Below are 57,671 nucleotides of genomic sequence, written 5' to 3'. Positions count from 1 at the left end.
GGGCTCGTTCATCGGCGGCGGCATCGCCTTCCTGATCGGTGGCTATGTCATCAATCTGCTGAAGGCGCAAGCCAGTTTTACGCTGCCCTTGCTCGGCACGCTGCACGCATGGCAACTGACATTCGTCATCGTCGGTCTCCCCGGACTGCTGGTCGCGCTCCTGTTCATCCTGACCGTGCGCGATCCGCAACGGAAGGGCTTGGATCACGACGCGAACGGTCAGCCGGTCAAAGTGTCGATGGCACAGACGCTAGGCTTCATTGGCAAAAACGGCCGCGCCTTCTTTTTTCACTACGCCGGCTTTTCGTTTTATGCGATGGCGCTGTTTTGCCTGATGGGCTGGTCACCCGCTTTTTACATGCGACATTATGGCTGGACCGCCGGGCACACCGGCTATGTGCTCGGTCTTATCTTGCTGGTGGCAAATACCGCGGGCGTGCTATGCGGCGGCTGGCTGAGCGATACCTTGCTGGCGCGCGGCAAAACCGACGGTCCGATGCGGGCAGCGACGATCGGCGCACTGGGCATGCTGATTCCGGCAACGTGTTTTACGCTGGTATCGGATGTCCATCTGTCCATGACGCTGTTGGTTATCGCCATGTTTTTCGCTTCCTTCCCGATGCCCACTTCCACGGCCGCGATGCAAATGATGGCGCCCAATCAAATGCGCGCGCAGATTTCGGCGCTCTTTTTGCTGGTATCGAATCTGATCGGCTTGGGCGTGGGGACGACGATCGTCGCCCTGATCACCGACAAGGTCTTCGGATCGCCCGCGGCGGTGGGCCAATCGATGGCCATCATGGGCTTCTGCGCAAGCTTGCTCGCCATCGCGCTGTTGGCACTCGGATGCAAACCGTTTCGCGACAGCACCGCGGGGCGCTGATCCGATCCGACGGCGCTTTTACGGCACGCCCGGCGGCTTTAAAGAAGCGGCGATGTTACGATCGGTCATTTCGTGCCGATCGCCTTCGGGCACCGCTTTCGCCGAGCTGCAATGAAAACCACCACAGAGGAACTGCTGGCCTTTGTCACCGTCGTCGACGCCGGATCGATCACCGCGGCGGCCGACGCCTTGGCGCAAACGGTGTCCGGCGTGAGTCGTGCCTTGACCCGTCTGGAAACAAAGCTGGACGTGACCTTGATCCGCCGCACCACGCGTCGCCTGTTGGTCACGGACGAAGGGCAGCGCTTCCTCTCCCATGCCAGACAGATTCTGGCGGCAATCGCGCTCGCCGAAGCGTCCGTCGGCGGCGCGACCGATGCGCCCACGGGCCGTTTGCGCGTCGATGCCGCCTCGCCTTTTATCCTGCATGCCATCGTGCCGCACGTGGCGGCGTTTCAAGCGCAGTATCCGCACATCACGCTGGAACTGACCAGTCACGAGCACATCGTCGACTTGCTGGAGCACCGCGTCGATCTGGCGATTCGGATTGGCGTGTTACAGGATTCGTCCTTGCATGCCAGGGCGCTGGGACATAGCCCGATTCGGGTCCTGGCCAGCCCCGCGTATCTCGATCGATATGGCCGCCCGCAGGACGTCGCCGCCTTGCGCGATCATCGACTGATCGGCTTCACCGCGCCGGACAGCCTGAATGCCTGGCCTCTTCCCGATCCCGATGCGGCGGAAGGTGCCGATTCGTCGTTTCACATCACGCCGAACCTGCGTGCCTCCAGTGGCGAAACGATCCGGCATCTGGCCTTGGCGGGCAATGGTATCGCCTGCCTCTCCGCCTTCATGACCGACGCCGATATCGGGCGGGGCGATCTGGAGGTCGTGCTGGCCGATCTGCAACAAGACGTGCGTCAGCCGATTCACGCGGTGTTTTACCAAAATGCCACGATGGCGCCACGGATCAAGGCCTTTCTAGACTTTCTGGCATCTCGAATCGACTATCGATGGCACGGCGTCGCGCGGGGACCGCAGCCGGCCTCAAAGCGGCAATAGCGTGCCGACGCCGGAGCGCGACCGCGCCAGTTGCAGGGCCACATTTGCAAGCGCCAGGTCCGCGAGCGCAAAGCCACGGAAGCAGAACAAGGTCCGCCCCGTCACCGCGACGGGCGCCTGTGCCAACAGCTGAATCAGATCCGTCGAAAACGTGACGTCCGCCACCGCGCTGCCATCCGCGGCGTACGGCGAGGTCATCTGGGACAGGCTATCGGTAATCCTGTGCGCAAACGCGCCATAGGACGCGGGAATCCAGCTCCGCCCCAGATCGACCGCCGACACAAAGGCGTCGGGTTTCAGCTGTCGGGCGTCGAGAAGGGGGACGAGGCCCGACACCGCCGGGACCATCGAAATCACGATATCCGAAGCAGCCAGCACCGGCTCGGCGCTGTCATGCACGACGCCCTCCACGCCGAGGCGTCGTGCATGGTCCAGCAATCGCTCCGCGGAGGCGCGGGTCCGGCTGAAAGCCGAAAGGTGCGTGATTGACGGATACAAGGCGAGAAAGGCATCCAGATGCGCGAGCGCCTGTCGGCCGCAACCGATCATACCGATCGTCGTCGGCGTGCCAGGCTTCAGCAAGGCGGCAGCAGCAGCCGACATCGCGGCGGTACGCAGCAGCGTGATTTCGCTACCGTCCATGACCGCCAGGGGGACACCCGTCTCGTAATCCGCGACGCAGATCAGCGCGTTGATGCCTGCCGCGGTGCTGCCCGGTGCCGTCGTGGTCATCGCCACCCATTTCACGCTTGCAACGCCAGCGAGCGGGTCGGCCGCGACCATGGCCTGAAACGCGTGGCCCGGGCCGACCGTCAAGGCAGACTTCGGCAAGCTTTGGTTGCGACCCGCCGCATGCGCCCGGAAGGTGTGCAAGATCGCGTCCCGCGCCTGTCCCGGCGTGATATTCAACGCACGCACATCGGCGGCACTAAGATAGAGCATCGAATCGGCCATTGCGCTTCCTTTTGCGTCGATGCCACCCGGGCATCGTTGCCGCGACGGTATCACGACACAAAACCGCACGCGGCGGGAGCGGGAGCGCGCCTTCGCCCTTCCCCTCCGACGCTGAAATCCGCCCTGTCTCAATAACCGAATCGCGTCGCCAGCGTCACCGTCACGACGCCCATGAGGAGCAAGGCCACTACCAGCGGCATCGCGAAGCGCACCCATTGCCCATAGCCGACTTTCGCGATGGCGAGAAACGCCAGCGTCAGCCCCGAGGCGGGATTGATGATGCCCATGATGCCATTGCCCAGCAAAAAGGCCAGCACGCAGGTCTGCGGGCTCAGCCCCGAAAGATGCGCAATGGGAGCGAGGATCGGCATGCTGATTGCCGCCTTCCCCGAGGTGGACGGCACCAGCAAATCCAATACCGCTTCGATGCCCATGATGCCGACGGCCACCACGGCAGGCGGGCGGCCATTGAGCATCGACGACAGCTTGTCGATGACGGTATCGAGGACCATGCTTTGTTGCAGAATCAGTTCGATCGTCGCCGCCAGACCGATCAGGATGGCGGCCAGCATCATGCCCTTCATGCCCTGCACGAAGGCATCGGCCGTCTCGCGCGCATCGAGTCGGCCGACCACGGCAATCGCAACGGCGACGAAGATATAGAACGCACTCAGTTCGCCGTTATGCCATTTGTATGCCGGCGCCGCCCAGACCAAGGCGACCGTCGCCAGCGCCATCACCAACAACACCGCTTTTTGCGACAGCGTGATCGTCGACATCTCCGGGGTCACCGATGCGGCGACCTTGGCGCGGCGCAGCGCATAAATGAAATAGGCGATCGCCAGAATCATCGACACGACGAACACCGCCAGCCGCACCGACGCGCCGCTGAATAACGGCACGCCGGCAATCCCCTGCGCCACCGGCAACACGATCGGATTGCTGACCGAGGCGATATAGCCGAGCTTCGCGCCGAACGTCAGCATCGCCAGCGATAGCAAGGGACTGAGTTTCAGCCGTTCACCAAGCGCGAGAACGACCGGCAGCAATACCAGGTATTCGGAGATCAAGCCGAGAAAGGTACTCCCCAGACCGACGGCAACGATAAGCAGCGGGCCCAGGACATAGAGATTGCCGCGCGACAGGCCGACCAGTCGATTCAGCCCTGAATCCAGGGCACCAGTTGCCTTGAAGACCTCGAACATGCCGCCGACGAACATGACCATGAACACCAGCGCAGCGGACTTCGTCAAGCCTTCCGGGATCGCATGGATCAGCGAAACGGCACTGGCGGGGTAAGCGCGCGCGGCGGTGCTTATGGGTGTCGACAATGCGAACAAGGCCGCGGGCGAGTTGTCCTTGGGGATCAGGTGATAGCTCGCCGGCACGACGAGATGTCCTTGCCGCTTGAACTGCCCCGCGTCGAGCACATACGTGAGGGCTACCGCGAACAGCAGGATGCCGAGCATCATCAAAACGGGATGCAGCGCGCGTTTGTGTGCCGGCGCGGATTGTCCTTCGGAAGGCGTGTGCAGGGTCGTGGACATGGCGCAGAGGAGGTCAGGGGAGACGATGGCCCAAATGGCCGGAGATGGCGCGTGCGGCGCCTTGCATCTGTTCGACGATGCCGGATAACTGGTCCTCGACAAAACGCGACGCCACGATCGAGGTGCCCAATGCCGCGAGAATATGCGCATTCGACGCCATGATCGGCACCGCGATCGCAACCACGCCCGGTGTCGCCTCGCCGCGGCTGATGGAAAATCCGCGCGCATGAATCTCGCCGAGTTCATGCTTCAAATCGTCGGCGCTCACGCGCGTTTCTTTCGTGAACGCGCGCATCTGTCGCGTCAGAAGCATCGTCTGTTCGTCCTCGGAGGCAAAGGCGAGCAGCAATTTGCCGGATGCGCCCACATGAATCGGCCTCCGATTGCCGATGGTGCCGTGCACCCGCACCGCTTGCGTCGACTCCACCCGTGCAATGCAGACGGTTTCGTCGCCGTCGCGCACACGCACCTGACACGCCTCGTTCAACGTCTCGACCAAATGCATCAAGGGCCCCTGCGAGGCGGCGGCCAAATCGATCTGGCGCCCGGCCGCGATCCCGAGAACCAGTGCTTGCGTGCCGAGCGTATAGACCGCGGGGTCGCCCACACGATCGACCAGGCGATGTGCGGCAAGCGTCGACAGCAGGCGGAAGGTCCGCGACGTATTCAGATCGGCGCGATCCGCAAGCTCGCTGAGGCTCAAACGCGGCGTGTCCGCGACGATGGCCAATAATTTCAACGCGGAATCGACCGATGCGACGGTGTAGTCGTTCATCAGAACACCGCGCCCGGCTCAGCGATATGCGCGACGAACGCCGCGAGGAAGGTGTCGATATCGGCCTTCAAGGCGGCATAGCCCGCCGACTTCTCGCCGCTTTCCTCGTTCATGTACAAGGCGCGATTGATTTCGATTTGAATACTGTGCTGACCGAGCGCGGGCCGACCGTAGCAAGCGACGATATCGCCGCCCTTGTACGGCTCATTGATGGCGACGTGATAGCCCAGCGCGCTGAAGCGCGCGGCAATCCATGCGGTGATGTTCGGATCGCTGGTGGTGCCGTCCCGATCGCTGATGACGAAATCCGGACGCGCCTTTCCCGCGTCGAGATTCATTGCATTGCCCTTGGATTTCATCGAATGAAGATCGAGATGCCAGACATGCCCGAACCGCTGCGTCGCGGCATCGATCGCCGCGGCGATGGCTGCGCGATAGGGACGATAGTAGGTATCGATGCGATGCGCGACTTCCTCGACCGTCAACGCGCGGTCGTACATGGCGACCTCCGGCAAGGCGAAGCGCCGGATCAAGCCCTGGCCGCGCCGGCTGTAATCGCTGGGTCGGCTCGGATGCGGCCAAGGCGTGGCAAGCAGCTTTTCATCGATGTCGTCCTCGGCGCGATTCGCATCGATATAGGTCCGCGGAAATTCGGCGGCAATCAACGTCGCCCCCAGATCGACGGCACCGGCCCACAGATCTTCCAGATAGGCGTCCCACCCCGAGCGAATAGCGGCCACCGGCGCCGCCGGACGAAAGTCCGCCGGCAAGCTGAAATTGCTGTGCGGCGAATCGAGTACCAGCGGAATAGCGGGAACCCGGGGCGACAGCAGCGAATAAGCCTTCGTCATTTCTTTTTACTCTGTAAAAATCATTTTTATATTTTGAGATGACCGAAATCATGTTGTCAATCGGCATGACGGGCGCTGCGGGTAAACGCGGTGGGCAAAACGATTAACGCGAAAAGTGTATAGCCGACTATCCGCGCAAGTGTATCGATACTGTATTGCCCGTTGTCGCTACACTGGAATGCCTTCTGAGTGCCACGCGGCCATCAGACGATTCACCCGCCTTTGCGATGCCATCATGCTTCAAGACACTGTATTCAGCGCTTTGCCTGCAGCCATCCTGTTTGCCCTGGTCTCGTCGATCACGCCGGGACCCAACAATATGATGTTGCTGGCGTCGGGCATCAACTTCGGGCTGCGCCGCACGACGCCTCATATGGTCGGCATCAGTCTGGGCGTCGCCTCGATGATGTTGGCCGTCGGCTTCGGGCTTGGAAAGATCTTCCTGCGCTTCCCCGTTCTGTATCCGGTGCTGGAAGCGTGCAGCGTGGCCTACTTGCTCTACCTGGCCTGGAAAATCGGCACGTCCGGCGCGATCGAGAGCCGCAAGGGCACGGAGCGTCCGATGCGCCTTTATGAGGGGATGGCCTTCCAGTTGATCAACCCGAAAGCCTGGATGATGGTGCTGACCGCCGCGACCACGCTGCATCTGAGCGCGGACTTCGGCACCAATGCACAATACATGGCGATCATCTTTTGCCTCGCCGGCTTTCCGTGCATCTGCCTGTGGGCGGCATTCGGAACGGCGATGCGGCGCGCGCTGTCACGACCCAGCTGGATTCGCACGTTCAATATCGTCATGGCGCTGTCGCTGGTCGCCACGCTTTACCCGGTCGCGATGAAGTTCTTCGCTTGAACCTGCGCTGACTGCGCCGTCACTCGGTCTCCGGCTGTGCCAAATGATCGAGGTTCGCGATCAAGCGCGTCAGCAAGGTGACGAGCTGCGTTTCCTCCGCCGGTGCCACGGCGCGGCGTCGGCGTATGTCATCTCTCGAAGTATCGACAAGCATCATCGCAAAAAAGACAGTACTTGCGCGTGCCGCCCTGACGTAGTGAAAGAAGCACATTGACGACGCCGCACAAACCCCTTATCGTTGTGCCATGCAAAACGATCTGATTCCCTTCGCTTACGTCACGACGACGACGACCACCGGCAACGGCGTGTCGTCCGGAGTGTGTTCGCGGTAATCACCGTTTCAACGCATCTTCAGAGGCCCCGCCGGCAACGGACGGGGCCTTTTGCATTTTTCGCGTCGTCCATGGTTGCCGGATCTCCCTACATCAGGAACCGTCATGGACCAAGTAAGCAGTCAACATCCCATCGCCATCGCGCTCCCCGATGGCAGTCAGCGCATTTTTGATCAACCGGTCACGGTCGCCGCATTGGCGCGTGATATCGGACCGGAATTGGCAAAAGTCGCGCTGGCAGGAAAGATCGATGGCCGGCTCGTCGAGCTCGACTATCTGATCGACGTCGATGCAAACGTCGAAATCGTCACCGATAAACACGCGGATGCGTTATCGATCATTCGGCACTCGTGCGCGCATCTGATGGCCCAAGCGATCGCACGGCTGCATCCCGATGCCCAGTTCGCGATGGGTCCTGCCATCGACGACGGCTTCTACTACGATATCGCGCTCTCGCCGCCCCTCTCGGAAGAAGACTTGCCGCGTATCGAGGCGGAAATGCACGCTATTGTCGCCGAGGCCATACCGGTCTCGCATAGCGCGCACCCGCGCGACGACGCCGTCCGCTTCTTTTCCGAGCGCGGCCAGATGTACAAGGCGCAGATCGCCGCCGAATTGCCGGCGGATCAGTTGCTGACGATATACCGGCAAGGCGAATTCGCCGACCTCTGTCGCGGGCCCCATGTGCCGAATACCCGCCTGCTGCGTGCGTTCAAACTCATGAAGACCGCAGGCGCCTATTGGCGCGGTGACGCGAACAACGTCATGCTCTGCCGCGTCTACGGCACTGCCTGGTTGCACGACGATGACTTGCGCGCGCACTTGCATCGGCTGAAGGAAGCGCAGCGGCGCGACCACCGTACGCTCGGCAAGCAGCTCGATTATTTTCACATGCAGGACGAAGCGCCTGGCATGGTGTTTTGGCATCCGCGCGGCTGGCGCCTGTGGCAAACCATCGAGCACTATATGCGGCATGTCTATATCGATGGCGGGTATCAGGAAGTCAAGGCGCCTCAAGTGGTCGACCTGTCCCTGTGGAAGCGTTCCGGGCACTGGGACAATTACAAGGACAATATGTTCTTCACCGCATCGGAGAATCGGGAGTACGCGCTGAAGCCGATGAATTGCCCGGGTCATATCCAGATCTTCAAGCATGGCTTGCGTAGCTATCGCGCGCTGCCGATTCGCTATGGCGAATTCGGCGCGTGTCATCGCGACGAGCCTTCAGGCGCACTGCACGGGATCATGCGTGTGCGCGCCTTTACGCAGGACGATGGACATATCTTCTGCACCGAAGAACAGATCGAAGACGAAGTGGCGGCATTCCATCGTCAGGCGATGCGCGTCTATCGCGATTTCGGTTTCGACGGCGACAGCGTCGCGGTGAAGATCGCATTGCGTCCTGCGCGCCGTCTCGGCTCGGACGACGTCTGGGACCGTGCAGAAAACACGCTGCGAGATGCACTCCGCAAGTGTGACGTGCAATGGGAAGAACTCCCCGGTGAAGGCGCCTTTTACAGCCCGAAAATCGAGTATCACTTAAAGGACGCGATCGGTCGCGAGTGGCAAGTCGGGACGATCCAGGCGGACTATCTAATGCCCGAGAAGCTCGGCGCGGAATATGTCGACGTTCACTCCGAGCGCAGGACGCCCGTCATGCTGCACCGTGCCATAGTCGGGTCGATGGAGCGATTCACCGGCATTCTGATCGAACACTACGCTGGCCAACTGCCGGTGTGGCTCGCCCCCATTCAGGCCATCGTATTGAACGTGACCGATGCCCAACAAGCCTATGCAGCCGATGTACATCGCGCGCTGCTCGGTCTGCATCTGCGCGTCGAGATCGATACCCGGAACGAAAAGATCGGCTATAAGGTGCGCGAACACGTCTTGCAAAAGCTGCCTTATCTGCTCGTGGTCGGCGAACGGGAGCGCGCCGCGGGTGTCGTTTCGGTCCGCACCCATGCGGGCCAGGATCTCGGCACCATGACGCTCGATGCTTTCGCCGACCACGTGCAACGTGAATGCCCGGAGCGCCTGGGACGCTGATATCGATCGCTTGCGTCCTTACCTGGTTACCTGGTGCACGGCCTCGGTGTACTATGACGGCACGCCGCTGCGGAGTCGGGTCCATACGCATAATTCCGTCGGCGTGCTGCCATTGCCCGAGGGTGCATCGGTCGAGAGGGAATCGTGGAACCTATCGTGTTTTATCAAAGCCGACTACGCCTTTCGGCCCTGACGCTCGGCGCGGCGATGTTCGTTGCGTTGGCCGTCTGGTTGCTGGTTTCACCAGACGTCGACATCAGCGCGACCGCGACCATCGCGGCATATCTCTGCATTCCGTTTTTTGGGCTGTGCGGCCTGTTCGGGCTCTCGCGTCTCGTGCGTCGGTGTCCCGCCCTCATCATCGATGATCGCGGGCTCACCGACCATACGTCAGCGATATCGATAGGTTTCATTCCCTGGTCCGACGTGATCGACGCCAAGATCGTCACGGTGACCGTCAAACGGTCGCGGCAGAAATATCTCCGCGTGTCGATCCGCAACCCGAATGCGTATGTGGCGAAGGCGCATTTTGCCGCGCGCTACCTGCTACGCATGGGGCAAAGAATGAACGCTGGCACGCTCGTCAATATCCCGCAATTCCCGTTTTCGGAGAAGCTGGAGAGCATTTTGCCGCCTATCACCGCGTACATCGAACGGCAATCGACACGGTCTGGCGCGTCGTTGACGTAACGCTGAAAATCAAGACATGAATGTTCGCGACGGTGACAAAACGTGCTTTTGCAAGGTACTGACCTAGGCAAACCGATCTATTTATCGCGGGCCGTTCAGGCGGGCGGCGATCTGCTCGCGATCGGACGCGCGTATCGGGTGATAGACGACCATTTGAAGATCCGGTCGCCCCTCGACGGCGAAGGCGGAGTATTCGAGCGGTATCTCACCCAATTCAGGATGGCGAAGACGCTTGATACCATCGCTTTGCGTTTGGACATCCTGCGCTGCCCACATGACGGCAAACTCGGGGCTTGCATGACAGAGTTCCTCGACCAGCGGCATCACGTCCGCGAGCGCGCCGGCGCGAATCGCATCCAACCTGAACAGTGCGACCACATCGCGCGCCATGGCGTCCCAGTCGTGCAACAGGGCCCGCGCGAGAGGGTCGCAAAAGATCATGCGCAGGACGTTACGATTCTCGGCCGGGACCGCCCCGTAATCGGTGAACACCAAGGCAGCGGCCCGATTCCATGCAACCACGTCCCACGTCGCCGTTCGAACGACGGCGGGGCTGCACGGCAGCGCATCGAGAAGGCGTTGCAGGCGGCTTGTGATGGGATCCCCGCCGCGATAGCCGGCAAGCGCCGGTGGCCGCCCCAGACCCAGCATGAATACATGCTCGCGTTCCACCGGGGACAAAGCGAGCGCCGTCGCGACGCGATCCAACACACCGGCCGACGGTTTTCCGCCGCGGCCCTGTTCCAACAAGGTGTACCACGCCACGCTGATATTGGCGCGTTGCGCGACCTCCTCGCGGCGTAAGCCAAGCGTCCTGCGTCGCCCCGCCGCAAAACCCAATGTCAAGGGATCGAGCCTGGACCGCCTATTTTTAAGATAGTCTCCGAGACGATTGCCGCCATGGGGTGAGTCGGGATGTGTCATCGCAATCTACTAGTCCGTATACCAGGATAACGTCACTACTTTAACGGGACGAATTCGCATCATACAGTGCTCTTCCGGATCATTTCTACGCTCAATGGAGGCACACGATGCGCGACACAGGCATGTCACTGGATGGGAAACGGGTCGTCGTTATTGGCGGCACGTCGGGGATCGGTTTCGCGGTTGCCGAATTGGCATCGACGCAAGGCGCGACGGTGGTCGTCGCATCCAGCGCCCAGGCCAATGTTACCGCCGCTGTCGGTCGGCTCGCCGGCGCAACGGGCGATACGATCGATCTGCGTCGTGAAGGGAGCGTGGCGGCATTTTTCGACAGGATAGGCCCATTCGATCACCTGGCGATTACCGCCGGCGACTGGAACGGGGCCGCGTTTTTCGCGCCGACGCGCGACCTCGATCTCGCACTGACGCGCGAACTGCTGGAGGTGCGTTTCTGGGGCGTCCTGGCTGCCGTAAAGTACGCAGCGCCTCACATCGCGCCCACCGGCTCCATTACGCTGACAAGCGGCATGCTTGTGCACCGTCCCAGAATGCACGCCCCGATGCCGACGGTGGTTGGCGGCGCGATCGAGCATATGGCCCGCGGCATCGCCATGGATCTGATGCCGATCAGAGTCAACGCGGTATGCCCGGGCCTCGTCCTGACCGAGCCGGTAAAACAGATGCCGGAGGCGATGTTGCAGTCGATGGTCGATCCGTTGCCGATACCCCGCACCGCGTCCCCCGCCGAAGCCGCGAAAGCCTACGTCTATCTGATGCTCAACGCGTACGTGACCGGGCAGATTCTGCCCCTCGACGGCGGCGGCATGTTGATTTAGCACGACGCTTCAATCGCGAATCGCGTGCCGGCGGCTCAAAGATTGACGGCCTTCATGCTTGCCGAAGGGTAACGCGAACCGGAGGCCGCCCCTGCCGGGATACGGGCGCTCAGACTGTCTATCTCCTCCGCGGACAGCACCACGTCCAGCGCGCCGAGGTTTTCTTCAAGGCGCTGTGCCTTGCGGGTACCGGGGATGGCGACGACGTCCTCGCCTTGGGCCAATAGCCAGGCAAGCACGATTTGAGAGGGCGTGCAGCCCTTTGCCGTCGCCATCTCTTCGATCGGCGCCGCGAGCTTGCGGTTGTGCGCGAGATGTTCCCCTTGGAATCGAGGATGCGCGGCACGTCGTCCGTCGACGTCGGCAATGCCCTTGATGGCGCCCGTTAGCAACCCTCGGCCGAGCGGCGCGTAAGCAACAAAACCGATGCCGAGTTCTGTCGTGGTTTTACGGGTTTCCTCCGCTTCCGTACGATACAGAACGGAGTACTCGGTTTGCACCGCGGTAATCGGGTGCACCGCGTGCGCGCGCCGTACCGTCGCCGCATTCGCCTCGGATAAACCGAGGAAGCGAACTTTCCCCTGTTGGACCAGTTCGGCCATCGCGCCGACAGTCTCCTCGATCGGCACATTCGGATCGACGCGATGCTGATAGTACAGATCGATCACCTCAACGCCGAGCCGCTTCAAGCTGGCATCGCAGGCTTGGTGCACATACTCGGGCCGACCATTGACCCCATTGACGCCGCCTTCGACACGGAATTGACCGAACTTCGATGCCAGCACGACTTCGTTGCGGCGCGCTTTTATGGCACGACCGACGACCGATTCGTTATGCCCCCAGCCGTACATATCGGCGCTGTCGAGATGGTTGACGCCGAGGTCCAAGGCGCGATGAATCAGCGCCTCGGAGACGCCATCATCGGCATCGCCATAGACGCCGGAAAGGGACATGCAGCCCAGCCCTATCGCCGATACATTCAAGTCACTCTGCCCAAGCCTACGGTTGCGCATCGTCGTCTCCTTATCGAAATCATCGTATGGTTCGAAAAAGCATCGCCAACGTAACCGTCGCCGCACACGCCGACGGCCCGTACGAGCATGTACGGGCGCGTCGAAATTGGTCGTACGATGCACCGGAACCGGATCGATCTTACTACGCAACAGCCGGTTCTAGTCGGCGCGCGGTGGAGCGCCGGGCGTAAAGAAGTTGATCAGATTGCCGTCCGGATCGCGGAACAAAAGCGACCGATTCCCCCACGGCATCGTTTTAGGCGCCTGCACCAGGCACGGGGCGATGAAGTCCGCCAGCCTTTCGAACACGGCGTCGACATCGTCCACGCGAAATTCGAGAATCGCGGTCCGATTCTCGGCCGGCCGTGCGATCTCGCCGTCGAAAAACGCCAAGGTGCGCGTGCTGCCGATCGCCAGCGTGCAGGCCGCGGTTCGCAGCTCGCCGAAGTCATCGGACAGCATCGTGATCGGGATACCGGTAATACGCTCATAAAAGGGGACGATCCGCTGGAGATCGGCGGTGATGATGCGAACGGAGACGAGTTGCATAGACGGTTCCTGGTGAACGAGAGGGACAGCGACGTCGCCGGGAATCGTTATACTCCTAGCCTGCTGACAGCATGGTGTCAGCAGGCTGCAGTCATTTGCAATCAGGGGACAGTAGTGCGACGTGCGGACAGGCTGTTTCAGATCATCCAGATTTTGCGGCGATCGCAGCGCCCGGTGACGGCGCGCCAACTGGCCGCCGAGCTGGAAATCTCGCAGCGGTCGGTCTATCGGGATGTGGCCGATCTGATCGGGCAGCGCGTGCCGATCGTCGGCGAGGCGGGCATGGGCTATGTCCTGGAACGGCATTTCGATATGCCGCCGCTGATGCTGACCCCCGAGGAACTGGAAGCCGCCGTGCTCGGCGCACAGTGGGTCGCGCAACGGGGCGATGCCGCGCTGGCACGCGCCGCGCACGATCTCATCGCCAAAATCGCGGCGATCGTGCCGGCGCACCTGCAGTCTTTCATTACCGAGCCCAGCATGGGCGTACCGCCCCACTTGACGACAGCACCCGACGGGCTCGATATCGCGCTGACGCGAACCTGGATTCGTTCGGGACGCAAGCTTCGGCTGGTCTACCGAGATGAACAATCGCGCGAAACTGAACGGGTCGTGTGGCCGACGATTATCGGTTACGCCGATACCGTGCGGCTGCTCGCGGCCTGGTGCGAAATGCGCGAGGCCTTCCGGTTTTTCCGGACCGACCGCATCCTCGCCGCCGAATTTCTCGACGAAGCGTTTGACTGTCATCCCAGAACACTGCGGGCACGGTGGCAACGCGACGTGGATGCCAAGCGCGGCTTTCGACCCGGATAGCAACGTAGCGCATGCAATCGCGACAAGTTCTCTTTTTGAGAATACAATTCGTTTTATATTCTTTTTTTAAGACGACACAAAGTGTGGGCTTCCCGACGCTGCCTCTCGGCGCGGCATCGGCCCCACCTTGCGCCGAACGAGGGAGAGCGAATCATGAATGCGATTGCCGCGAAAACGACCGCTAGCGTACGATCGGCCGTGGATGCCGCGCTGATCATGGCCGTCGGCATGGGTTTCGGCCGCTTTGCCTTTACCGCCATCTACCCGCATATGGTGGGCGAAGGCATCCTCACGCTTCATGCCGCCAGCCTTGCCGCGTCCGCCAACTATGCCGGCTATTTGCTCGGTGCATTGCTCGGGGTGCGCGTCCACGCCCGCAGCGCGCATCGCGTCTGTCTATGGTCGATGCTCGGCACTGCAATTTGCTTAGCAGTGCTTTATTTTTTAGATGCCACGTATCTGATCGTGGCCATTCGCGGCCTCGCCGGCGCATTCAGCGCGCTTTCCATGGTCGCTGCGTCGCTCTGGCTGCTCCAACACCGTCAACAGATGCATCGTGCGCCGCTGCTGTATGCCGGAGTCGGCATCGGCATTGCGGTGTCGGCCGAACTTGTCGTGCTGGGCCTGCACGTCGGATTGGACAGCAAGGGCTTGTGGGTGCTGCTCGGCCTCGCCAGCGCAGTCGTCGGCCTGGCCGCGACCCCGGGCCTCGTCGCGAAAGGCTCGGCCACGATTGCCACATCGAGCAAGGCGTCGTCCGCGCGACAGGCTCCCCTTCGACCTTGGCCGCTCGTGCTCGTGTACGGCCTAGCGGGGCTCGGCTATATCGTCACGGCAACGTATTTGCCGTTATTGGTGAAAAGCAGCGTGCCCCATCTCGACGCGGCACATATCTGGGCGGTCTTCGGCCTGGGCGCCGCGCCATCGTGCTTTGTATGGCATCGTCTTCATGACCGCCTGGGTACACAACGTGCGTTGTCGATGAATCTCATTATTCAGGCGGCCGGCGTCGTTTTGCCGGTATTCGCCCCCTCGGCGAGCGGCTATCTCTTCAGTGCCTTGCTCGTTGGTGGAACGTTTACGGGAACCGTGACGATCGCGATGCCGGCTGCCCAACGTGTCGCACACCAGTTCCGCGGCAATCTGATGGCGATCATGACATTGGCGTACGGGCTGGGACAAATCGTCGGCCCCTTGGGAGCAAGCGCGCTTTACACGCAAAGCCACAGTTTCTCCAGTTCATTGCTTGCGGCAGGCGCCGCTTTGGTGCTCGCGGCGACGATAACCGCTTCGCGCGTTTGCGCTTAGGCGCGGTTCGCCCGATGCGTCGCGGACAGCACGGCATCCCCGATAACGCGCGCAGCGTTGGCAATGCCATCGTGGTCGAGGCTCGCATAACCCACGACGATCGCCGGGGGCATCGCGTGCTCATGGGAGAACGTGGCAAGCCCTTCGACATGCACGCCCCGCGCCAGCACCGTATCGACTGTTACACGCTCGTCGACGTGTTGCGGCAGCCATAGCACCACATGAAAACCCGCCTGCTCGCCCGTGACCGCGAGCGTTCCCGCCGACGTCGTGCGCAGTGCCGAGAGCAACGCGTCTCGCCGCTGCATATAGACGGCCCGCGATGCGCGCAAGTGTCTCGCGAAATCTCCGGCATCGATATAGTGTGTCAGCGCCACTTGCTCGATAAGGCTATTCGCGCGCCCCGTCACGGACCGCACCCTCGCAACGCGGTCGGTCAGTGCCGCGGGCAACACCATATAGCCGATCCGAAGCGAGGGAAACAGCGATTTGTTGAAGCTCCCGCAATGAATGACGCGATCGTCTCGATCGATTGCTTTCAAGGCCGGAAGCGGCGCGTGGCCATAGCTGAATTCGCTATCGTAGTCATCTTCGACGATCCACATATCGCGTCGTGTCGCCCACGCCAGCAATTGCGACCGTCGACTGACGGACATCGTGATGCCGAGCGGCGCCTGATGCGCCGGCGTCACGAAGGCAATGCCGGGCCGGCAGGCGCGATCGACCGCATCGACGCGAAAGCCTTCCGCATCCAATGGCACGAACACGAGATTCCGGGTCGTGTAACGCAACAGCGGCGCCATCGTCTTATACCCGGGATCCTCGATATAGACCGGCATCTCGCCATGACACAAGGCCTTGGAAATCAGGTCTATCGCGTGACGAATCCCCGTCGTCACGATGATCTGCGACGGATCGCAGAGGATGCCGCGCGTCATTCCGAGATAGCGTGAAATGGCGAGCCGCAGTGGCGCATGACCCTTGGCATCGTCCTCCGCCAGCATCGCCGGTGTCGCCTCTTTTACCGCGCGATTCAAATGTCGATGCCAGACGCGCAGCGTAAACAAGCGGGTATCGACGAGTCTCGCATTGGCCGGTAATGGATTTGCCGGATGGGCATCGGATCGGCCGGAAGTCGAAGGATGCGATGTGTCATTCCGCGACGCCGCCAGCATCGTCGGCGCGGCAGGCGCCCGCTTTTTGTCGGCCGACGTCCTCGCCCGCGCAGCGAGATCGGCGATCACTTCCGTGCCGCGCCCGACTTGACTCGCTACATAGCCTTCGAGCGACAGCTGCGCGAACGCGATTTCCACGATACCGCGTGACACGCCCCAACGCGCCGCCAGCGCTCTCGTCGACGGCAAGGGATCGCCCCGCCGCACACTGCCCCGAGCAATCAGATCGCATACGCTGCGATACACCCATGCCTGCTTCGTTTCCCCTGGCATGCGAGCTTCGAGCGGTAAATCGAGTACGGCGCTGACGCGGGGACGGCGCATAAATGGCCCAATCGATGACGCGATATATGGATCTATCTATTGTACCAATATCGATTTAATCTGAGCTCCTCATTCGATAAGCATCAGGCGACCATGTCGATCGACAAACACACCTTGCACCGCCCTGTCGGAATCTTCGACGCCGGCATCGGCAGTTATGCGATCGTGCGTCTGGTGCAGCAGCACTATCCCCAGCAAGACGTCCTATACCTCGCCGACCGCGCGAGCTTTCCGTATGGAGCAAAGGACAAAGACGCCCTTTTCGACGTCACGTCGGCGGCGATCTCTCGGCTGCGAACGATGGGCGCGGAAGCGATCATCGTCGCCTCGAATGCGCCGTCGATCACCGTTCTGGACGCCATCCGAAAAACAGTGGCAGGGCCGCTTCTGGGCGTCTATCCACCGGTGGCACGCGCCATCGCCATTTCAAAAAGCAAATCGGTCGGATTACTGGGTGTGCAATCGCTGGTGGACAGCGCTGAGTTGCGGCAATACGTCCTGACGCAGAGCGCGGACAACGGGCGCGTGACGGCATTCAACGCATCGCCGCTCGTCGCCTTGGTGGAGGCCGGCGACTTTATAAAAAATCGCGCGCTGACGCAGGAAACGATTCGACGTTTTCTCGCGCCGATTATGACGGCCAATGACGCCATCGACGTCTTTATGCTGTCGTCCACCCATCTGCCCTGGTTAAGGCCGCTGCTCGAAGCGGTGGCGCCGCGATGCGTGTTCCTGGATCCGGCGGAAGAAGTGGTCGCGCGCCTCGCACCGCACGTCACCGAAGGGAGCGGCACCGTATCGGCAATCGTTACTGCCAGCAGCGCTTATCCGTTTCACGAATTCGAAGCGATGTTGCACAAACTCGATATTCCGTTGAAAACGGAATGGGTTGAATAGCCAGATGTGTCGTGTCGTCCAATGGCGAAGAAAACGACAGCGACGCCGATACCACAGCGACTTTTCTTGACAGGCGCATTTGCGTCGTTGAAAGTTACTTTAATGCTCTCAATTGCCATTCCTGCGTTCCACTCTCTTACTTTCCCTTTTCTCTGACGCCCTATTTCCGGGATACATCCCACTCGCGCGCGCAAGTGGATCCGTTCCGTCGTCGTTTGAGGGGTTTATAAAACCCGGCCTGTTTTTGTGCCGAACCCCGTAGTGAAGACTATTACTTTAGTCGGAAGGAACGAATGATGAATAAGCGCTGCATTAATACGATGTTTGTGCTTCTCTCGGTTAGCGCATCGGCAGCTTATGCGGATGGGCCAGCCGACAGTTACGATCACAGCGCGACCGCCGTCGCCCGGACGCTGTCACCCAATGAATATCTCGTCAATGCCGATGGTGCGCAGGAAGATCCCGACCATCGGATGAGCGACGTGGCACGCGCCTATCGGAATGGCATGATCGCGGGCCGGAAGGAGGCTGCTGCGAAGCAACAAGCCGCCGGCATGCCGCCACTGCCGCCCGATATGCAAAGCGTCACCGTCACGCCGCCGCTCGTCAGCCACCGCTATGTCTACGCGGAACACCCGACGGACCAGGCCGCGCCGGAAGTCGCCCAATATCAAGAACCGCCGCAGCCGCAACGCGTCGCACCGCCGCCGGTGCAATACGTCCAGCAGCAAAACGTCTATGCGCCGCCGCAGCGATACGTGCAGCAGCCGGAATATGAGGAAGTCGAGGCCTACTCGCCGCCGCCGCCTCCGCCGCCGGTATATGTGCAGCAGCCCGAGCCGCGCTATATCGTCGTCCAGCGCCCACGCCGTATGTGGGGTCCGCCGCCTGGCTATTGGCAGCAAAGCTATTATGCGCCCCAGCCGATGGGCCGCCCTTACGCCTACCAGCCTTACTGATAGGCCAGGCTCAGCGTGATCGACCAGACGCTGAGCCTTTCGATCTCTCTCCCCGCCTCCCCTCGCCCCCCCGTCGTACCCCTCCCCCGCATGGCCAGCCCGCCAAGGCTTCATTGACAGAGCCGACTGTATAAATATACAGTCTATTGATTTGGACCTTGCTTCTCCGTGTGGCGAGTGGCTTCGGAGCGCACTCCGCCCTGCACACGCGCAAGTCTCACCCCACATCGAAATCTGCTGTCGGCAGCGTTTCTGTCATTACCAAAGGCTATTGCATGTCCACTCCCCGAAAACGCCTTTGCGATCTTTTCGCGTACATCGAGGAGACCGCCCGCGTGGTCGAACCGCGAGGGTTTTCTCTGGACAAAGTCGGCGCGCCGCGTCTCCACGCCGCCCAGCTCCGCATGCTGCCCGGCGTGTCATTGGATATCCAGGACGTGGGTGACCCCGTCTGGTTGCGCGTCGAGCGGCTGGAAGAAACCGCCCCGCCGCCCGTGTCCGGCGATGCGGCAAAGCTGATCGTCGTGGCAGGCGATCCATCGGCTGTCGCGCCGTATATCGACGAAAGCGCCTTTGCGACGCTCGTACAAACGCAGGACGAAGCGGTGCGGGCGACGTTCGCGCAGGAACACCGCCTTTTGACCGAGCAGACGCTCTGGCAATACCTGCCTGTCTGGCATGAATGGGCCGCACTTGAAATCCCGCGTCGAAACACAATGACGCTTTACACGGACCTCTTCGCCTTACGGCACCAGTTGCGTTCCGAGCAGACGGCGAACCCGATCGAATTCGTCTGCGGGATCGGCATCGCGACCTGGCGCTTGACGTACGAAGGCGAGGCGTTCGACTACACCTATCCGCTTCTCACCCAGGCCTTGGACGTCGAGCTCGACGCCGACAGCATGGCCATGCTGGTGCGCCCGCGCACCACGCCGGTGGTCGCCGAGATCGCGCCGCTGGTGGCGTGCGGCGTGCCGGGTGCGGCCGACTGTGAAGTGGCGATACGCGAGATGCTGCGCCAGCCCGATGCGCCGGCGATCAGTCCTTTCGACGTGAGCAGCTTCGAGGGCGTGCTGAAGCTCGCCGCGCGGGCCTTGGATAGCCGCGGCAGCTATGACGCGGCATCCGAGACCGACGCGGTGATACCGCCTCCCGACACGCACCTCGTCGTGACCGACCGATGGACGGCATTTACCCGCCCGAAGTCCAATAGCTTGCTTCTGGCCGATCTGGCGAACATTCGCGCGCAGCTCGAATCCGGCATCGAGATCCCGGATGGCCCGTTGTCGCTCGTCACCGAGCCGTCCGACACGCCGATCGCATTCGAACCGGTGACGTTTCGCGGCATCTCGGGGCGCAGCGGCGGCCTCGGCGGCGGGGGCGCGACGCGGGAACTGTACTTTCCGATGCCGTATAACCAGGAGCAGATGACCATTGCGCAGCGCCTGGAAACCTCGCCGGGCGTCGCCGTGCAAGGACCGCCGGGTACCGGCAAATCGCACACCGTCGCCAACCTGATCTGCGATGCGCTGGCACGCGGCAAGCGCGTGCTCGTCACGTCAAAGGGCGAGCCGGCACTGGAAGTACTGCAGGCCAAGATCCCCGAGGCAGTACGGCCCTTGACGGTCGCCCTTCTGTCGGGCGACCGCGAGGGTATACGACAATTCCAAGGATCGATCGAAGCGATTCGCCATAAGGTGTCGCAGCTCAACCCGATCCTCGCGCAAGCCGAGATCGACCGTCTGCATGCTGCCATCGACCGAACGCACTCGGACCTGATCACCATCGACCGACGCGTCGACGAGATCGCCGAAAAGCACCTGGAGCACGTCGAGATCGATGGGGCGTCATACCGCTCCGAACAACTCGCCGAATGGGTCATCAAAGGCGACACGATGTTTGCGTGGTTCGACGACGCACTGTCGCTGGCGCCCGAACACGCCTTTCCGCTGAGCGCGGAGGAGGCGCTGCACCTGACGTTAACGCGCAAACGTCTTGGCGCGCGCCTCGCCTATCTGTGGAAGACCTGGCCCAGCGCGGACACGCTGCCCACGGCGGACGCGATCGCGCAGTTACATACGATCCTCGCGCAGAATGCTTCGACGCAAGATGCGCTGAACAGCGGAACGATCTGGACCTTCCGTAGCGACGATGCGGCCACCGTCGCGCAGGCGCGCGCGCTTCGCGACCTGATCGACGCCGCGACCCACGATGTCGCCCTGTTCGACGACGCGGAACACGCCTGGTTCGCGCCGCTGCGCAAGCGCGCGGCGGACCCCGCCTACAAGGCCGAGTTTGCCGCCTTGCTGGGGCTGTTTCCGGACGCGGAGAAACTGATTGCGGCACGCGCCTCCTTCCTGGAGCGCCCCGTCGATATCCCGGATGCGGCCCTCGCCAGCAGCAAAGCGCGCGAGGCCATCGCCCGCGGCGCCCAAAGCGGCAAGCCTTTCGGCATGATCAGCTTTGGCGCCGGCGAGGCGAAGGAACTCCTCGCCAAGATCCACATTTCCAGCAAGCCGCCGGCAGGAGCCGCCGATTGGGCGCACGTCCAGGCATTCGCCGATCTCCATGGTCAGATCCAGTCGTTCGCGCGGCGCTGGAATCCGATCGCGCAAGCGCTCGACGTCCCGGAAGTCACGGTCGACATCGGCGCGCTACGCAAGCTCGAAGTCACCGTGCAAGCGGTCCGAAAGGTACTCGACTACTGGCAACGATACGATGTGCCGCTGCCCGCCTTGGCGAAGGCCGTGTTTGTAAATGCAGCGCCATTCCCGCTGCTCGCCGCCGCGCCCGAGTACACGCAGATCCGTAGGCATCTCACCGCCAATCTAAGCCTGATCGATTCCGCGCGCGCGCGTAGCGACCTCGCGGCGTTGAAGGCGCAGCTCGCCGCGTTCGCCTCCCCTGTCGTCGATCAGTTGCGTGCCTTGGTCGACACGCTCGGCCAGCCCGACACGACCGGCCCCGCATTGACACGCGCCTATGAAGCGCACCTGTCGACGCTTCGCGATGTACAACAACACGTCGATTCCTTGGACTTCGTCGATCGAAGTCAGGCGCGGATCGCGAAGGCCGGCGGCGTCAATCTGGCCTATCGCATCGCCACCGCCCCGGTCGCCGAGAACGGCGAGGACGCGGTGTTGCCGCATGACTGGCGCGAGGCATGGAACTGGGCGCGGGTTCGCGCGCACCTTCAGGGGATCGATGCGCGTGACGAGCTGCTGAGCCTGAACGCGCGACGCAGCGAGCTGGAAAGCGGACTGGCACGCATGTATGGCGACGTCGTGGCCGAGGCGGCATGGCTCGCGACCTATCGCAACGCCAGCCCGAAGGTGCTTCAGGCGCTGGCGAGCTATGCGGAAGCCATCCGCCGTATCGGTCAAGGCACCGGCCCGAATGCGAACCGCTATCGACGCGACGCACAGGCGGCGATGGTCGATGCAGCGGCCGCCGTGCCGTGCTGGATCATGTCGCACGCGAAGATATCCGAGTCGATGCCGGCCGACCTCGGGGCGTTCGATCTCGTCATCGTCGATGAGGCGTCGCAAAGCAATCTGTGGGCGCTGCCAGCAATTGTCAGAGCGAAAAAGATATTGGTCGTCGGCGACGACAAGCAGGTCTCGCCCGATGGCGGCTTTATATCGAGTGCCCGGATCGATGAACTGCGCCAGCGCTTCTTGAACGATCAGCCGTATGGATCGAGCATGACCCCGGAGAAATCGCTCTACGACCTGGCCGCGCGTGTTTTCGCGAGCAGTCAGGTGATGCTGCGCGAGCACTTCCGCTGCGTGCCGCCGATCATCGCCTATTCGAATCAGTTCTACGATGGCGCCATCCAGCCATTGCGTCTGCCGCGCGCAAGCGAACGGCTCGACCCGCCCTTGGTCGATATCTTCGTGCCGGACGGCGCGCGTAACCGTCGCGGCTGCAATCCGCTGGAAGCAGTAGCGATTGCCGATGAAATCGCGGCGCTGCTGGGCGACGAGCGGTATAACGGTCGCTCCATCGGCGTGGTGACCTTGCTGGGTATCGAGCAGGCCAAGCTGATCGATACCGTCGTACGTGCGCGCTTCTCGCCCCAGGCGCTGCTCGAACGTCAGTTCGAATGCGGCGAGGCCAGCGCCTTCCAGGGCAGCGAACGCGACATCGTCTTCTTGTCGATGGTCGCCGATCGGAATAACAAGCATCCCTTGTCGGGGCTTCGCTTCGAACAGCGCTTCAACGTGGCGGCCAGTCGCGCCCGCGACCGAATGTATCTGGTGCGCTCGGTCGAAGAAGCGGATCTGTCGCCGAAGGATTTGCGGGCGACGCTGCTGCAGCATTTCGCGCAGCCCGAGGTGCCACAGGAAGTCGATCAGAACGGTTTGATCGCACTGTGTGAATCCGGCTTCGAGCGCGAAGTCTTCTCGATGCTGGTGCGCGCGGGATACCGTGTCATTCCGCAGGTAAAGAGCGGTGCCTATCGTCTCGACATGGTGGTCGAAGGCGCGAACGATGCGCGGCTGGCGATCGAATGCGATGGCGACGCTTTCCACGGTCCGGACAAGTGGGCCGCGGACATGACCCGTCAACGTACGCTGGAGCGGGCCGGGTGGACGTTCTGGCGCTGTTTCGCCTCGACCTGGATTCTCGACAAGGAGGCTATTTTCGCCGAGCTGCTGGCCCGTCTGGACAGCATGGGCATTGCCCCGCTCGGCGCGCTCGCCGTATTGCCGCATATCGTCGAGCACCGGGTATGGCGCGCCGCGAGTGTCGAGGTCGGCTTTGGCGTGCCGGCCAGCGAAGCGCCCGAGGAAACGCTGATCTGACGCGTGTTAAAGCGGGGCGCGAGGCGGCGCCCCGTTACACGCCCTCACTGTCTTCCTGTCCGCCCGTGCGATGTTCGTAGACGAAGGCATCGCCACGCGACGTCTGAATGATCTTGCCATTCTCCAGGCGCACCACTTTGTCGGCGACATCGAAGTAGCGATCGTCGTGCGAGACCACGATCAGCGTCTTGCCCTGCCGTTTCAATTCGGGCAAAAACGCCCGGTAAAAGAAGCGTCGGAAGGTCGGATCCTGGTCGGCGGCCCATTCGTCGAACATCATGATGGGCCGCTGCTCCAGCATCGCATGGACCAACGCCAACCGTTTGCGCTGACCGGTGGAGAGGTCCGTGGTGGAGAAGGCGCCATCGGTGATATCAACCTTGTGCGCGATCTCCAACTGCTTCAGATAATCGTTCGCTGATGCCAACAGGGCGGGATCGGGCGCGATCAGGTCATCGAACAGGTGATAATCGGCAAAGACCGCCGAAAACAACTGTCTATACGCATCCAGATCCGATGGCGATACCGGATGTCCCCCAAGGCACAGCGTGCCTTCCGCCGGCGAATACAGGCCGAGCAACAGCTTGATCAAGGTCGTCTTGCCGCAACCGTTTTCGCCGATGATGAACACCGTCTCGCCCTGCTCGACGGTCAGATCGATCGGCCCGAGCGAGAACGGCGTCACATCGGATGTCTGGGGAAAGCGATAGGTCGCGCCGCGCAATGCCAGCGTACCGGGCGCCATGGCCGGGCCCGGCGCCGGCTGGACCAGCAGATCGCGTTCGACATTCGCGAATTCCGCCGACAACTCGGCGATCCGCTGGAACGATACGCGCGCTTGCACCAGCCCCGGCAAGGCGCCGGCAATCTGCTCCACCGGCCCGCGCACGTAAAGCAGGACGATCACGAAGCCGCTGACCACGCGCGCGTCGAGGCCAAGACGATGTTGCAACAGAATGATCAATCCGATGATCAGAAAAAACAGCGTGGACCCGGCTGCATTGGTCGTGTAAAACAATCGCATTGCCCGCGTTTTAAGGGTCGCGATCTGGTCTGCCGCGGCGGACAGCTGCACGTCGAACACGCGCACCCGACGCTCCCGATTGATTCGCAGTTCCTTCGCGCCTTGCGTGATCGCACGATATTGCTTCTGCAACTCGTCCTGCGCGCCCCGCACGCCGCGATACTGCTTATCCCACTGCCACGACGCATACTGATTGATCAAGGCGCCGACGACGATCGCCACCAAGGCCAGCAAAAACAGCATCGGCGACAACACGATCATATAGACCAGTGACCCGATCGTGATGGCAAGCGCCACCGCCACGCTGGGGAAACTGAAGCTGAATGCACTGACGGTGTCGACGTCGCTGTTCAACGTCGACAGCATACGGTGAATCTTATATCGCTCGATGGCCGCGATGGGCGCGCACACGATCCGCGACGAGATGTCCTTGCGCAACATCGCCACGACCTTCTGTCCGATCATGCTGTTGACGGTGCCGGCCACCGCATTGCCCACCAATGTCAGCGCGCACAGTGCCAGGAAAGTAACAAGCAGGCGCGTCGAGATCCCACCCTCCGCATGCAAGCCGTCATTGATCGTGGCCAGCAACCAGGCGGTGCTCAATCCGCCTATCGCGCCGAGCGCCGTCGCGATAAACGTGATCGGCCAAAATGGCTTTAGCAAGCGATACAGTTCCTGTCCCACCTGGACACGATTGCCATCCGATGACTGAAAACCCATAAACCTCACCTGTTCGGGATTCTTACATTACTTGATTGCCGCGGTCCCACGGCTCATCTGACGAAACTCAGTGGCTCGCCGGTTTCCGGATGCGGCATCACGCCCATCGATACGCCATAAATCGCCTGCAGCGATGCCGGCGTGATAATGGCGCTCGGCGTGCCATGCGACACCAGGCGCCCGCCACGCAAGGCGACCAACTCGTCGCAATAGCGTGCAGCCATATTGACATCGTGCAAGACGACCACGACGGCCAGGCCTCTGTCGACGGCCAGTTTCCGCACCAGCGACAACACTTCGACTTGATGCGCGACATCCAATGCCGAGATCGGCTCGTCGAGCAGCAAACATTCCGCATCTTGCGCGATCAGCATTGCCAGCCAGACGCGTTGTCGCTCGCCACCGGAGAGGATCTCGACCAATTGGTCGGCCAGATGGATCACGTCGGTCGCCACCATCGCATCGTCGATTCGCGCTTTTTCGCCCGGGTCGAGCCGACCCAGGGGACCATGCCACGGATATCGACCGAAGGCGACCAGTTCACGCACCGTCAAGCCGGGCGCCGACGGCGGCTGCTGCGGCAGATAGGCCAATTTCCGCGCAAACTCGCGGATCGGCCAGTCATGCAATGGGCGTCCCCGAAAATGGATGCGCCCACGCGCGAACGTGATCTGACGCGCCAGGATCTTGATCAGCGTCGATTTTCCGGAGCCGTTGTGCCCGATCAAGCCGGTCACGCGGCGCGCGTACAAGGTCAGCGAGATATCGTCGAGAAGCGTTCGCCCGGGAATCGCATAGCCGACCTGCTCGACCCGGAACACCCCCTCGCGATCCGCCTGGGACGCCTCGTCGATCGGAACCTGTGCCGGGATCGTCATTTTTTCTGCTTCCACATCAATGCCAAGAAAAAGGGGCCGCCTATGAGCATCGACAAGAGGCCGGCGGGAACCTGGTTGGGAAAGAGCAGGTTCCGTCCGAGCCAATCCGCGATCGACATCAAGACCGCCCCCATCATGGCGGCGCCGATCGCTTGCGACAGAACGCGGCGAAAGCCCATCATCCGTGCCAGATGCGGCCCGAGCAATCCCACGAAGGAAACCGGTCCGACGATAAGCGTCGCCGCGCCAGTCGCCGCCGCGGCCAACACCAGCACCACCGTTCGATACTTCCGCAAATCCACGCCGACCGATTGCGCGGACGCGTCGCCGAGCGACATGATCTCGAGCGGAAGCGCGATAAAGGGGACGGCGACCAACACCACGACGGCGCACAGCGATGCGACCATGGCAGCCGGTGCGGCGATACGGTAGGTCGACCCCGACATCCAGGCCTGCAGCTGCGCGACACGCGGATCGCCGCTGGCAATCAACAGCGCGACAAGGCTGCCGAGAACCGTCGTGATGGCAACGCCGGTGATCACCAATCGATCCGGCGAATAGCGCGATCGCCGGCTCAGCGAGAACATGATCAGCAGGACCAGCAAGGCACCGACGCTTGCCGCGGTCGCCTGCGTCCCCTGCGACGCTTCCGGAGAAACGAACATCAGGAAAACCAGGGCCAGCAAGGCACCGGAGGAGATGCCCAGCACCTCGGGGCTCGCCATGGCGTTGCCGGTCACGCGCTGCATGACGACGCCGGCGACCGACAACATCGCGCCGGCGGACATGGCGCCGACGATGCGCGGCATCCGCAGCGGCAGCAGCATTTGAACGTGCTGCCATGTGCCCCAGGTCCAGCCGGCCAGCTCTCGATTGAACGCAGCCGACAACACGGCACAGCCCGCCAGCAGCACGATGCCTCCGATCAAGCGCCAGCCCGCGGACAGGGTGGGCTGACGCTTTACCGACACCGGCAAGCTCGGTGCCGCCGTCGGCGCGCCTTCCTTCAACTTGCCCATCATCCAGATCAGCAGCGGTGCCCCGCCCAGTGCCGTCACCACGCCGACCGGCAATTCCGTGCCGCCGCGGCCCAATAGCTGCACGCAGCCATCGGCGAACCAGAGCAGGCAGGCGCCGATCAACGCGCTCCAGATCAGTCGTTGCGCCAACGCGCGCGCGCCCGTGCGCTGCGCCAACCAGGGAGCGATCAAGCCGATGAAACCGATCAACCCCACCTCGCTCACCACCACCGCCGTCAGCGCCGAGGCAATCAGCATCGCGAGGGCCCGGATCAACGCTGGCCGCTGCCCCAGGCTGCGTGCGCTTTCGTCGCCCAGATCGAGCACCGCCAGTGGCCGGGTGAGCAAGGCGGTCAGCAAGGCGCCCGCGACCAGTCCGATCGTGAGGTGCGTCGAGACGGTCCAGCCATACTGATAGAGATTGCCGGTTTGCCATAACACCACCGGCATCAGATCTTCGCCGAAAAACAGCGTCAGCACCGAGCCGATCGCCCCCGCCGTCAGCGTCACCAACAAGCCGCTGAGAATGATGCCGATCGACGAAAACCCGCGATGCCAGGAAATCGCCGCCACGAAAAGCAGCGTCAGCATCGCCCCGACGAATGCCACCCCTTCCCGCCCAAGACTGAGAAGCGCGGGGCAGAAAAGCGAGACGAGCGTCAAAGACAGCGTCGCCCCGGCGGACACACCGAGTGTCGTCGGCTCGGCCAAAGGATTGCGGAGGACATGCTGCAGCAGGGCGCCCGCCAAGCCCAGCGATGCGCCGGCCAGCAGGCTCGCCGCGGCGCGGGGCAGAAACGCATACCGGGCAATCAGCAACGGCAGGTCCGCCGAATGCGTATCGGTCAGCAGCGCGCCCCACTGCATGACAGGCACATAGCGGGCGAGGCAGACGGCAAAAATGCACGCCGCGAACAACGCAAGCGCCCCGGTAAAATAGCCGGGGCGCATCGACGCGCGCATCGGACGGCGGCTCGCTTCGGTCGTCGTCATTGCGGTCCCCTTGCGCGTATCGCCGCGTCGAAGTTTTCCGCAAACTGCAAGGCGGTCGGCAATGCGCCGATCGGATCGAACTGCGCGATCGGATAGACTCTGCCCGCGCGCACCATCGGCAGATTCCGCCATACGGGACTTTGCGCGAGCGCCGCCATCGCCGACTGGGTCTGCACGCCGTCATCGATATAACAGATATCGGCCTCCGGAAACTTGCTCAACTGGTCGAGCCCGACCAGGGACGTGCCGTAGGGATTGCCGCTTCCGATAGCGACATTCTCGAATCCGAGCTGCCGCATGACGTCGAAGGTGACGCAATGCTTTCCATATAACAGGACACTCCCCGCGCCGAAGCCGAACTGCGCGATAAAGATCGGGCGCTTTGCGTACGCGACGAGACGCTGCCGTATCGCGGCGATCTTTTGTTGCAGATCCTGCCAGTAAAGCGCCGCGGCGTCCTCCCGACCGAGCGCGCGTGCGAGTCGGAACGTTTCCGAGCGCGCGACCTCGACGAAATCCCCCTGTCCGCCCTCGGTAAAAATATTGAGGACGAATACCGGGGCGATCCGCGCCAGCGTTTCCCAATTGTTCAGGCTCATCGCCTCCATGACGGTCAGTTGCACGCCGAGGGAAAGCATGACTTCCAGGTTGGGCTCGACGCTGTAACCGACGTTCGCTATGCCGTCCGGCAAGGGCGGATAGCCTTTCATCGCCGCGTAGACATCGGGCGCGGCAACGGCAACGGGCCGTATGCCGAGCGCCAGCAAGGTTTCCGTCGCCGCGCGATCGACTGCCGCGATACGCGTCACGTCGGCCTTGATCATCAAGGCCCGGGCGGACGGCGCGACCGATGCCCATAACAAGGACACAAGAAATGCTCGTCTTGGGGTCATGCAGCCGGTCCACGTGCGTGCCGCCGTGACCGCGGCAGTCTTGCCTCACCCGTCGTCGCGGACCGATCGGGCGGAAAATGTCTAATGACCATAAGCGGGTTCGTCCAACACATGCACTTTCAGGCCCGGATCTTTCTGGATGTCGCTCTCTGAAAACGGCACTTTCAACCACGCCTTGCGTGCGTAACGCAGCGTCCCGCTGCCGCTGTCCGCGCGCGCCGGATCGTCCGACTCGCCGCTCGCCAGCAGCGTGTAAGCCTGCACGCTGCCGCCGATAAAGGTCACCGTTTGCATATAGCTATTGCCCAGCAGGTTTGCGCCGTTCTGCAGGGCCGATCCCGCCGGCGCCGGGTAAGCGCACGCGGCGGTAAAGTAACCCGGCTCGTTGCATCCGCCGTACAAGCTGACCGGCTTGCCATCGGCTTGTAGCGTCAAGCCCTGCCCCGCCGTCGCATCCAGTGGAATGCCCTGTGCCTGCATCGCCAGCACCGCAGCCCCGAACGCCTCGGCGACAGCCGGGTTCTCGACGTTCAGCCCGTTGGGGGTATCGATCGGGTGCGCGGCATCGAAGGGCGTCCGATACAGCTGCGCGCCGCCGATTTTGTCGACACGCGACCAAAGCATATTCCAGAGGCGCGCGCCCTTGGCCTGCGCATTGCCGGTATTGTCCCACGCGCTCAACACCCCACACGCGTCCTGGATATCGACGGTGCGCGCAGGACTGAACGTGCTGTGCGTCAAGCCATCGTGCGCCACCGACACCTGGCCCGCCGCGCAGACCCGACGCAGTATCGCCGTCTTGAACAGTTCGGCCGACAGCACGCGGCTGTTCAAGGCCATCTCGCGCACCGTTTCACTGGTCGCGCGGTTGCCAGGATAGCCGTCCGATCCGTCGAGCCTTTGTCGAATCAGCGTATAACCCAGGCGCGGCCGCAGCTCGAGTTGCTCGGGGGCCGATCCGAAAACCGCCGGAAAGCCGGTCATCGGCGCGGCGGGATTGGCGAGCCAATAGCTGTTGTTCATATTCGCCACGTAGTCGTGACGGAGCAACTGCGGCATGGCATCCGGCGCAAACGTGCCCGGCAGAACCGAACCGGGACTCGTCAGCCAGTTGCAGTCGGATCGGGAGCCGTCGAGGAAGGGCACGCCCGGCACGCTCTTGTCGAACGCCTTGCCCTGCGGCGTCGTGCATCGCGCCGCCAGCGTATCCGGCACGTTCGGCACCGCGCCGATGTCCGCATACCAGACGCGCGGGTCATGGCGTCCTATCGCGATGGTGTTCACCCATGGCATCGCCGCATACCGCTTCTGGATCCGAATGAAGTCGTCCAGCGAGCCTGCCTTGCCCCATTCCAGGAAATTTTGGAAGATCTGAAAATTGGCGGCGTTGACGTCGCGCAGCGCGAAAGCCTGTCGGTCGTCCCACTTTAATGCCGGCGACATCGTGCCGAGATTGATCAGCGGGCCGAAGCGTGTCGTGTAGAAGGTCCGTTCCGCCGTCGTCACGCGACCGTCTGCGTTGCGCACCGCCACTTGCAGTTTGACGGGCGTCATCGCCTCCGGCTTGCCGTCGTACAGATAGGTCGTCGGGCTGTCCGATCCGAGATGCAACTGAAAGATGCCGAAACGCCGCGCGGCCGAAACGGTGTGCGTCCACGCGATCGACCGATTGAAGCCGATCATCACGACCGGCACGCCCAGGAACGATGCACCGCTGACATCGATCTTCCCCGGAATCGTCAATTGGGCCTGATAGAAGCGATCGGGGCCGCGCCAGAACCAATGCGGATTGCCGAGCAGTAGCGGCGATCCCGTTGCCGTGGCCTCGCCGCCAAAGGCGATGCCATTGCTGCCGAGCCCTGGAATCCCCCCTGCCTGGAACCATTTCCGATCGAGCGACGTCGCGGCCTCCGTGACCGATTGCCCGGTTGCCGCGGACGGGGCGCCATCGCGTGGCCCTGCATCACGCAACGCGAGCGAGGCAGGCGTCGGCGTCGGCGGCTGCGCGGTCGCGATGGCGGAGACGAAATCGGCCGCGCCACCGGCCAGATTGGCCGCGTACAGACGCTTATAAACGTCGGTCTCGGTGATTTCCGTCAACCAAGGCGCGCTGCGGCATGCCTGCGCCTGATCGGGCCATTGGCCCGCCTTCAGCTCGCGGACGTAGCGGTTGTAGCCGCGCGCGAAACCGGCGATGAGCTGCGCGATCTCGGGCGGCTGCTTGGCTTTGTACTGCGCCACGACGGCATCGGTATCGAGCAACTTGAAGAAGAAGTCGGAATCGAGATTGGTCGGACGGCCCAGTGTCGACAAGACGTCGGGTTTGGCATCGGCGCCAAAATAGCGCGACCGCTCACCGCGATACGTCAGATAGGACTGCGCCATCGTGCAAAGGGCATCGGACGCCTGCGCATAGCCGTCGCCGAAGCCCAGGCCGGTCCAGGTCTCTGCCTTGATATGCGGCACGCCGTCGGTGGTTCTGCGGATCTCGACATGCAGCGCGGACGTATCGGACGTATCTGACGCATTCGACATAGCGGACGTGTCGCCATCCGCGCGATGCGTCGCGCAACTCGACATGCCCACGACGGTGAAGACAAGCACGATACCCGACGCGACAGCGACGGGCGTGCTGCGCATCCGCCTGCTGGCAGGCGCTAATGTGACAACGCGTCGCCAAACGCGCGCAAGACTAATCGGCCAATTCACCTAACAGATCCCTCATCGTGTCTAAATCGTCATTATTGGCATCGCCCTGCTGTTCGCGGGCCTCGGCGCAGGCTTGCGCGAGATCGTACAGCGCGGTTCTGGCAAAGAACGTCCGCAGCGGCACATCGAGATGAAGCAACGCGGTCACGTCGCGCTGCACCTTCATCGCAAGCAGGGAATGGCCGCCCAACGCGAAGAAATCGTCGTGCCGGCTTATCTGCGCCGCGCCAAGCACCTCGGTCCAGATGCGCGCCAGCGTTTCTTCGATTTCGCCTTGTGGCGCGGCGTATTCCTTCTCCTGGTGATCGGCGGCAGGCAAGCCCTTGCGATCGATCTTGCCGTTCGGCGTCAGCGGCAGCGCATCGAGCACGAGGATCGCCGACGGCACCATATGCGCCGGCAGCACGGCAGCGAGTGCCGTGCGCAGCACCTGTGCGTCGAGAACCTGGCCGACGTGCGCCGTGACATAGGCGATCAAACGCGCCCCTTGCACGCTCTCCTGCGCGCTGACTACCGCTTCGCGGACGCCGGCTTGCGCCGCCAGCTGCGCTTCGATCTCACCCAACTCGATACGGAAGCCGCGGATTTTCACCTGATGGTCGATCCGCCCCAGATAGCGCAATTGACCATCCTCGGTCCATCGCACCAGATCGCCGGTACGGTAGAGACGCGCGCCGTTTTCGTCGAAGGGATCGGGCACGAAGCGCGCCGCCGTCACGCTCGGGCGGTTCAGATAGCCGCGCGCCAAGCCACGACCGCCGATGTAAAGCTCGCCCGCCACCCCGATCGGCACGGGGCGCAGAGTGCGATCCACCACGCGTAGCGTCGTCTCGGCAAACGGTGCGCCGAGCGCCGGCAACGTGCCTTCCGACAGCGGTGCCGCAGCCGACCAGATGGTCGTCTCCGTCGGTCCGTACATATTCCACAGCGCCACCCCACGCCGACACAGCTGCGTCGCCAGCTCCTCGGGCAACGCCTCGCCACCGCAGAGCCCCTTGAACGAAGCCGAGGTCGATCGCACATCCCACGCCGTTTCAAGCAACATCCGCCACGTCGACGGCGTCGACTGGAACATCGTCGCGCGGTGCCGCGTCAGCAGTGCCGCCAGCGCATTACCGTCGCGCGCCTCCGCACTGGAGGCGATGACGACGCGCGCGCCGGTGATCAGCGGCAGATACAGCTCGAGCGCCGCGATATCGAAGGACAATGAGGTGACGGCGACGAGCGTGTCATCGGACGTGATCCCAGGACGGTCCTGTGCGCTTCGCAGGAAATTGCTCAGGGCACGGTGGCTGATCATCGTTCCCTTCGGATGCCCCGTGGATCCCGACGTATAAATCACATACGCCAGATGCGCGCCCTGCACCGCCGCGTCGGCATGCGGGTCGTCCGTCGGCTCGCCCGCCAGGTCCAAGCGATCCAACGCCACCGCCGTTACCCCATCCGGAATCCCCAACCGATCCACCAGCGCGGACTGCGTCAGCAACAAGCGGCAGCCGCTATCCCCCAGCATGTAGGACAGACGTTCCGCCGGATAGGCCGGATCCAATGGGACATACGCCCCCCCGGCCTTCAAGATCGCCAGCAGTCCGACAACCATGTCGATCGATCGCTCCAACGCGATCCCGACCAGCACGTCCGCGCCGACGCCCATTGCGACAAGCCGATGCGCGAGGCGATTGGCACGGAGCGCCAGTTCGCCGTAGCGGAGGGTCTCCGCGCCGCAGACAATGGCAACGGCATCCGGATGACGCGCCGCCTGGGCCGCGATCAAGGCGTGCACCGGCCGAGCATCGTCGAACGTCCGCCGGTTGCATCCCCACTGCGCCAATGCCTGCCGCTCGGCGTCGCCCAACAGGTCGATGGCCTCGATTGGCATGTTCGGCCGGTGCGTCAACGCGTCGTCAAGCGCCTCCACCGCCGTCCGCATATAGGTGCCGATACGCCGGGCATCCACCGGTCCCGACACATGGACGACCAGCTCGACGCGTGGCCCCTTGTCGTTGACCGTCATCGAGACGGGAAAGTTCGTCCGCTCGTGGAAATTCAGGACCGCGATGCCATCCCACGCCAGGTCTTGCTCGGGACCCGCGTCTTGAACGCCATGGCGATAGTTCAGCATCGACGAAAACAGCGGCGTCCCTGCGGGCAGGGCACTGCATCGCTGCGCCAGAGACAGGCTCGTATGCTCATGCCGTAACAGCTCGGCCAGCAACGCATGCGTCTGTTGCAGCGCACGCGCGACATCTTGCCCCGCGAGTCCGATCCGCACCGGCAAGGTATTGACGAACATGCCGAGCGCGCGTTCGGCGCCTTCGCCCGCCTGCATCCGGCCGAACAGCACGGTCCCGAACACCACGTCGTCGCGACCGCTTAGTTGGCCGACCACCACGGCCCACGCGAGGTGGGCGAGCGTTGCCACACTGACACCGGCCTTCCGCGCCTGTTCCCGCAAGGACGCCACGAGGACGGCGTCGAGGACCATCGTTTCCTCCCGCACGTCCGTCGCGTCGCCTTGTACATCGACCAGACCGAAGGGTGCGGTCGGCTCCTCGACATCGCTTAGCAGGCGCTTGAAGAATGCCAGATCGGCTTCCGGGTTCGCCGCCGACTGCAGCTGTTCGACAAACCGACGGAACGGCACCGGCGCCGGCAGTTGTGCTTCCCGCCCTTGCAGGATCAGCGTCAACTCCCCGAGCAGCAAGTCCTCCGACGTGTGATCCAAGGCCAGATGATGGCTCGTCAGCTGCAGCAACCAGCGGTCCGCCGCTTCGTCATGAACGGCGACGGCACGTACCATCGGTGCCTGTCCCACATCGATACGATAGTGACGCGGATCGATATGCGCGTTCAAGCGCGCTTCGACGTTTCCGGATGCGTCCGGATCCCACCACTGCACCGCCAAACGGGCGGTTCTTTGCACGACCTGCACCGGCTGCGCCAATTGCCGCCAGTGCACCGATGTCCGCAGGATGTCGTGGCGCGCGATCACCTGATCGACGCTTGCAATAAAGCGATCCAGGCGCGAGCGCGTCGTAAAGCTCAGCAGCTCCGATTGCACATAGATGTCCCCCTCGGCCTGAACCATGTGATGGAACAGGATGCCTTGCTGCAATGGCGCAAGCGGATAGATATCCTGGATATTGGCCGCGCCGCCGGGGATCGCTGCCTCCAGCAGCCGGATATCGGCGACATCCAATGTCACCAGCGACAGCATCCGCGGTTCGATCGCGACACACGCCGATGGAATGCCCTCTGCCTCTGCCGCCGACGCCTTCGTCGGATTGAGCGTCGGCACCGCGGTGACGGACGCCGCGAAGTCCATGAAGCACGGGCGTTGGAACAGGGTCTGCACATCCGCGGCCCAACCGCCGGCCCGGAGTTGTGCCAGTAACTGAATCGCCAGCAGCGAATGGCCTCCCAGCTCGAAGAAATTGTCGTGGCGCCCGACGCGTTCGATCGCTAAAACATCCTGCCAAATGCGTGCGAGCGCGTCTTCCACCGCGCCCTGCGGCGCCTCGTAGCCGCGCGTCTCGTAAGTCGGCTCCGGCAGCGCGCGACGGTCCACCTTGCCGTTCGACGTCAAAGGCAGCGCGTCGAGCACCATCAACACGGCCGGCACCATGTAGTCCGGGAGGGTTTCGCCGAGCTGGGAGCGCAATGCCTGCGACGTGATGGTCCGGCCACGCTGCGCGGTCACGTAGGCCAGTAGTCGCGTGCCCCCGGGCCCTTCCTGCGTCAGGACGACCGCCTCGCGGACCCCGTCGCGCGCAAGCAGTTGCGCCTCGATCTCGCCCAGCTCGATACGGAAGCCCCGAATCTTGACTTGATGGTCGATCCGACCGAGATAGTCGAGTTCGCCGTGCTGCGTCCATCGTGTCAGGTCGCCGGTCCGATACAAGCGTGTGCCCTTGTCGGAGAAAGGATTCGGAATGAAACGCTCGGCCGTCAGCGCCGGACGGTTCAAATAGCCGCGCGCCAGGCCCGCGCCCGATACATGCAGCTCGCCCGCCACGCCCACCGGCGCCAGATTGCCCGCTGCATCCAGCACATGGAGGCCCAAGTCCGATATCGCCTCACCGATGGGACTACGCTGTGCTTCGGTATCCGCCTGCGACACCGGGCGATACGTGACGTGGACCGTCGTCTCGGTAATGCCGTACATATTCACCAGGCGCGGCGCGGCATCGCCGAAGCGCGCCACCCACGCCGCGAGCGTTTGCGGATCGAGCGCCTCGCCACCGAAGATCACCACGCGCAACGGCAAGTCCGCGTCGTAGATCCGCGGCACCTGCATCAATTGCCGAAACGCCGATGGGGTCTGATTCAGGACGGTCACGCCCTCCCGGCGCAGCAGTTGCACGAACGCTTCCGGCTCACGGCTCACGGGATAGGGCACGACCACGAGCTTGCCGCCATGACAGAGCGCGCCGAACAGTTCCCATACCGAGAAATCGAACGCATAGGAATGAAACATCGTCCAGACGTCCGATGCATCGAAATCGAACCAGCGCCGCGTCGCGGCGAGCAAGCGACTCACATTGGCGTGGGTGAGCTGGGCGCCCTTGGGCCGGCCGGTCGAGCCCGACGTATAGATCACATAGGCGATATTCTCGCCATGCACCGCGATGTGCGGCGCGCTTTCCGGTGCGTCCGACAGATCGGTCCTGTCCAGTTCGATGATCCGGATTCCGTCGGGCACCGGGAGCGTCGACACGAGGTGCGATTGCGTGAGCAGCAAGCCGACGCCGCTGTCCTGCAGCATGTAGGACAGCCGGTCTTCGGGATAGGACGGATCGAGCGGCACATAGGCACCGCCCGCTTTCAGGATCGCCAGCAGTCCCACCACCATCTCGATCGAACGCTCGACAGCCAAACCGACACGGATCTCGGGCCCCACGCCACAGCGCACCAGTCGATGCGCCAGACGATTGGCCTGCGCATCGAGTTCGCCGTAGCGCAGCGCGCGATCGCCGCAGACGACCGCTATCCGGTCCGGAAGCCGGTGTGCTTCCCGCGCGATCCGTTCGTGCACCGCCATGCCGTAGGGATGCGCATCTTTCGCTTCGCCCCACGACAGCAACGCCGTGCGCGCCGCGCCGTCGAGCAGCGGGACATCCGACACGCGACACACACCCTCCGCCGTCATCGCCTGCAACATCGCGACATAGTGTCGACCCAACTGATCGATCGTCGCGACGTCGAACAATTCGCGCGCATAGGTGAGCGTGCCCGACAGTCGCCCGCGCGCATCCTCTTCCGTGTTCAGCGTCAGCTCGCACTGCGCCGCCCGATCGCCGGTGTCGTACGTCGCCACGTCGAGTCCCGGCAAACGGTCCAGCGCGCTGAAGTCGGTCTTCTGATGGTTGAACATCACCTGAAAGAGCGGCGTGTGGCCAAGACTCCGTTCGGGCTGTAGCGCATCCACCAGCATGTCGAACGGCAGGTCGGCGTGCGTCTGCGCACCCTGTGCCCGCGCCTTCACCTGCTCCAACAGCGCGCCGACGGTCGTGCCGCCGTCGAGTTGCGCGCGCAGCACCTGGGTATTGACGAAGAAGCCGATGAGGCCGGCCACCTCCGCGCGTTCCCGATTGGCCAATGGCACGCCGATGCGAATATCGGTCTGTCCGCTATGGCGATACAGGACCGCCTGAAACGCCGCGAGGAGCACGACGAACGGCGTCGTGCTCAGCCGTCGCGCCGTCGATCGCACGGCCTCGTCCAGTCCCGTCGGCAGCGTGATGTCGTGCGTTGCCGCGCGATAGGCGCCGGCCGCCTGGCGCGGTCGATCCACCGGCAATGCCAGCACCGGCTGCGCGCCGTCCACCGTCACGAGCTGTTCGCGCCAGTACGACAACTGCCGCCGCCCTTCGCCCGCATCGAGCCATTGCCGTTGCCACGCCGCGTAATCGGCGTATTGCACTGGCAGCGTCGGCAGCGTCGGCGTCGGCAAAGCGCCAATGCCGCCACTGGCCGTTTCGGACAGCCGCGCGCCATAGGCCGCGACGACGCGCTCGAGCAGCAGTTTTACCGACCATCCGTCGGAGACGATGTGGTGCATCGAGACGACCAGCACGTGCTCGCGGGCATGGCGTTTCGCCACGCCTACGCGGAGCAGCGGCCCCGTTTGCAGATCGAACGCTTGCCGCGCCAGGTCCTCCGCCCACGCCCGCGTCGAGGCGTCGATCCGAGCGTCCGTGGACAGATCGACATAGCGCCAGTCATACGGCATGGCCGCATGGATCACCTGCGCCGCCGACCCGTCCATTGCCGCCACGAAGGTCGTGCGCAGCGCCTCCTGCTGCTGAACCACGTCGTCCATCGCCGCGCGCAGTGCATCGAGGTCCAGCGCGCCGCTCAGCGTCAGGCCACCGGCGATGTGGTAAGCGCTGCTTTCCGGCTTCAGGTTCCACAGGAACCAGAGCCGCTGCTGCGCGTACGACAATGCGAGATGACCGTCCCGCGCGATCGGTAACAGCGGCGGTTCCGCTGTCGATGCCGTCACGACCAGCGCACGGGCCAGCTCGGCAACCGTTTGACACTCGAAGAGCAACCGCGCGCCGATCGACCAGCCGTTCTGCCGCGAACGCGCGACGATCTGCAGGCTCAGAATCGAATCGCCGCCCAGGGCGAAAAAGTTATCGTGGCGTCCGACCTGCGCTACGCTCAACACCTCGCGCCATATCAGCGCGAGCCGTTCTTCCACGTCGCCTTCCGGCGGCGCATAGCCGGCCAACTCGAACGCCGGTGCCGGCAGTGCCTGACGATCGACCTTGCCGTTCGGCGTCAGCGGCAGCGCGTCAAGCACCGTCACCACCGCGGGGACCATATAGTCCGGCAGCGCCTGCGACAGCGCGGTTCGGAGATCCGTCGGCGTGCATGACGCCCCCGCTTGCACGGTGACATAGGCGAGCAGTCTCGTGCCTTCGGCACTGTCCGAGGCGGTCACGATCGCTTCGCGCACGCCGGCCAGTGCCAGCAGGCAGGCCTCCACTTCGCCCAATTCGATCCGGAAGCCGCGGATCTTGACCTGATGGTCGATCCGCCCGAGATAGGTCAATTCGCCGGCAGCGCTCCAACGCACGAGATCCCCGGTGCGGTACAGCCGTCCACCGCGCGCGTCGAAGGGATCCGGCACGAAGCGTTCCGCGGTCAAATCGGCGCGGTTCAGATAGCCCCGCGCCAAGCCCGCGCCGCCGATATAAAGCTCGCCTGCAACGCCGACCGGCACCTCACGCAGCGCCCCGTCGAGGACACGAAGCTGGGTTGCCGCGATCGGTCTGCCAAGGTCGGGCCGCGCATCAACCGGCTGACACGAAGACCAGATCGTCGTTTCGGTCGGGCCATACATATTCCACAGCGCCACCCCGCGCGCGCGCAACGCGTCACTCAAATCCTGAGAGAGCGCCTCGCCGCCACAGAGCCCCTTCAATGCCTTGCCCTGCCACTCCGCGGCCAACAGCATGCGCCAGGTGGCCGGTGTCGCCTGCATCACGGTGGCGGCGCTGTCATCGAGCAGCCGTACCAGCGCATGCCCGTCCCGCGCGACATCGCGGGACGCAACGACGACGCGGGCACCCGCCGTCAGCGGGAGAAACACCTCGAGCGCGGCGATATCGAAGGACAGCGAGGTCACGGCAACGAGGCAGTCCGTCTGCCGCAACGCGAACGTCGCCTGCATGCCGGACAGAAAGTTGGTCAATGCCGCATGGCGGACCATCACGCCTTTCGGACGTCCCGTCGATCCCGACGTATAAATCACATAGGCCAGATTCTCCGCGTCGACGCGTCGCGTCGGGCGCTCGGCGGACTCGTCGGATACATCCACCGTGTCCAGCTCGATCGCCTCCACCGTCGCCGGCAAGCCGAGTTGCGCACGCACCGAGGACTGCGTCAACAGCAAGCCCACCTTGCTATGCTCGACCATATACGCCAGACGCTCGGCCGGGTATTCGGGGTCCAAGGGCACATAGGCGCCGCCCGCTTTGAGAATCGCCAGCAGGCCGACGACCATCTCCGCCGAGCGCGCCACCGCGATGCCGACGCAGACATCGGGGCCGACGCCGCGCTTTATCAAGCGATGCGCGAGCCGGTTCGCGCGCGCTTCCAATGCGCGGTAAGACAGCGGCACGTCGTCGAAGGTGACGGCGATACGCTCAGGATAGACCGACGCCTGCTCGGCAATGCGCTCGTGGACGCATGCGCCCGGCGCGGCATGCGCGACATCAGCGATCTGCGATGCGTACCAGGAAGGGTCGATCGGATTCAGATCTGCCGGGACCGGCAGCGCGCCGATCGCGCGATCCGCCTGGCCGACGACGATCTCGAGCCACTGCGGGTATTCCTCGGCCCAGCGTGCGGCCGTCGCGGCATCGAACAGGTCCGCGTGCATGACAATGCGACCATCGACACCGTCCGGCCCCAGCCCGACATGCAGCATGACGTCGAACTTCGACTGGTCCGAGCCCTCCTCCAACGGCTGCACCGCGAGGCCGTCGAACGCAAGCGAGACAGGAACGCGTTCGTCTCGAAAATCGAAACCGACCTGAAACAACGGGTGCCGATTACTCTGACGCGGAAGGGAGAGGCTGTCGATCAAGTAATCGAAGGGGAGATCGGGATGATTCAGCGCGCCGATGGCGTCATCCTGCACGTCTCGCAAGCAATGGCGCACGGTCTTGTCCGGTCGCAACCGCGCACGATACACCTGCGTATTGATAAAGAGGCCGATGAGGTTTTGCACCTCCGGCCAATGTCGGCCCGCGACGGGGACACCGACAAAGAATTCGTCCTGATTGCTGTATCGCGCCAGCAGCAATTGATAGGCGGCAAGACACGCGACAAACGGCGTCACCGATTCGCGCGCACAGAATGCCGTCAAGGCCGACGCGGTCTTCGCCGGCATCCGGAACACCACGCCGATCCCGCGCGCGCCCAGCACCGCGGGCCGACCGCGATCCGACGCCACGTTCAGCACCGGCAGGTCGTCGCCCAGATAGCGATGCCAATACGCGCGATCCCGTTGCGCCTGCTCGCCCGCGAGATAGTCCTGCTGGCGTAACGCGTAATCGGCATACTGGGTCGGCAACGGCGGCAAGGTCGCGCCGGATCCCGTCGCCGATAAGCGGTAGGCCAGGCCGAGATCGTTCGCCCATATCGCGTTCGACCAGCCGTCGGAGATCAGGTGATGCACGGCGACGACGAGACAGTGCTCGGACGCCGATGCCGAATACACGGCTACGCGAAAGAGCGCGCCACCTTCGATCGCGAAGGGGCGCATGGCCTCCTGTTCTGCTGCATGCAATTGCCATCCGTCGCGCGCGACGTCGGCGAGATCATGATGCGCGAACGAAAAATCCTTTTCGGCATGGACGATCTGATAGGGAACCCCATCGATTTCCTGGAACACCGTCCGCAAAATCGCATGCCGCGCGACCAGCATGCGGAACGCGTCCCGCAGACGCGCGACATCAAGCGGCCCGGTGATGGAAAAGGCATGCGTGATGTTGTAGGCGCAGCTGTCAGGCTCGTACTGTTGTAGAAACCAGAGGCGTCGCTGCGAAAGCGAAAGCGGAACACGCTCGCCTGGAGAAACCGCCGAACCGCGCGTTTTCTCCAGACCGCTATCCGCCATCAGCAATTCGATTAGTGCGCGATCCTCATCGTTCATATCTACTCCAGTATGCATACCATGTCCTGATCCGCCAATGACGAGACGCCCATCGAAAGCGACTCGATGGGCGTCTCTTTACGCCTGTTTTACAAGCTCATACGGAGCGTGAAAACGATCTGACGGGGGTTGCCGTAGAAGCCGGCATAGGGGTTTTCAAGCGAAGCGATGTAGCGCCGATCGAAAATATTCGTCACGTTCACCGCCGCGCTCAGTTGCTTGCTGATCTGATAGCCCACGCGCATATCGAACGTCGCAAACCCGCCTTGCGTCAGATAGTTCCCCGCACCATCGGTCGCCCAGATACCACTGGAGATATTGGTGCCGCCACCGACGGTAAAGCGGTGGTATTTGCCTGGCAGCTGGTAACTGGTCCACAGTTTGAACAGATGCTTCGGCGCGATGCTGGAGAACCCGACGGTGCCCATATTGTTCGCGAACTGCGGCAGTTCGCTGCCGTCCACATACGACGCATCCGTGTAGGTATAGCCGCCGAATACCGTCCAGTGATCGGTCAGATGACCGGTCGCCTTCAGTTCGACACCGCGGCTTCGTGCCCGCCCGGTGGCGAGATAGAAACCGGCATCCGGATATCGCGGATCGGCGATGGGCCGATTTTCCTCGGTCAGTTGGAACAGCGCGATCGACGTATTGAGCTTGCCACCCAGATATTCGCCTTTGACGCCGGCCTCGTATTGCACGCCGTTCACCGGCTTCAGCACCTGTCCATCGGCATCGGTGGCGCTTTGCGGTTGGAAAATCGACGTGTAACTGATGTAGGCGGAATAGTTCTGCGCGAAATCGTAGATCAGCGCCGCGTAAGGCGTCACTTTCCCGGAGATGTGACTGGTGCCGGTGAAGGCGCCCTTACTGATCGTATTCCACCATGTGGCCCGCGCCCCGAGCACCAGGGTCAACGGATCCGCAATCTGGAAACGCCCATTGCCATATAGACCAAGCTGATTCGTCGCCGTCGTATAGGTAAAGTTCGGGCCATTGAATGCGGGCTGCGGCGCATTGAGGAGTTCCTGCAACGTCATCGTCTGCGTGCAGAAGATGCCGCCATCGGGGCTGTCGTCCGGACCGCAGCGCGAATTGCTCGTCTGGAAGTTTTCGTGCGTGTAGCTGGCGCCGAAGGTCAAGGTGTGCGTCTGGCCGAACAAATGCACCGGTCCATTGACGAAGGCATCGACCGTTTGCTGATTGTCCCACTGGTGATATTTATTCGCCGTGACGCTCAGCAGGTCCGTGCCGTTCTCGACGCCGCCCGTGGCCGACTCGTTCAGCACATTGGCACTGTTCGCCAGATAATTGAAGGCCAGCTTTCCGGTCCAGCCGGCGCCTAATTTCTGTTCGAGCTCGGCGAACGCGGTTCTGCTGTAGTACGTATTGTCGTTCCACGGTGCCCCCACATATTGGGAGCGGTTGCCGTAGAGCACATATTTACCATTGACCGGCGTGCTGTATGAGGAGATGCCCGTCCAGTTTGCTTTCTGGTCCGTCTCACCGTAACTGGCGCCCACCCGCAACGTCGTGTTGCTTGTCAGATCCGCTTCCAGCGTGCCGTACAACATTTTGTCGTGACGCCAGGAGCCATCCCACATCAGGTCCTGGTTCTGCACATTGCCGACGACGCGGCCACGCAATGTGCCCGCCTTGTTGATCGGGCCGCCCACATCCAGCGTGCCGCCAAAATCGTTGTAACTGCCGCCGAATAACTCGGCGTTCATGCTGAAGGTACTGGGTGCCCTTTTTCGTACCAGGTTGACGGTGCCGCCTTCGCTGCCGAATCCGGTTTGCAAGCCGTCGGGGCCTGTCAGCACTTCCACACGGTCGTACATCGCCAGATTCGGCGCTACGGTCACCAGACTCTGCAGCGTCGGCAAGCCGTCCATCATCCAGGTCTGGATCGGGAAGCCGCGAGAATAATACGATGTCCGTTCCGAATCGTCCTGCGCGACAGTGACGCCAGGGGTGTAGCGCATCGCATCGTTCAGCGTCTTGATATTCTGCTGCTGAATCTGCTGCTGCGGGATGACCGTGACACTTTGCGGGATTTGCCGCTCCGTCAGTGCCGTCTTCGATCCTACCGTCGTCGCCGGATTGACCGCCGCGACTGCGGGGTCCTCCTTGCTGGAAACGGTCACCGCAGGCAATGCGTTCGTTACGAGCGTCTGATCCGTCCCGCTCGCCGCCACCGGCGCGGATGCTCGGGCAGAAGACGGCGTGGCGGCGTCGGTGCCCGATGACCCCGTCTGCTGCGCCATCGCCATCGAGGCAGACATCAATCCGGCGGACAACACGCCGGTCGATAGCAGGAAGCCGACCACCGCGTCGCGCCTCACATCGTGTTTTTTTCTTATCTTTTGGTTCTTCATGCCCCGCATCGCCATGTCATCGATCACGTTAAATTGGGATCCGCCCCGCTCGGCCTCCCCGCCCGCTTCCTCACTGCTACACCGAACCTAACAATCCCCGCTAAATTGTAATGATTCTCAATTACAATCCAGGATAGTAATTGTTTACAGAACGTTCTGCAACGTCTAGTGAGGAAGACAGACCGTTTTTATTATCCTAAATGCACTGTTTTTCCAGACATGCCCGCGTCTTCCTGTGCGGCGCGATCCCGCGCGAGTTGCAGCATCCGTTCGCGCTGTGCAGGGGTCATCGCATCCAGCTTCAGCCTGAGCGCCGCGGTGCGCTCGAAGGCGCCAGGCGACGGTTCGAGCGCCAACAAAGCCCGAGCAAGACGCGCGACGCTCGGATGGGCGAATACGAGGCCCGGCAGCATCTCGATGTGCAGCAACTCCCGGATACGGGAGGCCAGACGGATGGCGACCAGCGAATCGGCGCCTGCCTCGAAAAGACTGACGTTGACGCCGCGCAGGTCGTTGCCGAGCAATTGCGAGATGACGCGCAGCAGCAGTGTCTCAAGCGCCGTGCCGGGCGGAATAGCCGCCTCGCGTGCGACGTCCAGCCGAGGATCCGGCAGTGTTCTGCGATCGATCTTGCCATTGGCAAGACGCGGGAGATGCGCGACGATTACCCAGTGCGCGGGCAGCATCGGCGCGGGCAGGCGCGACGCCAAGGCCTCGCTTAGCCGCGCGATGTCGCCGCCGACGTCGCTATCCGGTCGATCGAGCACGATGTAGGCGGCCAGTTGCCGCCCGGTGTCGTCCCCCCATGCGCGGATGGCGGCTTCACGGACCGTGTCGATCGTCAGCAGCGCCGCCTCGATTTCCGCCGGCTCGATCCGGAATCCCCGAATCTTGACCTGCGCGTCGGCGCGCCCGATCAGCTGCACGCCGCCACCGGCCACATACCGGGCGCGATCGCCGCTTCGGTACAGGCGCTGTCCCGGCTGAAACGGATCGTCGACGAAGACGTCGGCATTCGCCTGCTCGACATAGCCGTCACTGAGCTGCGCGCCGCCGATATACAACTCGCCCGGCATCCCGACAGGCGCGAGCCTGCGTGCCGCGTCCAGGACATAGGCGTAACAGTTGGGTAGCGGCAGCGTAAGCGGCAGGCTCGGCCCGGGAGCCACTTCGCCCGACGACACGCCGTATTCGTGCACGAGCACGCCGACCGTCGTTTCCGTCGGCCCATAGTGATTGAAGACGCGCGTCGTCGGATCGATGCGCTTGATGCGAGCGGCGAGGCCGACAGGAACGGGTTCACCGCCGAGAATGACGACGCGCGGCAGCGTGATGTCCGCCGCGTCGGTCAATGCGCCGAAGTGCGACGGGGTGATCTTCACGCAGTCGATCCGGCCCGACCGAAGGAATTGGGCAAATGACTGCGCGTCCTTCATGTCCTCGTCGCGCGGAATCACCAGACAGGCGCCGTTGTATAGCGCACCGAATAAAGTCGTATTGCCCAAATCCGCGGCGATCGTCGAGGTCAGTGCAAAGCGCGTGCAGTGGGCAAGACCTAGCGCCGCGCTGCTGCCGGCCACGTAGTTCAACAGTTGTCGATGACCGATCTTGACGCCCTTCGGCTTGCCCGTCGACCCCGACGTGTAGAGCACGTAAGCCGAGTCATCGCGCAACGCCACACCGTCGTCGGCCGCTGCGGCGATCGACGACGTGTCACGCGTGTCGTGCGTGTCATCCCACGCGTCCGACAGGTCGAACGCAACATGCGCCGACGACACTGCCGCGCCGCGTTCGCATAGCACGATGCCTGCGCCGGCCTGCGCGACGATCTCGTCGCGGCGGGACGCGGGCCAGCTCGGATCCAGTGGCAGATAGGCGGCACCCGCGCGCATCGCCGCCAGCAGCGCGACGACGAGCCCGGCGGACCGAGGCAAGGACAGTCCGACCACACCGCCCCGGCCGACGCCATGCGCGGCGAGCAGCGCGACCGTCTTCACCACGCAGGCCTCCAGCTCGGCATAGCTGAGCGAACGCTCCGGGGCGACCAGCGCCGGCGCGTCCGGCCGCGTCACCGCCCATGCCGCAATGGCGGCCGGCACCGTGCGCGTGCCCCAGTCCTTGGTCTCCCCGCGCCATGCGCGCAGCGCGCGCTGCCGCTCGGGCGAATCGATGGCGAGATCGCCGAGTGGCGCGGTCGCATTCGACGCGATGGCGGCAAGCAGTGTTTGATATTGACGCAGCAGCATGTCGACATCGTTTGCCGCATAGCAATCGGCGCTTGCGGACAACGTGGCGAGGCGCGGCGTGCCCGCGGCATCGATGTCGATCTGCAAGGCGAGTTCATAGCCGGGGAGCAAGGCCTGGATGCGATCGGCGAACGCGGAACGATGCCCCGCCGCGGCGTCGATCGACAGGTCCGGGACGATGCGCGCCGTCGCGAAGGCCACGCGATCGAATGTCGGCAAGGCGTCGTCGCGGGTTGCCGGGGTGGCGGGCCAATACTCCAGCGATGACCGATGCGCATCGAGCACCGTGGCGCATTCCTGCGCGAAGGCGGCAAAGGGGCGAGTCGCGTCGCAGTTCAGCGCGACCGGATAGGTCCGGACGAAAGCACCGATGCCGTTTTCCAGCATCTCCGCGTCGTCGCGACAATCGTGTTGCCAGGCGCCCACGACGTGCGCGTCTCCCGCGATGCGCGCGAGCAGCAGCCACCACGCCGCCTGCGTGAGCACGGCGGTCGGCACGCCACACTGGCGCGCTGCCGCGTCGAGTGTGTCGTCGATATCGATGGCACGCACCCACCTCGTGTCTTGCGCTGCCGCTTCCTGCGCCGCCGCGCGCGGCGGCTGGGCGAATGGCGACGCCTCCGACGCGGCACTGCGCCGATAAGGCAAGGCCGGCACTTGCGCCTGATCGGCCGCCATCTGCGCCAGATACGCGGTCCAGTAAGCAGCGCCATCGTGCGCGTCGTCGCCGAGCGCCAGCTCCTCACGCCACTCGACGAACTGGGTGTACTGGATCACGCCGTCGTCGGTGTCGTCTTCCGTATCGCTATCCGCGATCGGCGCGTCGCCGCCGGATGGCCCGTACGCGTGGAGCGCATCCCGATATAGCCGCGCCAGCCCGGCTTCGTCGGCGACGAGTCGCGACGCGCTCAGGACAAGCCGCGCATGCGTCGCCGTGTGGCGCAGCAGCACACAGCGGACGAGACGCTCGGTGCCGAGGCGGGCTGCCTCGCGCTCCCCCTGCACCAGGTCCTCGCGCGAGGCCTGCATCGCATCGATTGTCTCCATGCGCGGCGGCGTGCCGTCGCATGGATATTGTCTCGGCAGCGCATAGCCGGGGGTCTCCCGAAACGTCGTCTGCAAGATCTCGTGCCGCGCAAACACGTTTTCGAAAGCGCGTTGCAGATCGGCGTCCCGCCACGCACCGCTCAGCGTGGCGCGGAATACCGCCGGATTGTCGCGCAGCATCGGAGCGGCCAGCACGACCTGCTGCTCCGCCGAAAGGGCATGGCCGACGTTCTCGGCCTGATGAATCGCGTTACTCATGGGTTCCCACTCTTGTCCGTTTACCGAATACCTGCACGCGTGCACCGGATGCATACACTTGATGCGTGCCCCTCAGACCTGCTTCGTGACAGCGTTGTCGGCGGCATCCTGCGCCGTGCCCGACGCCCCCGTCACACTGGCGCGCGACACCATCTCGCCCATCGCGACGACGATCTTGCGCGGCTCCTCGTACGGATCGCGCGCATGCGCGGACAGCATGTTGTCGAGCAACACGACATCGCCCTTGCGCCATTCGAAGCGCACAGCGCAACGCGCATACGCTTCGCCGATGCGGGCCATCGTGGCGTCGTCGATCGGCGAGCCATCGCCATAAAACACATTGCGCGGCAGATAATCGACTCCGACCATATCGAGCAGATCGCGACGAATGTCCGGCTTCAGGAAGTACGGATGATGCAGTTGCACCTGGTTGAAGAAGCAGCGTTCACCGCTTACCGGATGCGTGATCACGCCGGGGCTGACCGAGCGCGTCTGCAAGCCGTCGTTGTCCAGCCAGCAGAAGGCGGTACCGGCCGCATCGAGCCGGCGCGCCACCACCTCCCGATCGTCGGTACCGAAAAAGTCGCGCCACGACACGTCGAGTCGATCGGTGAACGTGCGCGAGTAGATCAAGCCCTTCGTCGCGAAGCGCTCGACGATATCGGCCGGCAATTCGCGCAGCATTTCGCGGCAGTCGACGATCGGCGTCGTCCCGCCCACACGCGACGGCAACTCGCAGAAGAACCACTGTTTGCGCGGCCATTGTTCGAGATGGGCGCTTTCGTTGTGGTACAGGATCATTTCGCGCTCGGGATAGGGCGTCGAACGGTAGGTCCGTTTGCCGCCCTCCTTTTTCGGCAGATCGCCATAGTTCCCGTACAGGCCCGGGGACATCGCATCGGCGAAGCTTTCGAACGCTTGCGGCGTGGGGAGTCGGAAATTCCGGAACAGAATCACCGCGTGCCGCGCCAGCGTCGCATCGATGAAGTCGCGGTGTCGCGCGGCCCAGGCGATCGGATCGACGTCGGCGCTAAGCGGCTCCAGCACGACCGGCATGATCCTGCCCGGCTGCAATAGCGAGATCCGCGCCGGAACATCGGCTTGTGCGGCCTCGGGCGCGGACGCGGCACGACTTCCCCGCGACGCGATCTTCTTAAGCTTCGCGAACTTGTCGCCGGGAGCGACCCGCGCGGCCGGCTTGGCGGTATCCGGCACGGCCGGTGACGGCGTGTCGCCCGCAAGGGAAAGGTCGGATTGCGTCATGATGTCCTCTACTAAACGAAGCCATTGATCGAGCCAGCGCTGAATCGTGGCGTGCTGGAACAGCGCGGTCGCGAAGACCCACTCGACCTCCCATTCCGTGTCGCCTTCGGTGACGAACAGCGCCATGTCGAATTTCGAGTGGCTGGCAGGCAGCTTGATCAGCTCGGCGACAACGCCGGGCAGCGCGATCGGTGCCGATGCCTTGCTTTGCGAGACAAACAGCGCCTGCACCAGCGGATTACGTGTCGCATCGCGTTCGTATCGCGCGCATCGGGCAATCTGATCGAACGGCAGATCTTGATGTTCGAGCGCCGCGACGGCCGTCGCATGCGTGTGCGCGATGAGCTGCGCCACCGGCACCGATGCGCCTGCCGGCGCGACCGTCAGGCGCAACGGCACCACGTTGACGAAGAAGCCGATCAGTTGCTCCAACTCGACGCGGGTGCGGCCGGCAACATCGGTCCCGACCAGCACGTCGCGACTGCCGGTGAGGCGATGCAGCAAAACTTGGAACGCAGATAGCAGCACGACAAACGGCGTCACCTGGTGCGCGCGCGCGAAACGTGCGAGTCGCGCGACGCGGGCGGTATCGAGCGTGGCATGTAGGGCATCGCCGGCATCGGCGACCGTCGCGGGCCGTGGATAGTCGGCGGGCAGATCGAGTACGCCACGCGCGCCGGCCAACTGCCGCTGCCAGAAGTCCTTCAGCGCGGTGCCGCGCGCGCCGTCGAGCAAAGCCGTGTGCCACGCGGCGTAATCGACATACTGCACCGGCAACGGCGGCAGCACTGCCTGTGCGCCAGCCGCATAGAAGGCGCAAAAGTCGCGTACCAGCACGTCCATCGACCAGCCATCGCAGAGGATGTGATGCATCGAGAGCATCAACAACGCCTGACGCGCGTCGATCCGGACAAGCGTCGCGCGCAACAATGCGGCGCCGGCCAGATCGAACGGCCGGTCGAGTCGGTCGAGAGTGATCTCGCGCAATCGCGCCGGATGCTGATCGACCGGTATCTCGCGCAAGTCATGGATCGAAAAATCGACGGCGCCGTCGGCGTCGATCACCGTATGCGGCAGACCGTCGTGGTCCGGATAGCGGGTGCGCAATATGTCGTGGCGCGCGACCAGCCGCGCGAGCGCATCCGATAGCCGGGCTGCCGATACGTCGCCGTCGAGCCGCACCGAGGCGGACACGTTATACGCCGACGACGTCGGCCCCGCCAGACGCGACGCGATCCAGACGCGGCGTTGCGCGGGCGAGAGCGGCAACATCGTGGCGTCCGTCGCCGTCTCGCGTGCAATGCGATGCAACACCGGCTCGGCTTGATCGTGCTTGGACGCCTGCCGCAGGGTGGCGATGTGGTCGGCCAGCCCGGCGATCGTCGGATTACCGAAGATCGACGGGAGCGACAGCGCATCCCCGGTCGCGGCACGCAAGCGCGTGGCGACTTTCATGACCAGAATCGAATCGCCGCCCAGCGCGAAGAAATTGTCGCGGCGCCCCACTTGCGCGACACTGAGCACGTCCGACCAGATCGTCGCGATCGTCGTTTCCAGCGCGCCTTGCGGCGCCTCATGGCCGTCGCTGCGATACGCCGGCTCGGGCAACGCCTTGCGGTCCACTTTGCCGTTCGGGTTCAGCGGCAGCGCGTCCAATACCATGATCGCGGCGGGCACCATGTAGTCGGGCAGCGAGCGTGCCAGCGCGGAACGCAAGTCCGCGGCATCGAGCGCACGCCCCGCCTGCGCCGATACATAGGCGACGACGCGCGTCGTGCCCGCATGCGAGGCGCCCATCGCAATGGCCTCGCGCACATCGGGCTGCGCAAGAAGCTGTGCCTCGATCTCGCCCAGCTCGACGCGGAAGCCCCGCACTTTCAACTGGTGATCGATGCGCCCGACATAGACGAGTTCACCTTGCGCATTCCATCGCGCGAGGTCGCCCGTGCGGTACAGCCGGCCGCCATGCGCATCGGATGGGTCCGGCACGAAGCGCTCCGCGGTCAGCCCGGGGCGATTCAAATAGCCGCGCGCAAGCAGCGCGCCGCCGATGCACAACTCGCCCGTCGCGCCGTACGGTGCCAGCCTCAGGTCGGCGTCCATCACGGCGAGCGTCCGGCCGCCGAGCGGACGACCGATCGGGACCGTCGACAGCCGCGTATGTCGCGCGGCATCCGTGTCGCACAGATACGCGCTGGCCGTCACCGCTGCCTCGGTCGGGCCGTAGGTATTCGCCAGCGTGATGCCCACGGGCGCCACGCGGTGCCACAGATGCAGCGTCTGCGGCGACATCGCCTCGCCCCCGGCATGCAGGCGGCGCAGGCCGCCAAGATCCGGCAGCGTGCCGCTGTCGAGGTCCTGCGTCAGCAACTGCCAGTAGGCCGTGGTCACGTCCGCCACGGTAATGCCGTGCGATACGAGCTGCTCGCGGAAAGTCGCACTGTCCCATAGCGCGGGGCCGCGCAGCACGACCCGCGCACCGATCGTCAGGGCCGGGAACAGTTGCTCGACGAAGCCGTCGAAGTTCAGCGTCGAAAATTGCAAGACCCGATCGCGTTCGTTCAGATCGAACAAGCCGACCGACACGTGCACGTGTCGCGAGAAAGCGCGATGCGGCAAGCCAACGCCCTTTGGCCGGCCAGTCGAGCCCGATGTATAAATCACATAGGCGAGATGATCGTCATCGACGCGGACATCGGGTGCCGCGCTGGACTCCGCGGACAGATCGAGTGCGTCGAGTTCGATCACAGCGGCGTCCGCCAGGCCCAGCGTCGCGCGCACGGCGCGCTGGGTCAGCGTCAGCGCGATGCCGCTGTCCTCTATCATGTAGGCCAGGCGCTCGGACGGATAGTCCGGGTCGAGCGGCACATAGGCGCCGCCGGCCTTGAGGATCGCCAGCAGCCCGACCACCATCTCGATGGACCGCGCGACGGCGATGCCCACCCGCACTTCCGGCCCGACGCCCCGCGCCACCAGACGGTGCGCCAGACGGTTCGCACGCTGCTCGAGTTCGCCGTACGTCAGGCGCGCGTCGCCGTACACGATCGCGATCGCGTCGGGCGTCAGCTCGGCCTGCCTGCGGATACGTTCGTGCACGAGGCGCGTCGGCACCGACAGCGCATCGTTGCGACCCAGCGTGAGCAGGTGCGCGCGCGCCGCGTCATCGAGCAGCGCTATCTCGCGGATGCGCACCGACGCGCCCCCCGATACGAAGGCGTCCAGGACACGCTGCATCTGCGCCAGCATCCGCGCGACTGACGTCGCGGCGATCGCCGTGCGGGCGGAGGTCGCCGCCACCGCCAGGCGCGCGCCAAGCGTCACGCCCAGCGTCAATGCATAGTTGGTCTCCTCGCGATATCCCACTGCGCCGAATACCAGTCCCCCCGGCGCCGTCTCGCGCAAGGCGGCATCGACGGGATAGTTCTCGAACACGATCAGCGTGTCGAACAATCCTTCCGACCCGGCACCGGACCATCGCTGGATGTCGAACAGCGGCGTATGCGCCTGCTCTTGCGAGGCGACGCCTTGCGCCTGCAACGCCGACAGCCAGTCGCCGAGTACCGCGTCGCCGCGCGGCGACGTGATCACGGGCACCGTGTTGATGAACAGCCCCAACAGTTGCTCTGTCCCGGCCAAATCGACAGGACGGCCCGACACCGTCGCGCCGAATACCACCGATGCCTGCCCTGTCCAGCGTTGCAGCACCATCGCCCAGGCCGCCTGCACCAGCACGTTCACCGTCACGCGGCAGCGGCGCGCCAGCGCCACCAGGGCCGCCGTCGCCGGCTCGGACCATTCCAGCAGCTGCTCGTCCTGACCCTCGGACGCCGATTGCGCCACGGTGCCGCTATCTTGCGTGTCTTGCGGCAGCGACGCGGCAAGACGGGTCGGCTCGCCCATCTGCGCGAGTACACCGCGCCAATAGGCCTCCCCGGCCTGCTCGTCGCGCGCCTGCAACCACGCGATGTAATCCCGATAGCGGCCCGTCGGCGCGGATAGCGTGTGGCCGTCGTAGTGCCGCAGCACCTCGCCCATCAGCATCGATACGCTCCAGCCGTCCAACAGCAGATGATGATGCGTCCAGATAAGGTGGTGACGTTGCGCGCCCGTGCGTACCAGCACGATTCGCTGCAGCGGCGGACAGGCGAGATCGAAGCCGCGCGCCAGTTCTGCGCGCGCTAATGCGTCGAGCGCCTCGACGCCATCCGACCGTGCGCGCCCGTCGTGCTCGGCAAACGGCAAGGTGACGCGTTGCGCCACCCATTGCAGCCAGCCCTCGTCCTGCTGGACGAAGCCGGTCCGCAGGGTCGTGTGACGTTCGCTCACCGCTTCCCACGCCGCACGGAATCGTGCAACGTCCAACCCTTCCACGTCGACGCGCAACTGATTCAGGTAGGCGCCGCCCTCCGGCGCGTACAGCGTGTGAAACAACATCCCCGACTGCATCGGCGAGAGCGGATACAGATCCGCCATCTGGTCCGCGCCCACGGGCAGTGCGTCCAACTGCGCCTGCGTCAGCGCCGCCAAGGGAAAGTCCGACGGCGTCACGCCGATCACGCCGCACGCGCAGTGCGCGATCAACGCGTCAAGCTCGGCGATATAGGAAGTCAGCAACGCGTCGGCGGTCGCCGCGTGGAAACGCGCGCTGTCATAGCTCAGCGTCACGGTCAGGCTGCCGTCGTACACCTTTGCATCGAACGAGAACGCGTGCGTCGGCGTGGCGTGCGGATCTTGCGATGCACCTGTCGACTCCATCGCCATCTGCCAACGATCCGCCTCCGTGGAAGCGCCGTCGAATTGCCCGAGGTAGTTGAATACCACCGACGACGCGCCGTCCTGCAGCGCTGATTGTGTCTGCGCGTCGCCGAGATACCTCAGCAAGCCGAAGCCGATGCCGCGTCGCGGGACGGAACGCAGGGACTCTTTCACGCGCTTCAGGGCGGCACCCGGTTCGCCCGAGGTGTCGAGCTTGACCGGATACAAGCTGGTGAACCATCCCACCGTGCGGCTCAGGTCGACATCGTCGAACAGATCCTCGCGTCCATGGCCTTCCACGTCGATACGGATCGCATCGCGCCCGGTCCACGTGCACAGGGCGCGCCCCAGCGCCGTCAACAGGACGTCGTTGATTTGCGTCCGATAGGCGGCAGGCACGTCCTGCAACAGGCGCCGCGTGCGTCCACGATCGAGCTGATGGACAGATTGCACGAGATCCGCGACCGTCGAGGTCCGCGTGTCCCGGTCTACCGGAATGTGTGCCGAGGTCTCGAGGACGGTCTGCCAATACGGCAACTCGGCACGCGTCGTTTCAAGTTGCGCCGCCTCGACGAGTCGGTCGGCCCATGCCTGATATGTCGTCCCGTTCGCCGGCAGCGTCACGCTCCGCCCTAGCCGCGTCTGGCGATATGCCGCCTCCAGATCCGCCAACAGAATCCGCCACGATACGCCGTCCACGACAAGGTGATGAATCGCCAGCAGCAAACGCCATTGTCCTTCCGGCAGGCGAATCAGCACCGCGCGCAAGACCGGGCCGTCGGCCAGGTTCACACTTCGTTGCGCGGCATCGCACAGTGCCTCGATGTCATGCGCATCGCGGCCCTCGCGCTCCCACAGCAGCGCGCCAGTCATGCCGACGTCGGCGTCGGCGGCATAGGCCTGCTGCCAGGTTCCGTCTGAAGCCTGCGTGAAGCGCAAACGCAATGCCCCGTGGTGCGCCACCACGGCATCCAGCGCGATGGCTAGCGCGGCGCTGTCGGGCATGACCTCGCCTTCGAGCAGCACTGCCTGGTTCCAGTGGGAGCGATTCGCCACCGGCGTGGCGAAGAACCACGACTGGATCGGCAACAGCGGTACGCTGCCCTGTTCCTGCTGAACCGCGACGGCATCGGCATCGACATCGGCATCAACATCGGTTCGCCGCGCGACCGTTGCCAGCAGGCCGACCGTCTGGTGCTCGAACAATTGCCGCGAGCTGACGTGCCATCCGGCTTGCCGCGCGCGCGCGACGATTTGCAGGCTGAGAATGGAATCGCCGCCCAACTCGAAGAAATTATCGTGGCGGCCGACCCGATCCACGCCCAACACGGCCTGCCAAATGGCTGCGAGTGCGGTTTCCGCCGCGCCCTCCGGCGGCTGATAGCCCTGCACTTGATAGGTCGGCGCCGGCAGCGCCTTTCTGTCGACCTTGCCGTTTGCGTTCAGCGGCAGCGCGTCGAGTATGACGATCACGCCCGGCACCATATAGTCCGGCAAGTGCCGCGCGAGAGCGATGCGGAATTTGGCCACATCGCTGACCACATCACTGGTCACATCGTCGCTCACGTCGGCATGCACATCGCGCGCCGGTCCGGTTTGCGCGGTGACGTACGCGACCAGTCGCGTGCCGCCCGGGCCTTCCTGGGCGGTCACGACCGCCTCACGCGCCCCGGCCTGCACCAATTGCGTCTCGATCTCGCCAAGTTCTATGCGGAAGCCGCGGATCTTGACCTGATGGTCGAGCCGGCCCAGATACTCCAGCGCGCCCTGCGCCGACCACCGCACCAGATCGCCGGTGCGGTACAGACGCGCGCCGTTCGGATCGAACGGATCGGGCACGAAGCGCTCGGCGCTCAAGGCCGGCCGATACAGATAACCGCGCGCCAGGCCCGCGCCGCCCAGATACAGCTCGCCGGCCACCCCGCGCGGCACGAGCTGCATCGATCGATCGAGCACATGAGTGCTGACATTCCCGATCGGATTGCCGATCGGCACCACCGCGTCGCCGGGGCGACATTGCCAATGGGTCACGTCGATCGCCGCTTCGGTGGGGCCGTAGAGGTTGTATAGCGCCGCGCGCGGCAGCAACGCCAGCGTCCGGTTCGCGAGATCCGCCGGCAAGGCCTCGCCACTGCACACGATCCGCGTCAGTCCCGTGCAGGCGCGCACACCCGCATGATCGACGAATGCCTGCAGCATCGACGGCACGAAATGCAGCGTCGTGACCGCATGCGCCGCGATCGACGCGACCAGACGTTGCGGATCGCGGTGCGCCCCGGGCTCGGCAAGCGCCAGCCCGGCGCCGCTTACCAAGGGCCAGAAGAACTCCCAGACCGATACATCAAAGCTGAACGGCGTCTTCTGCAGCACCACGTCGTGCGCATCGAGACGGTAGGCGGCTTGCATCCAGGCCAGGCGGTTCGTCAATGCGCTGTGCCGGTTCGCGGCGCCTTTCGGACGTCCGGTGGAGCCCGACGTGTAGATCACATAGGCGACGTTGTCGCCGTGCACGCCGACCGAGGGCGCGTCCACGGGCTCCTGCGAGACGTCGATCGTATCGAGATCCAGCAGCGTCACGGCGTCGGACAGCGGCAGACGGGCGCGGATCCATGACTGCGTCAACAGCAGACGGATGCGGCTGTCGTCGAGCATGTAGGCCAGCCGTTCCTGCGGATACTCGGGATCCAGCGGGACATACGCGCCACCGGCCTTCAGGATGGCAAGAAGACCGACGACCATCTCGACCGACCGCTCCACGGCGATGCCGACGCCGACCTCGGGGCCGACACCGAGCGCGACGAGTCGATGCGCCAGCTGATTCGCCCGCGCATCCAGCTCGCCATAACTGAGGCGCGTCTCCCCGTAGCGCACGGCGAGTCGTTCCGGATGCGTCCGTGCTGCAAGCGCTATGCGCGCGTGAACCGGCATGGCATCCGGATAAGGTTCGGGGCATGTCCCTTGGGCCAGCAACGCGTCCCGCTCCCGCTCGGACAACAACGTGACATCCGAGAGGACTTGCGCCGAGGCGTCGGTCAAGGCCGCCAACATCGACACGTAATGCCGCCCGAACTGCACCATCGTCGCGGCATCGAACAGCGTCTCTGCATAGGTCAGGCTGGCCGACATGGCGCCGGTGACGCTTTCCGTCGTCGTCAGCGTCAGTTCGCACTGCGCCATCCCCGTCAGCGGCGGCAGCCATGCCACCGTCATACCGGGCAAGGCATTCAGGACCCGGTCATCCTCGCGAAGATGGTTGAACATGACCTGGAACAGCGGTGTATGGCTCAAGCTACGCTCCGGCTGCAACGCGTCGACCAATACGTCGAACGGCAGATCCGCGTGCGCCTGCGCATCGCGGACGGTGGCCTTCATGTCGTCAAGCAGCGCGGTCAAAGGCATGCGATCGTGCAAGTGCGCACGCAGGACCTGCATGTTCACGAACAGGCCGACCACGCCTGCCGTCTCCGGCCGATCTCGATTGGCAACGGGCGACCCGACGCGAATATCGGTCTGTCCCGTATAGCGGTGCAGCAACATCGTAAACGCGGTGAGCAGCACGACAAACGGCGTCGTACCGTGCACGCCCGCGGTGCGACGCACCGCCTCCGCGATCGAGGGCGGCAGCGCGACCGGCAGCGTGCTTGCCGGGTACTGCGCGATCGCCTGCCGCGGATGGTCCGACGGCAGCGCCAATACCGGATGATCGTCACCCAGCGTCTCGCGCCAATACGCCAGTTGCCGCTCGCGCTCGCCGGCCTCCAGCCAGTCGCGCTGCCACAGCGCATAGTCCGCGTACTGCACCGGCAAGACCGGCAGCGACAGGGCCTCGCCCATCACGGTCGCGCGATAGGCGGCGACGAATTCCTCCAGCAATACCTCGACCGACCAGCCATCGGACACGATGTGATGCATCGATACCGCGAGCACGTGCTCGTCCGGCTGCACACGGATCAACGCCACGCGCAACAGCGGCCCCGATGTCAGGTCGAACGGCTCGCCTGCCAGCGCGGCGCCGATCCGTTCCCGCACCGCCTGCCCGTCTTGCCGGTCCGACGCGCCAACAACGGCATCGACGGCATCGACGTGACGCCAGTCGAAACGTGCATCGACGCCGATCACCTGTACCGCCTGGCCGCTGGCGTCGGCCTCGAACGTCGTGCGCAGGCTCTCGTGGCGCGCCACCAGTGCAGCGAAGCTCGCCCGCACCGCC

The 57,671-nt window shown here is 63.8% G+C and carries 28 protein-coding genes (2 of these 28 running past the window's edge); 11 read left to right on the top strand and 17 right to left on the bottom strand.

What is annotated here, in order from left to right; all coding sequences use genetic code 11:
• Positions 1–883 carry the 3' portion of an MFS transporter gene (locus ABEG21_RS18405; RefSeq protein ID WP_347556869.1) on the top strand. 455 nt of this gene lie to the left of the window's left edge, so 883 of the gene's 1,338 nt are visible here — the last part of the coding sequence; the start codon falls outside the window, past its left edge; the stop codon is at positions 881–883.
• A gap of 111 nt (positions 884–994) precedes the next feature.
• Entirely contained in the window at positions 995–1,945 is a 951-nt protein-coding gene (locus ABEG21_RS18400) for a LysR family transcriptional regulator (RefSeq protein WP_347556868.1), read from the top strand.
• On the opposite strand, the gene ABEG21_RS18395 is transcribed toward ABEG21_RS18400, so the two are convergent.
• From ABEG21_RS18395 to ABEG21_RS18380, 4 genes are all read right to left on the bottom strand, one after another.
• Complete coding sequence (locus ABEG21_RS18395) at positions 1,931–2,899, bottom strand: hypothetical protein (RefSeq protein ID WP_347556867.1); 969 nt, start codon at positions 2,897–2,899, stop codon at positions 1,931–1,933. The genes ABEG21_RS18400 and ABEG21_RS18395 overlap by 15 nt on opposite strands.
• 128 nt (positions 2,900–3,027) lie before the next feature.
• The gene (locus ABEG21_RS18390) at positions 3,028–4,446 is read right to left on the bottom strand and encodes a YfcC family protein (RefSeq protein WP_347556866.1); all 1,419 of its coding nucleotides are present in this window, start codon (positions 4,444–4,446) and stop codon (positions 3,028–3,030) included.
• A gap of 13 nt (positions 4,447–4,459) precedes the next feature.
• Positions 4,460–5,221, bottom strand: coding sequence for an IclR family transcriptional regulator (locus ABEG21_RS18385; protein ID WP_347556865.1), 762 nt, complete (start codon positions 5,219–5,221; stop codon positions 4,460–4,462).
• Entirely contained in the window at positions 5,221–6,072 is an 852-nt protein-coding gene (locus ABEG21_RS18380; protein ID WP_347556864.1) for an N-formylglutamate amidohydrolase, read from the bottom strand. Before ABEG21_RS18380 ends, ABEG21_RS18385 begins: the two co-directional genes overlap by 1 nt.
• Positions 6,073–6,307: 235 nt before the next feature.
• Here ABEG21_RS18380 and ABEG21_RS18375 point away from each other — a divergent pair, with 235 nt between their 5' ends.
• The 3 genes from ABEG21_RS18375 (at position 6,308) to ABEG21_RS18365 (ending at position 9,996) form a co-directional block, all read left to right on the top strand.
• On the top strand, positions 6,308–6,925 hold the full coding sequence (locus ABEG21_RS18375; protein ID WP_347556863.1) for a LysE family translocator: 618 nt from the start codon (positions 6,308–6,310) through the stop codon (positions 6,923–6,925).
• A gap of 437 nt (positions 6,926–7,362) precedes the next feature.
• Positions 7,363–9,306, top strand: a complete 1,944-nt coding sequence (gene thrS, locus ABEG21_RS18370) for a threonine--tRNA ligase (protein WP_347556862.1) — start codon at positions 7,363–7,365, stop codon at positions 9,304–9,306.
• Positions 9,307–9,450: 144 nt separating this feature from the next.
• Positions 9,451–9,996: an STM3941 family protein gene (locus ABEG21_RS18365; protein ID WP_347556861.1), complete on the top strand. Its 546-nt coding sequence runs from the start codon at positions 9,451–9,453 to the stop codon at positions 9,994–9,996.
• A gap of 81 nt (positions 9,997–10,077) precedes the next feature.
• Here ABEG21_RS18365 and ABEG21_RS18360 read toward each other — a convergent pair whose 3' ends face one another.
• Entirely contained in the window at positions 10,078–10,920 is an 843-nt protein-coding gene (locus ABEG21_RS18360) for a helix-turn-helix transcriptional regulator (protein ID WP_347556860.1), read from the bottom strand.
• 107 nt (positions 10,921–11,027) lie between these two features.
• Between ABEG21_RS18360 and ABEG21_RS18355 the strand changes: the two genes are divergently transcribed.
• The gene (locus ABEG21_RS18355) at positions 11,028–11,756 is read left to right on the top strand and encodes an SDR family oxidoreductase (RefSeq protein WP_347556859.1); all 729 of its coding nucleotides are present in this window, start codon (positions 11,028–11,030) and stop codon (positions 11,754–11,756) included.
• A 35-nt stretch (positions 11,757–11,791) separates the two neighbouring features.
• Here ABEG21_RS18355 and ABEG21_RS18350 read toward each other — a convergent pair whose 3' ends face one another.
• A complete protein-coding gene (locus ABEG21_RS18350) occupies positions 11,792–12,769 on the bottom strand; it encodes an aldo/keto reductase (RefSeq protein WP_347556858.1) in 978 nt (325 codons plus the stop codon).
• 159 nt (positions 12,770–12,928) lie between these two features.
• Positions 12,929–13,318: a VOC family protein gene (locus ABEG21_RS18345; RefSeq protein ID WP_347556857.1), complete on the bottom strand. Its 390-nt coding sequence runs from the start codon at positions 13,316–13,318 to the stop codon at positions 12,929–12,931.
• Positions 13,319–13,330: 12 nt separating this feature from the next.
• Between ABEG21_RS18345 and ABEG21_RS18340 the strand changes: the two genes are divergently transcribed.
• Complete coding sequence (locus ABEG21_RS18340; protein ID WP_347558081.1) at positions 13,331–14,134, top strand: YafY family protein; 804 nt, start codon at positions 13,331–13,333, stop codon at positions 14,132–14,134.
• A 153-nt stretch (positions 14,135–14,287) separates the two neighbouring features.
• The gene (locus ABEG21_RS18335) at positions 14,288–15,442 is read left to right on the top strand and encodes a YbfB/YjiJ family MFS transporter (RefSeq protein WP_347556856.1); all 1,155 of its coding nucleotides are present in this window, start codon (positions 14,288–14,290) and stop codon (positions 15,440–15,442) included.
• On the opposite strand, the gene ABEG21_RS18330 is transcribed toward ABEG21_RS18335, so the two are convergent.
• Positions 15,439–16,890 carry a PLP-dependent aminotransferase family protein gene (locus ABEG21_RS18330; RefSeq protein ID WP_347556855.1) on the bottom strand — a complete coding sequence of 484 codons (1,452 nt, stop codon included), beginning with the start codon at positions 16,888–16,890 and terminating at the stop codon, positions 15,439–15,441. The two genes, ABEG21_RS18335 and ABEG21_RS18330, sit on opposite strands and share 4 nt — an antisense overlap.
• Before the next feature lie 144 nt (positions 16,891–17,034).
• Between ABEG21_RS18330 and ABEG21_RS18325 the strand changes: the two genes are divergently transcribed.
• The 3 genes from ABEG21_RS18325 to ABEG21_RS18315 all read left to right on the top strand — a co-directional run bounded on the left by ABEG21_RS18325 (position 17,035) and on the right by ABEG21_RS18315 (position 23,605).
• Positions 17,035–17,838, top strand: a complete 804-nt coding sequence (locus ABEG21_RS18325) for an aspartate/glutamate racemase family protein (RefSeq protein WP_347556854.1) — start codon at positions 17,035–17,037, stop codon at positions 17,836–17,838.
• A gap of 320 nt (positions 17,839–18,158) precedes the next feature.
• Positions 18,159–18,797, top strand: coding sequence for a hypothetical protein (locus ABEG21_RS18320; RefSeq protein ID WP_347556853.1), 639 nt, complete (start codon positions 18,159–18,161; stop codon positions 18,795–18,797).
• 275 nt (positions 18,798–19,072) lie between these two features.
• On the top strand, positions 19,073–23,605 hold the full coding sequence (locus ABEG21_RS18315) for an AAA domain-containing protein (protein ID WP_347556852.1): 4,533 nt from the start codon (positions 19,073–19,075) through the stop codon (positions 23,603–23,605).
• A 34-nt stretch (positions 23,606–23,639) separates the two neighbouring features.
• On the opposite strand, the gene ABEG21_RS18310 is transcribed toward ABEG21_RS18315, so the two are convergent.
• The 9 genes from ABEG21_RS18310 to ABEG21_RS18270 all read right to left on the bottom strand — a co-directional run.
• Positions 23,640–25,352, bottom strand: a complete 1,713-nt coding sequence (locus tag ABEG21_RS18310) for a cyclic peptide export ABC transporter (RefSeq protein ID WP_347556851.1) — start codon at positions 25,350–25,352, stop codon at positions 23,640–23,642.
• 53 nt (positions 25,353–25,405) lie between these two features.
• Positions 25,406–26,230: an ATP-binding cassette domain-containing protein gene (locus ABEG21_RS18305; RefSeq protein WP_347556850.1), complete on the bottom strand. Its 825-nt coding sequence runs from the start codon at positions 26,228–26,230 to the stop codon at positions 25,406–25,408.
• Positions 26,227–28,242, bottom strand: a complete 2,016-nt coding sequence (gene fhuB / locus ABEG21_RS18300; RefSeq protein WP_347556849.1) for a Fe(3+)-hydroxamate ABC transporter permease FhuB — start codon at positions 28,240–28,242, stop codon at positions 26,227–26,229. Before fhuB ends, ABEG21_RS18305 begins: the two co-directional genes overlap by 4 nt.
• Positions 28,239–29,111 (bottom strand): ABC transporter substrate-binding protein, encoded by an 873-nt coding sequence (locus ABEG21_RS18295; protein ID WP_347556848.1) that lies wholly within the window; start codon positions 29,109–29,111, stop codon positions 28,239–28,241. Before ABEG21_RS18295 ends, fhuB begins: the two co-directional genes overlap by 4 nt.
• 105 nt (positions 29,112–29,216) lie before the next feature.
• Positions 29,217–31,775: a penicillin acylase family protein gene (locus ABEG21_RS18290; RefSeq protein ID WP_347556847.1), complete on the bottom strand. Its 2,559-nt coding sequence runs from the start codon at positions 31,773–31,775 to the stop codon at positions 29,217–29,219.
• Between the two features lie 52 nt (positions 31,776–31,827).
• The gene (locus ABEG21_RS18285) at positions 31,828–41,514 is read right to left on the bottom strand and encodes an amino acid adenylation domain-containing protein (RefSeq protein WP_347556846.1); all 9,687 of its coding nucleotides are present in this window, start codon (positions 41,512–41,514) and stop codon (positions 31,828–31,830) included.
• An 89-nt stretch (positions 41,515–41,603) separates the two neighbouring features.
• Entirely contained in the window at positions 41,604–43,892 is a 2,289-nt protein-coding gene (locus tag ABEG21_RS18280; protein ID WP_347556845.1) for a TonB-dependent siderophore receptor, read from the bottom strand.
• 191 nt (positions 43,893–44,083) lie between these two features.
• Positions 44,084–47,443: an amino acid adenylation domain-containing protein gene (locus ABEG21_RS18275; protein ID WP_347556844.1), complete on the bottom strand. Its 3,360-nt coding sequence runs from the start codon at positions 47,441–47,443 to the stop codon at positions 44,084–44,086.
• Positions 47,444–47,515: 72 nt separating this feature from the next.
• Positions 47,516–57,671 carry the 3' portion of a non-ribosomal peptide synthase/polyketide synthase gene (locus ABEG21_RS18270; RefSeq protein ID WP_347556843.1) on the bottom strand. 5,342 nt of this gene lie beyond the right edge of the window, so 10,156 of the gene's 15,498 nt are visible here — the last part of the coding sequence; the start codon falls outside the window, past its right edge; it ends in the stop codon at positions 47,516–47,518.

The organism is Robbsia sp. KACC 23696 (assembly GCF_039852015.1).
Lineage (GTDB): Bacteria > Pseudomonadota > Gammaproteobacteria > Burkholderiales > Burkholderiaceae > Robbsia.
The sequence above is the reverse complement of the archived record's forward strand: the minus strand, read 5'-3'. Positions and strand labels throughout refer to the sequence as shown.

Coding starts and splice junctions, on each gene's coding strand:
- ABEG21_RS18400 (WP_347556868.1), top strand. CDS start 995: ATGAAAACCACCACAGAGGAACTGCTGGCCTTTGTCACCGTCGTCGAC.
- ABEG21_RS18395 (WP_347556867.1), bottom strand. CDS start 2,899: ATGGCCGATTCGATGCTCTATCTTAGTGCCGCCGATGTGCGTGCGTTG.
- ABEG21_RS18390 (WP_347556866.1), bottom strand. CDS start 4,446: ATGTCCACGACCCTGCACACGCCTTCCGAAGGACAATCCGCGCCGGCA.
- ABEG21_RS18385 (WP_347556865.1), bottom strand. CDS start 5,221: ATGAACGACTACACCGTCGCATCGGTCGATTCCGCGTTGAAATTATTG.
- ABEG21_RS18380 (WP_347556864.1), bottom strand. CDS start 6,072: ATGACGAAGGCTTATTCGCTGCTGTCGCCCCGGGTTCCCGCTATTCCG.
- ABEG21_RS18375 (WP_347556863.1), top strand. CDS start 6,308: ATGCTTCAAGACACTGTATTCAGCGCTTTGCCTGCAGCCATCCTGTTT.
- thrS (WP_347556862.1), top strand. CDS start 7,363: ATGGACCAAGTAAGCAGTCAACATCCCATCGCCATCGCGCTCCCCGAT.
- ABEG21_RS18360 (WP_347556860.1), bottom strand. CDS start 10,920: ATGACACATCCCGACTCACCCCATGGCGGCAATCGTCTCGGAGACTAT.
- ABEG21_RS18355 (WP_347556859.1), top strand. CDS start 11,028: ATGCGCGACACAGGCATGTCACTGGATGGGAAACGGGTCGTCGTTATT.
- ABEG21_RS18350 (WP_347556858.1), bottom strand. CDS start 12,769: ATGCGCAACCGTAGGCTTGGGCAGAGTGACTTGAATGTATCGGCGATA.
- ABEG21_RS18345 (WP_347556857.1), bottom strand. CDS start 13,318: ATGCAACTCGTCTCCGTTCGCATCATCACCGCCGATCTCCAGCGGATC.
- ABEG21_RS18335 (WP_347556856.1), top strand. CDS start 14,288: ATGAATGCGATTGCCGCGAAAACGACCGCTAGCGTACGATCGGCCGTG.
- ABEG21_RS18330 (WP_347556855.1), bottom strand. CDS start 16,890: ATGCCAGGGGAAACGAAGCAGGCATGGGTGTATCGCAGCGTATGCGAT.
- ABEG21_RS18325 (WP_347556854.1), top strand. CDS start 17,035: ATGTCGATCGACAAACACACCTTGCACCGCCCTGTCGGAATCTTCGAC.
- ABEG21_RS18320 (WP_347556853.1), top strand. CDS start 18,159: ATGTTTGTGCTTCTCTCGGTTAGCGCATCGGCAGCTTATGCGGATGGG.
- ABEG21_RS18315 (WP_347556852.1), top strand. CDS start 19,073: ATGTCCACTCCCCGAAAACGCCTTTGCGATCTTTTCGCGTACATCGAG.
- ABEG21_RS18310 (WP_347556851.1), bottom strand. CDS start 25,352: ATGGGTTTTCAGTCATCGGATGGCAATCGTGTCCAGGTGGGACAGGAA.
- ABEG21_RS18305 (WP_347556850.1), bottom strand. CDS start 26,230: ATGACGATCCCGGCACAGGTTCCGATCGACGAGGCGTCCCAGGCGGAT.
- fhuB (WP_347556849.1), bottom strand. CDS start 28,242: ATGACGACGACCGAAGCGAGCCGCCGTCCGATGCGCGCGTCGATGCGC.
- ABEG21_RS18290 (WP_347556847.1), bottom strand. CDS start 31,775: ATGCGCAGCACGCCCGTCGCTGTCGCGTCGGGTATCGTGCTTGTCTTC.
- ABEG21_RS18285 (WP_347556846.1), bottom strand. CDS start 41,514: ATGAACGATGAGGATCGCGCACTAATCGAATTGCTGATGGCGGATAGC.
- ABEG21_RS18280 (WP_347556845.1), bottom strand. CDS start 43,892: ATGAAGAACCAAAAGATAAGAAAAAAACACGATGTGAGGCGCGACGCG.
- ABEG21_RS18275 (WP_347556844.1), bottom strand. CDS start 47,443: ATGAGTAACGCGATTCATCAGGCCGAGAACGTCGGCCATGCCCTTTCG.